The organism is Methylobacterium sp. 1A, from assembly GCF_058072805.1.
On record NZ_JBYQVE010000001.1, the window covers coordinates 331,718 to 386,170 of the forward strand.

General features: G+C 73.1%; 56 protein-coding genes (2 of these 56 only partly in view). 37 read left to right on the forward strand and 19 right to left on the reverse strand.

The features are described 5' to 3' along the window. Positions 1–234, forward strand: the 3' end of a protein-coding gene (locus tag ACX9MN_RS01560) for an ATP12 family chaperone protein (RefSeq protein WP_489723576.1). The gene continues 558 nt to the left of window position 1, outside the view; 234 of the gene's 792 nt are visible here — the last part of the coding sequence; the start codon falls outside the window, past its left edge; it ends in the stop codon at positions 232–234. A 123-nt stretch (positions 235–357) separates the two neighbouring features. After that, positions 358–693, forward strand: coding sequence for a hypothetical protein (locus ACX9MN_RS01565; RefSeq protein WP_489723577.1), 336 nt, complete (start codon positions 358–360; stop codon positions 691–693). Positions 694–705: 12 nt separating this feature from the next. On the opposite strand, the gene ACX9MN_RS01570 is transcribed toward ACX9MN_RS01565, so the two are convergent. Then, positions 706–1,197 carry a glutathione peroxidase gene (locus ACX9MN_RS01570; RefSeq protein ID WP_482959864.1) on the reverse strand — a complete coding sequence of 164 codons (492 nt, stop codon included), beginning with the start codon at positions 1,195–1,197 and terminating at the stop codon, positions 706–708. A gap of 225 nt (positions 1,198–1,422) precedes the next feature. On the opposite strand from ACX9MN_RS01570, the gene ACX9MN_RS01575 reads away from it, so the two are divergent. Continuing rightward, entirely contained in the window at positions 1,423–1,683 is a 261-nt protein-coding gene (locus ACX9MN_RS01575; protein WP_489723578.1) for a DUF6894 family protein, read from the forward strand. Positions 1,684–1,713: 30 nt separating this feature from the next. Here the strand turns inward: ACX9MN_RS01575 and ACX9MN_RS01580 are convergent, their stop codons facing one another. Beyond that, the gene (locus ACX9MN_RS01580) at positions 1,714–2,247 is read right to left on the reverse strand and encodes a hypothetical protein (protein ID WP_042671766.1); all 534 of its coding nucleotides are present in this window, start codon (positions 2,245–2,247) and stop codon (positions 1,714–1,716) included. Between the two features lie 146 nt (positions 2,248–2,393). Here ACX9MN_RS01580 and ACX9MN_RS01585 point away from each other — a divergent pair, with 146 nt between their 5' ends. Beyond that, positions 2,394–3,782: an aminotransferase gene (locus tag ACX9MN_RS01585; RefSeq protein ID WP_489723579.1), complete on the forward strand. Its 1,389-nt coding sequence runs from the start codon at positions 2,394–2,396 to the stop codon at positions 3,780–3,782. Positions 3,783–3,845: 63 nt separating this feature from the next. Here the strand turns inward: ACX9MN_RS01585 and ACX9MN_RS01590 are convergent, their stop codons facing one another. After that, the gene (locus ACX9MN_RS01590) at positions 3,846–5,168 is read right to left on the reverse strand and encodes an HlyC/CorC family transporter (RefSeq protein ID WP_091681339.1); all 1,323 of its coding nucleotides are present in this window, start codon (positions 5,166–5,168) and stop codon (positions 3,846–3,848) included. A gap of 60 nt (positions 5,169–5,228) precedes the next feature. After that, the gene (locus ACX9MN_RS01595) at positions 5,229–6,737 is read right to left on the reverse strand and encodes a hypothetical protein (protein WP_489723580.1); all 1,509 of its coding nucleotides are present in this window, start codon (positions 6,735–6,737) and stop codon (positions 5,229–5,231) included. A 301-nt stretch (positions 6,738–7,038) separates the two neighbouring features. Between ACX9MN_RS01595 and ACX9MN_RS01600 the strand changes: the two genes are divergently transcribed. The 7 genes from ACX9MN_RS01600 (at position 7,039) to ACX9MN_RS01630 (ending at position 14,413) form a co-directional block, all read left to right on the forward strand. Continuing rightward, entirely contained in the window at positions 7,039–7,437 is a 399-nt protein-coding gene (locus ACX9MN_RS01600; RefSeq protein WP_056525497.1) for a DUF3775 domain-containing protein, read from the forward strand. Positions 7,438–7,460: 23 nt separating this feature from the next. Then, positions 7,461–8,750: an App1 family protein phosphatidate phosphatase gene (locus ACX9MN_RS01605; RefSeq protein ID WP_489723581.1), complete on the forward strand. Its 1,290-nt coding sequence runs from the start codon at positions 7,461–7,463 to the stop codon at positions 8,748–8,750. 123 nt (positions 8,751–8,873) lie between these two features. Next, on the forward strand, positions 8,874–9,986 hold the full coding sequence (locus tag ACX9MN_RS01610; protein ID WP_489723582.1) for an alpha/beta hydrolase: 1,113 nt from the start codon (positions 8,874–8,876) through the stop codon (positions 9,984–9,986). Between the two features lie 149 nt (positions 9,987–10,135). Next, positions 10,136–10,393 carry a hypothetical protein gene (locus ACX9MN_RS01615; protein WP_020093648.1) on the forward strand — a complete coding sequence of 86 codons (258 nt, stop codon included), beginning with the start codon at positions 10,136–10,138 and terminating at the stop codon, positions 10,391–10,393. A 55-nt stretch (positions 10,394–10,448) separates the two neighbouring features. After that, a complete protein-coding gene (locus tag ACX9MN_RS01620; RefSeq protein ID WP_489723583.1) occupies positions 10,449–11,618 on the forward strand; it encodes an MFS transporter in 1,170 nt (389 codons plus the stop codon). Between the two features lie 65 nt (positions 11,619–11,683). Further along, positions 11,684–13,873 carry a primosomal protein N' gene (locus tag ACX9MN_RS01625; protein WP_489723584.1) on the forward strand — a complete coding sequence of 730 codons (2,190 nt, stop codon included), beginning with the start codon at positions 11,684–11,686 and terminating at the stop codon, positions 13,871–13,873. Positions 13,874–14,050: 177 nt separating this feature from the next. Continuing rightward, positions 14,051–14,413, forward strand: a complete 363-nt coding sequence (locus ACX9MN_RS01630; RefSeq protein ID WP_020093645.1) for a SpoIIAA family protein — start codon at positions 14,051–14,053, stop codon at positions 14,411–14,413. A gap of 6 nt (positions 14,414–14,419) precedes the next feature. On the opposite strand, the gene ACX9MN_RS01635 is transcribed toward ACX9MN_RS01630, so the two are convergent. The 6 genes from ACX9MN_RS01635 to ACX9MN_RS01660 form a co-directional block, all read right to left on the reverse strand. Beyond that, entirely contained in the window at positions 14,420–14,809 is a 390-nt protein-coding gene (locus ACX9MN_RS01635; RefSeq protein WP_489723585.1) for a hypothetical protein, read from the reverse strand. A 500-nt stretch (positions 14,810–15,309) separates the two neighbouring features. Further along, positions 15,310–15,516: a Trm112 family protein gene (locus tag ACX9MN_RS01640; RefSeq protein WP_489723586.1), complete on the reverse strand. Its 207-nt coding sequence runs from the start codon at positions 15,514–15,516 to the stop codon at positions 15,310–15,312. A 12-nt stretch (positions 15,517–15,528) separates the two neighbouring features. After that, on the reverse strand, positions 15,529–16,194 hold the full coding sequence (locus ACX9MN_RS01645) for an LON peptidase substrate-binding domain-containing protein (protein ID WP_020093642.1): 666 nt from the start codon (positions 16,192–16,194) through the stop codon (positions 15,529–15,531). A 49-nt stretch (positions 16,195–16,243) separates the two neighbouring features. Beyond that, positions 16,244–17,158: a thioredoxin gene (gene trxA / locus ACX9MN_RS01650; RefSeq protein WP_020093641.1), complete on the reverse strand. Its 915-nt coding sequence runs from the start codon at positions 17,156–17,158 to the stop codon at positions 16,244–16,246. 82 nt (positions 17,159–17,240) lie between these two features. Next, positions 17,241–17,708 carry a hypothetical protein gene (locus ACX9MN_RS01655; protein WP_489723587.1) on the reverse strand — a complete coding sequence of 156 codons (468 nt, stop codon included), beginning with the start codon at positions 17,706–17,708 and terminating at the stop codon, positions 17,241–17,243. Between the two features lie 165 nt (positions 17,709–17,873). Continuing rightward, positions 17,874–18,851, reverse strand: coding sequence for a glutathione S-transferase family protein (locus ACX9MN_RS01660; RefSeq protein ID WP_489723588.1), 978 nt, complete (start codon positions 18,849–18,851; stop codon positions 17,874–17,876). Between the two features lie 213 nt (positions 18,852–19,064). Between ACX9MN_RS01660 and ACX9MN_RS01665 the strand changes: the two genes are divergently transcribed. Continuing rightward, entirely contained in the window at positions 19,065–19,289 is a 225-nt protein-coding gene (locus ACX9MN_RS01665; RefSeq protein ID WP_042671783.1) for a hypothetical protein, read from the forward strand. Here the strand turns inward: ACX9MN_RS01665 and ACX9MN_RS01670 are convergent. Further along, positions 19,283–20,251: an alginate O-acetyltransferase AlgX-related protein gene (locus ACX9MN_RS01670; protein WP_026605004.1), complete on the reverse strand. Its 969-nt coding sequence runs from the start codon at positions 20,249–20,251 to the stop codon at positions 19,283–19,285. The two genes, ACX9MN_RS01665 and ACX9MN_RS01670, sit on opposite strands and share 7 nt — an antisense overlap. A 183-nt stretch (positions 20,252–20,434) precedes the next feature. Here ACX9MN_RS01670 and ACX9MN_RS01675 point away from each other — a divergent pair, with 183 nt between their 5' ends. The 5 genes from ACX9MN_RS01675 to ACX9MN_RS01695 all read left to right on the forward strand — a co-directional run bounded on the left by ACX9MN_RS01675 (position 20,435) and on the right by ACX9MN_RS01695 (position 24,658). Continuing rightward, the gene (locus ACX9MN_RS01675) at positions 20,435–21,457 is read left to right on the forward strand and encodes an SPL family radical SAM protein (protein WP_489725202.1); all 1,023 of its coding nucleotides are present in this window, start codon (positions 20,435–20,437) and stop codon (positions 21,455–21,457) included. A 26-nt stretch (positions 21,458–21,483) separates the two neighbouring features. Then, complete coding sequence (locus ACX9MN_RS01680) at positions 21,484–22,002, forward strand: 2'-5' RNA ligase family protein (RefSeq protein WP_489723589.1); 519 nt, start codon at positions 21,484–21,486, stop codon at positions 22,000–22,002. 31 nt (positions 22,003–22,033) lie between these two features. Continuing rightward, the gene (locus ACX9MN_RS01685; RefSeq protein WP_020093634.1) at positions 22,034–22,792 is read left to right on the forward strand and encodes a phosphatase PAP2 family protein; all 759 of its coding nucleotides are present in this window, start codon (positions 22,034–22,036) and stop codon (positions 22,790–22,792) included. Positions 22,793–22,894: 102 nt separating this feature from the next. After that, positions 22,895–23,263, forward strand: coding sequence for a PilZ domain-containing protein (locus tag ACX9MN_RS01690; RefSeq protein WP_447695419.1), 369 nt, complete (start codon positions 22,895–22,897; stop codon positions 23,261–23,263). Positions 23,264–23,347: 84 nt separating this feature from the next. After that, the gene (locus tag ACX9MN_RS01695) at positions 23,348–24,658 is read left to right on the forward strand and encodes a Gfo/Idh/MocA family protein (RefSeq protein WP_489723590.1); all 1,311 of its coding nucleotides are present in this window, start codon (positions 23,348–23,350) and stop codon (positions 24,656–24,658) included. A gap of 6 nt (positions 24,659–24,664) precedes the next feature. Here ACX9MN_RS01695 and flgH read toward each other — a convergent pair whose 3' ends face one another. From flgH to flgF, 4 genes are read right to left on the reverse strand one after another with little or no spacing between them, the layout of a single operon-like run. Then, on the reverse strand, positions 24,665–25,414 hold the full coding sequence (gene flgH, locus ACX9MN_RS01700) for a flagellar basal body L-ring protein FlgH (RefSeq protein ID WP_020093631.1): 750 nt from the start codon (positions 25,412–25,414) through the stop codon (positions 24,665–24,667). A 36-nt stretch (positions 25,415–25,450) separates the two neighbouring features. Further along, entirely contained in the window at positions 25,451–26,593 is a 1,143-nt protein-coding gene (gene flgA, locus ACX9MN_RS01705) for a flagellar basal body P-ring formation chaperone FlgA (protein WP_170868142.1), read from the reverse strand. Positions 26,594–26,628: 35 nt separating this feature from the next. Then, positions 26,629–27,420 (reverse strand): flagellar basal-body rod protein FlgG, encoded by a 792-nt coding sequence (gene flgG / locus ACX9MN_RS01710; RefSeq protein ID WP_020093629.1) that lies wholly within the window; start codon positions 27,418–27,420, stop codon positions 26,629–26,631. A 13-nt stretch (positions 27,421–27,433) separates the two neighbouring features. Next, positions 27,434–28,174 carry a flagellar basal-body rod protein FlgF gene (flgF, locus tag ACX9MN_RS01715; protein WP_020093628.1) on the reverse strand — a complete coding sequence of 247 codons (741 nt, stop codon included), beginning with the start codon at positions 28,172–28,174 and terminating at the stop codon, positions 27,434–27,436. A gap of 255 nt (positions 28,175–28,429) precedes the next feature. On the opposite strand from flgF, the gene fliL reads away from it, so the two are divergent. The 8 genes from fliL to ACX9MN_RS01755 all read left to right on the forward strand — a co-directional run bounded on the left by fliL (position 28,430) and on the right by ACX9MN_RS01755 (position 36,179). Beyond that, a complete protein-coding gene (gene fliL, locus ACX9MN_RS01720) occupies positions 28,430–28,984 on the forward strand; it encodes a flagellar basal body-associated protein FliL (RefSeq protein WP_020093627.1) in 555 nt (184 codons plus the stop codon). A gap of 64 nt (positions 28,985–29,048) precedes the next feature. Then, a complete protein-coding gene (gene fliM / locus ACX9MN_RS01725; RefSeq protein ID WP_091681367.1) occupies positions 29,049–30,266 on the forward strand; it encodes a flagellar motor switch protein FliM in 1,218 nt (405 codons plus the stop codon). 19 nt (positions 30,267–30,285) lie between these two features. Further along, positions 30,286–30,816 carry a DUF6468 domain-containing protein gene (locus ACX9MN_RS01730; protein WP_020093625.1) on the forward strand — a complete coding sequence of 177 codons (531 nt, stop codon included), beginning with the start codon at positions 30,286–30,288 and terminating at the stop codon, positions 30,814–30,816. Then, positions 30,813–31,679 (forward strand): MotE family protein, encoded by an 867-nt coding sequence (locus ACX9MN_RS01735; RefSeq protein ID WP_020093624.1) that lies wholly within the window; start codon positions 30,813–30,815, stop codon positions 31,677–31,679. The genes ACX9MN_RS01730 and ACX9MN_RS01735 overlap by 4 nt, the downstream gene beginning before the upstream one ends. Before the next feature lie 133 nt (positions 31,680–31,812). Then, positions 31,813–33,450, forward strand: coding sequence for an ABC transporter ATP-binding protein (locus ACX9MN_RS01740; RefSeq protein ID WP_091979434.1), 1,638 nt, complete (start codon positions 31,813–31,815; stop codon positions 33,448–33,450). Between the two features lie 2 nt (positions 33,451–33,452). Continuing rightward, the gene (locus tag ACX9MN_RS01745) at positions 33,453–34,673 is read left to right on the forward strand and encodes a phosphopentomutase (protein WP_091924921.1); all 1,221 of its coding nucleotides are present in this window, start codon (positions 33,453–33,455) and stop codon (positions 34,671–34,673) included. A 12-nt stretch (positions 34,674–34,685) separates the two neighbouring features. After that, a complete protein-coding gene (locus tag ACX9MN_RS01750) occupies positions 34,686–34,877 on the forward strand; it encodes a DUF1192 domain-containing protein (RefSeq protein WP_012317818.1) in 192 nt (63 codons plus the stop codon). Between the two features lie 3 nt (positions 34,878–34,880). Beyond that, positions 34,881–36,179 carry a leucine-rich repeat-containing protein kinase family protein gene (locus ACX9MN_RS01755; RefSeq protein ID WP_489723591.1) on the forward strand — a complete coding sequence of 433 codons (1,299 nt, stop codon included), beginning with the start codon at positions 34,881–34,883 and terminating at the stop codon, positions 36,177–36,179. A gap of 39 nt (positions 36,180–36,218) precedes the next feature. On the opposite strand, the gene ACX9MN_RS01760 is transcribed toward ACX9MN_RS01755, so the two are convergent. Continuing rightward, entirely contained in the window at positions 36,219–36,818 is a 600-nt protein-coding gene (locus ACX9MN_RS01760; RefSeq protein ID WP_489723592.1) for a cysteine hydrolase family protein, read from the reverse strand. Positions 36,819–36,989: 171 nt separating this feature from the next. Here ACX9MN_RS01760 and ACX9MN_RS01765 point away from each other — a divergent pair, with 171 nt between their 5' ends. The 3 genes from ACX9MN_RS01765 (at position 36,990) to ACX9MN_RS01775 (ending at position 40,429) form a co-directional block, all read left to right on the forward strand. Beyond that, positions 36,990–37,991, forward strand: coding sequence for a lytic transglycosylase domain-containing protein (locus tag ACX9MN_RS01765; protein ID WP_489723593.1), 1,002 nt, complete (start codon positions 36,990–36,992; stop codon positions 37,989–37,991). Between the two features lie 83 nt (positions 37,992–38,074). Next, entirely contained in the window at positions 38,075–38,977 is a 903-nt protein-coding gene (locus ACX9MN_RS01770) for an alpha/beta hydrolase (protein ID WP_489723594.1), read from the forward strand. 126 nt (positions 38,978–39,103) lie between these two features. Then, complete coding sequence (locus ACX9MN_RS01775; RefSeq protein ID WP_056525445.1) at positions 39,104–40,429, forward strand: O-antigen ligase family protein; 1,326 nt, start codon at positions 39,104–39,106, stop codon at positions 40,427–40,429. A 362-nt stretch (positions 40,430–40,791) separates the two neighbouring features. Here the strand turns inward: ACX9MN_RS01775 and ACX9MN_RS01780 are convergent, their stop codons facing one another. Both ACX9MN_RS01780 and ACX9MN_RS01785 read right to left on the reverse strand, forming a co-directional pair. Beyond that, a complete protein-coding gene (locus tag ACX9MN_RS01780; protein ID WP_489723595.1) occupies positions 40,792–42,549 on the reverse strand; it encodes a pyrroloquinoline quinone-dependent dehydrogenase in 1,758 nt (585 codons plus the stop codon). Positions 42,550–42,608: 59 nt separating this feature from the next. Beyond that, positions 42,609–43,142, reverse strand: a complete 534-nt coding sequence (locus tag ACX9MN_RS01785) for an ankyrin repeat domain-containing protein (protein WP_091979421.1) — start codon at positions 43,140–43,142, stop codon at positions 42,609–42,611. A 134-nt stretch (positions 43,143–43,276) separates the two neighbouring features. Here ACX9MN_RS01785 and ACX9MN_RS01790 point away from each other — a divergent pair, with 134 nt between their 5' ends. Next, the gene (locus ACX9MN_RS01790; protein ID WP_042674712.1) at positions 43,277–43,495 is read left to right on the forward strand and encodes a hypothetical protein; all 219 of its coding nucleotides are present in this window, start codon (positions 43,277–43,279) and stop codon (positions 43,493–43,495) included. 16 nt (positions 43,496–43,511) lie between these two features. On the opposite strand, the gene uvrB is transcribed toward ACX9MN_RS01790, so the two are convergent. Then, positions 43,512–46,265, reverse strand: a complete 2,754-nt coding sequence (uvrB, locus tag ACX9MN_RS01795) for an excinuclease ABC subunit UvrB (RefSeq protein ID WP_489723596.1) — start codon at positions 46,263–46,265, stop codon at positions 43,512–43,514. Between the two features lie 301 nt (positions 46,266–46,566). Between uvrB and ACX9MN_RS01800 the strand changes: the two genes are divergently transcribed. From ACX9MN_RS01800 to ACX9MN_RS01835, 8 genes are all read left to right on the forward strand, one after another. Further along, complete coding sequence (locus ACX9MN_RS01800; protein ID WP_020093612.1) at positions 46,567–47,184, forward strand: hypothetical protein; 618 nt, start codon at positions 46,567–46,569, stop codon at positions 47,182–47,184. Then, positions 47,171–47,560 (forward strand): transcriptional regulator, encoded by a 390-nt coding sequence (locus ACX9MN_RS01805; protein WP_489723597.1) that lies wholly within the window; start codon positions 47,171–47,173, stop codon positions 47,558–47,560. Before ACX9MN_RS01800 ends, ACX9MN_RS01805 begins: the two co-directional genes overlap by 14 nt. 76 nt (positions 47,561–47,636) lie before the next feature. After that, positions 47,637–48,359 carry a di-trans,poly-cis-decaprenylcistransferase gene (locus tag ACX9MN_RS01810; protein ID WP_042674708.1) on the forward strand — a complete coding sequence of 241 codons (723 nt, stop codon included), beginning with the start codon at positions 47,637–47,639 and terminating at the stop codon, positions 48,357–48,359. 43 nt (positions 48,360–48,402) lie between these two features. Next, positions 48,403–49,626 (forward strand): bifunctional phosphopantothenoylcysteine decarboxylase/phosphopantothenate--cysteine ligase CoaBC, encoded by a 1,224-nt coding sequence (gene coaBC, locus ACX9MN_RS01815; RefSeq protein WP_489723598.1) that lies wholly within the window; start codon positions 48,403–48,405, stop codon positions 49,624–49,626. A gap of 304 nt (positions 49,627–49,930) precedes the next feature. Next, positions 49,931–52,027 (forward strand): methyl-accepting chemotaxis protein, encoded by a 2,097-nt coding sequence (locus tag ACX9MN_RS01820; RefSeq protein ID WP_489723599.1) that lies wholly within the window; start codon positions 49,931–49,933, stop codon positions 52,025–52,027. Positions 52,028–52,205: 178 nt separating this feature from the next. Further along, positions 52,206–52,622, forward strand: coding sequence for an FKBP-type peptidyl-prolyl cis-trans isomerase (locus tag ACX9MN_RS01825; RefSeq protein ID WP_489723600.1), 417 nt, complete (start codon positions 52,206–52,208; stop codon positions 52,620–52,622). A gap of 36 nt (positions 52,623–52,658) precedes the next feature. After that, on the forward strand, positions 52,659–54,029 hold the full coding sequence (locus ACX9MN_RS01830; protein ID WP_091679805.1) for a Wadjet anti-phage system protein JetA family protein: 1,371 nt from the start codon (positions 52,659–52,661) through the stop codon (positions 54,027–54,029). Further along, positions 54,022–54,453, forward strand: partial view of a DUF4194 domain-containing protein gene (locus tag ACX9MN_RS01835; RefSeq protein WP_020095807.1) — the 5' portion only. 195 nt of this gene lie beyond the right edge of the window; only the first 432 of its 627 coding nucleotides appear in the window; it begins with the start codon at positions 54,022–54,024; its stop codon lies beyond the right edge, outside the window. The genes ACX9MN_RS01830 and ACX9MN_RS01835 overlap by 8 nt, the downstream gene beginning before the upstream one ends.

The following is a 54,453-nucleotide window of genomic DNA, read 5'->3' on the forward strand; positions in this document are numbered from 1 at the left end:
GACCCGTTCCGGCTGGCGGGCCTGCACACCCTGACGACGCTGACCGGCTCCCTGCTGATCGCCCTGGCGGTTCTCGAGGGCCGGCTGACACCGGCCGAGGCTTGGGCCGCGGCCCACGTGGACGAGACCTATCAGGCCGCCGTCTGGGGGCGCGACGCCGAGGCGGAGGCCCGCCTCGAGGCGCGCCGGACGGAGTTCGAGGCGGCCGCCGCGTTCGTCGCGGCCGGCGGCTGAGCCCGGGCCGCGGTCCGGCGCGGTCGCGCAGATGCAATTGCGCAACAATCCCGCATTCGCGGCGCCCGCCGCGCGTCGGCGGCTGACAAAGCGCGAACACTGTTTTAGGGTTCGACGCACATTGTGTTCGAGTCGACGATGCGTTGCGATCAGCCTGTCCGTTGCAGTTTTGAAGGCGAACTGGCCAATCTGATCGCGTCGAAACAGTCTTACCGGGATCTCGACGGGCGCTACGCGCTGTTCGACGCCCTCTCGGACCTCGAGCGCCGAGCACAGGGCGCCGGAGCGCCCGATCTCACCTTGCGCAAGATTGCTGAGATCCGGTTCCTGGCGGGGATCCTGCGCGAGTCGGTGCGCCCGTTCCCGATCGCGCCCCTGCGGACGGTGCTGCGCGTGCGCGAACGGATCGACGCGCGCCGCGCGGTCTCCGCCGAGGCCGCGGATCTCGACGCGGTCTGACGCGGGCGCGGCTCAGGCGGGCTCGGCCAGGGCAGCCTGGATCTTAGCCTCCAGGGCCGCGGGCTTTGTCCCTGGGGCGAACCGGGCGATGACCCGGCCGTCGCGTCCGACCAGGAACTTGGTGAAGTTCCACTTCACTGCTCGCGTGCCGAACAGCCCGGCGCGGGCCCGGGTGAGATGGGCGTAGAGCGGGTCGGCGCCCGACCCGTTCACCGCGACCTTGGCGAGCACCGGGAAGCTCACGTCGTAGCGCAGCGCGCAGAAACTCGCGATCTCGGCGGCGTCGCCCGGCTCCTGCGCGCCGAACTGATTGCAGGGAAAGCCCAGGATCGTCAGGCCCGCGTCCCGGTGCCGGCGCCAGAGCGCCTCGAGCCCCTCGTATTGCGGGGTGAAGCCGCAGCGGGAGGCCGTGTTCACGATGAGCAGCACCTGACCGCGGTGCTGCGCGAGCGGGTACGGCGTTCCGTCGGCCGCGGAGACGCTGAAATCGTGAACGGTCGTCATGGCCGATCACTCGGGCAAACCGGCCGGATCCGCAAGGCTCGCGCGTCGCGACATCGCGTCGGCGCCGCGACGCGGTCCCGAGATCCCGGCCGCGACTCTAACCCCGTATATGGCCGAGCCCGCGCGCGTTGGGTAACGGGTCCGTCAATCGCGGCGACGGGACTCGGCACGGCCGCGAGTGAGGGGTACCCGCATCCCCCGCCTGGACCCGACCAGGACGTGTGGATGCCGCGCTATCACTTCAATATCCACGACGTATCCACGATCCTGGACAGCGCGGGAACGGACCTGCCGGACTGGCAATCCGCCCGGCTCGAAGCCGTCCGGCGCGCCGGCGACATCCTGAAGCAGGACGCCCAGCGCATCGCCCTCGGCGAGGATTGGCGGATCGAGGTGACGGACCAGACGGGGCTGATCCTGTTTCAGATGACGTTCCTGGTGGTCGAAGCCCCGGTCATGCGGCGGCATTCCGGCACCGAGCGCTGAGCCGGCCCCGGGTCCAGCCGGTCGCCCGGTTCAGGCCGGCACTTTCCGGACGTCGAAGCTCGGGCCCTGGGGCGTCATCCGGTCGGTGGTGACGATGCGCTCGTCGGCGCCGACGATCCCGAGGCTGACGTCGCGGTCCGGCAGGATGACGGTGGTGCTCTTGTTGACGTGGACCAGCACGTGCCGGCGCAGGGGCACCGAGGCCACGGCCCAGCGCCTGAGCTGCCCGTAATAGGGCTCGCGCCGCCACGCGTTCGCCTGTCCGGGATCGACCTGCACGTTCATGTTGCGGGTGAGCGGATCGAGGCTCAGCACCATCTTGGCGCGGTCCGGCTTCCATTCCGGGCCGAGCCATCCCTCCGTCATCCAGAGGCAGTGGAAGGCCCGGCAATGGTCCGGGCGGGTGGCGTGGATGGCGCAGCCCTGGCCGGCCTTCGTATGGCGGCACCACTGGCCCGCGACGCTCTCGACCGCGGGCACGTCGTAGACCTTGCAGCACAGCGTGCAGGCGCCGCAGGCGCGGCCGGGAGCGGGTTGGGCGACGTAGGCTTCCGGGTTGAGCATCGGTCGGGCGCGGCGAGGGGCGGTGCTGGAGTAGCGCTGGCGGCATGCGTCCGGCAACGGCCGGACGCGGATCCTCCGGGCTACCTGACGGGGCATCGGGTCGGTAGTGTGGCGGCGGTCACCCGCGCACGAGGACCTTGCGAACCATGCTCTCGAACCTCGCGACCCGCGACGTCGAAACCCTCCTCCATCCCTACACCAACCTGTCGACGCACCGACAGACCGGCCCGCTGGTGCTGGAACGGGGCGAGGGCGTGCATGTCTACGACACCGAGGGACGCTCCTACATCGAGGGCATGTCCGGCCTGTGGTGCACGGCGCTGGGCTACTCCAACGCGGAGCTCGTGGAGGCGGCCCGGGCGCAGATGGCGCGCATGCCCTTCACGCACCTGTTCTCCGGCCGCAGCCACGATCCGGGCATCGAGCTCGCCGAGACGCTGAAGGAGCTGATGCCGGTCCCGACCTCGAAGATCTTCTTCACCTCCTCGGGGTCGGAGGCCAATGACACGCAGGTCAAGCTGACTTGGTACTACAACAACGCCATGGGGCGGCCGCAGAAGAAGAAGATCATCGCCCGCCAGAAGGGCTACCACGGCATCACGGTCGCGAGCGCCTCGATGACCGGGCTCGCCGCGAACCACGCCGACTGGGACCTGCCGCTGCCGGGCTTCCTGCACGTCTCGCCCGCGCACCACTACCGGGGCGCCGAGCCGGGCGAGACCGAGGAGGCCTACTCGGCGCGCCTCGCCGCCGAGCTGGAGGAGACGATCCTGCGCGAGGGGCCGGAGACGGTCGCGGCCTTCATCGCCGAGCCGGTGATGGGCGCGGGCGGCGCGATCGTGCCGCCGCGGGGGTACTTCCCGGCGATCCAGGCGGTGCTGGCTAAGTACGACGTCCGCTTCATCGCCGACGAGGTGATCTGCGGCTTCGGCCGGCTCGGCACGTGGTTCGGCAGCGAGGCGCTGGGGGCCCGGCCCGATTCGATCTCCTTCGCCAAGGCCCTGACCTCGGCCTACATGCCGCTCGGCGGCGTGAGCATCGACGAACCGCTCTACGAGGCGCTGATCGGCCAGAGCGAGAAGATCGGCACCTTCGGCCACGGCACCACCTATTCCGGGCACCCGGTGGCCGCCGCGGTGGCCCTGAAGGCGATCGAGATCTACCGCCGCGACCGGGTGATCGAGGGCGCGGCCGAGAAGGCGCCGCAGTTCCAGCGCCGTCTGTCGGCGCTCGCCGGGCACGACATCGTGGGCGAGGCCGGCGGCCTCGGGCTGATCGGCGGCCTGGAGATCGTCGCCGACAAGGCCAGCAAGCGGCAGTACGACCCGAAGAAGGGCGTGGCCGCCCGCTGCGTCGCCTTCGCGCAGGGCGAGGGGCTGATCGTGCGGGCGCTCGCCGGGGACCGCGTCGCCGTCTGCCCGCCGCTGATCATCGCGCCGGACGAGATCGACGCCCTGTTCGACCGGCTCGGACGGGCCCTGGACCGGACCCGCGACTGGATCCGCGCCGAGGGGCTGGAGGCGATGCCGGGCTGAGGACCGCCCCGCGCGCGTCGCGGCGCGGGCGCGGACCCCGGCCGCGGCGGTCGCCTGCCGCCGTCACACCGCGTCGCGCGGCGCGTCCGGCAGCGCGGCCGCCTGGAGCCCCGCCGCGGTCAGCGGCGTGATGCGGAGCGTGGTGATCCGGTTCTTGGCCTTCCGCAGCACCTGGAAGCGGAAGCCGTGGAAGTTGAAGGCGGTGCCCTGGTCCGGGATGGTCCGCGCCTCGTGGATGACGAGGCCGGCGATGGTGGTCGCCTCCTCGTCGGGCAGGTCCCAGTCCATGGCCCGGTTCAGGTCGCGGATCGGCACGCCGCCGTCCACGTTCACCGACCCGTCCCCCTGCGGGCGCACGCCCGAGACGGTGACGTCGTGCTCGTCGGCGATGTCGCCGACGATCTCCTCCAGGATGTCCTCCAGGGTGACGAGCCCCATCACCTCGCCGTACTCGTCGACCACGAGGGCGAAGTGGGTCTTCTTGGTCAGGAAGGCCTTGAGCTGGGCGCGCAGCGACGTCGTGCCCGGCACGAACCACGTCTCCAGGGCCAGCGCCTCGACCTTGAGGCCGGAGGCGTCGCCGCCCGCGGCGTCGAGCGCCCGCAGCAGGTCCTTGGCGTGGAGGACGCCGACGATGTTCTCGGGCGTGCCGCGCCACAGCGGCATGCGGGTGTAGGGCGAGGCCAGCACCGCCCGGACGATGTCCTCGGAGGGCTGGTCGGCGTCGATCGCCCGCATCTTCGTGCGGTGGACCATCACGTCGGAGACCGACAGGTCCGACAGGTCGAGGAGGCCGCCCAGCATGTCGCGCTCGGCCTTGGCGACGCCGCCCTCCCGGTGCATCAGCGCCACCTGCCCGCGCAGCTCCTCGGCGGCGGTGAGGATCGACTGGTGCTCGCCGATGGTGACGCCGAACGGTTTCAGCATCACCCGCACGACGTGCTCGATGGCGATGGCCAGCGGGCCCATCAGCGCCACCGCGAAGGCCACCGGGCGGGCGGTGAGCAGGGCGGCCTTGTCGGGTTTGGAGATCGCCAGCGTCTTCGGCAGCACCTCGGCGAAGACGATGACCAGCACCGACATGCCGACCGTCGCGTAGATGACGCCGCTCTTGCCGAACAGCGCCGTGAGCACGCTGGTGGTGAAGGCCGAGGCGCCGATCGCCACGATGTTGTAGCCGATCAGCATCGCGCCGATGAAGCGCTCGCGGATCGCCAGGATGCGGTTGACGATCGCGGCGCGCGGGTCGCCCGCCTGCTCCAGGGCGTGCATTCGGGCTCGCGAGGCGGCCGTGAAGGCCGTCTCCGCGCCCGCGAAGAAGGCCGAGAGCAGCAGCGAGATCGCCACGATGCTCGCGGCGAACCACAGGTCGATATGGGTTTCCATCGGGTCCGTCAGGCACGCCTCGCGCGGCTTGTCGGCCGCCCATATAGCGCCTCCTGCGACTTATTGCGCGCCGATCGGGCGCACCGTCCACGTCCCCCAGTAGACGGGCCGCCCGTAGAGGCTCGACGCGTCGCGCCCGGAGGCGGTCGGGGCGAGCCGGTCGAGCCAGGTCAGGAAGCCCGCCTTGTTCGGGTAGATCGCCGGCGTGTCGAGGTTGCCCTCCGCGTCGGTCATCCAGAAATGCGCGCTCCGGTCGTACCGGCCGCTGCCGTCGCCCCCCGAGCGCAGCCCGAGATAGGCGGCGGAGCGGCCCGCCTCCACCGGATCGGCGTAGAGCTTGAGGGCGCCGATCCCGTCGAGGTTCATGTCGGCCGTGTATTGCAGGCAGATATCCGCCACCGGACCGCCCGGGGCGTTGGCGGGCCGCTGGCACGTGTAGGAGACCGCCCAGCGCGGCATGCCCTTGGCGCGGGCCACCCGCACGAGGGTCCCGGGCGGCAGCGGCCCGGCGAGCTTGCGCGCCGTCGACCAGACCTTCGGCCCCGACAGGTCCTGCGCGGTGCGCAGGAACAGCCCGGTGCGGCGCTTCTCGGGGGCGAGGCCGCAATCCTCTGGCAGCACGTCGGTGTAGACGTAGTGATAGGTGCGGTCGACGACGCTGATCGAGCCGGCGAGTCCGTGGGTCTCGAAGGCCGGCGCCGTGCAGGCCGACGTGACCGGCTTGCCCGCCTCGTCGACCACCGCGGCGGGGACGGGCGGGTCGGCGCGCCGGCCGCGGCCGGCGCCCGCCTCGAACGGCGTCCAGGCCAGCCCGTAGCCGTCGGCGGTGCGGGTCCGGATCTCGAAGGTCTGGAAGTCGAGGGTGCGCGCCTCGATCTGGACGCGGCGCCGGACGTCGGCCGGGCCCGTCGCCGGCGCGTCCGGTTCCGCCCGCCGGCGCCGACGCCGGCCGCGGCGCTCGGGCTCGGCCGCGTCGCCGCCGGTGACGCCCACGCGCTCCTGCCCGAGCAAGAAGACGTAGCTGTAGGCCTCGCCGGCCCAGGTCCGGCCCGTCACGGCGATGGGGTCGCGCGGGCCGATGCCCTCCGCGGACGGCGTCGGCTCGGACCAGCCGCGCGTCCGCGCGCGCTCCTCCGGCAGGTCGACCCAGAACCGGTCTGCCGAGGGCGGCAGCGTCGTGACCAGGGCCTCGAAGGTGCGGCCGGTGCGCAGGGCGCCGCCGTCGCGGCTGTCGGTGGCGCGCCGCTCCGGGCACGGCTCGTCCCGGCGGGACGCCACCGGTGTCTGGCCCTGGAACACGGCCTGGAGCGGGCCGGGCGCCTCGGAGCGGGCGAGCCGCAGGATCTGCACGCCGCGCACGAAGGCGCAGGGCGCCGGCGCGATGAGGACGCCCTCGGCCTCCGAGCCCTCGCGGCAGATCTCCAGCGCGCCGCCCCCGGTCAGGAAGCAGCTCGGGGCGCTGCCCTCGTAGCCCGCGGGCCGGGCCTCGGCGGGGCGGGTCCCGATCAGCGCGGATCCGGCCAGCGCCGAGAGCGCCGCGAGGGCCGCGAGGTGCATGCCGGAGCGCATGCCGGAGCGCCGGCCCGAACGCCGGGACGAGCGCCGGGACGCGGCGTCGCGTGCGGGGGGAATGACGGTATCGGCAGGCGATGTCGTGGCAGTCTTTGTAGAAATCACGTCTATCGCCGATGTCGATCCGGATGTCGGAACAGTCTCGCAGCCTCTAACTCACGGTCGCTGAGCCGGAAAGTGGCGCGGACCACGCAAGCCCCCTTCGATGGGGACGGGGGCGAACCCGGCGCCCGCTCGCCCGTTGTCGCGGCTTGAGGGCCCCGCTGGCCCGACCCTTTCAGCGCCCGGAGATCAGCGCATGGACATCGCCGTCGAAACCGTCACCGACATCGTCATGCGGCTGCGCGCCATCGAGGTGAAGGAGGGCAACACCGACCCGGATTCGGGTTCGAACCCGATCGACGACGGCGCCACCGACGTCCTGGTCTCCGGCACCGACGACGCCACCGAGTCCGAGGTCCGCGGCCTGATCGCCGGGCTCGACGACGATTCCCGTGCCGAGCTGCTCGCCCTCCTCTACGTCGGGCGCGGCGACATGGAGCCGGAGGAGTGGAGCGAGGCTGTCCGCTTCGCCCGCGAGCGCGAGGCCGCCGGCGAGGGCGCCGCGCGGGAACTGCTGGGCTCTCCCGACGCCGGCGACCTCCTTGAGGAAGGCCTCGACGCGATGGGGCTCAGTCCCGAACTGCCGCAGGCCTGAGCGCCCGGACGGGGCCGGTCGCCATGGCCTCGCGCGCGCGCAGGGGCGCCACGAAGGCACTGCGGGTCCTCACGCGGCCGGTCCGCCGCGCGCAAGGCCATGGCGGCAAGGGCCGCGGCGGGCTCGTGGTCGAGCCCTACCGCGGCTACGGGTCACGGGACGAGGTGTTCCTGATCGGCCGGGTCTTCCGGCAGTCGCCGGGGATACCCGGCGAGGATCCCGAATCCCTGCGGGCGCAGTGGCGCGACCTGCGCCGCCGCATCGCCAGGCGGACGATCGCCGGCGCGGCCGTCACCGCCCGGTTCGGCGACGATGCCGTCCGGGTCGAGACCGACCGGGACGGCTATTTCCGCGTGCACCTGCACCCGCGCTCGCCTCCGGCCGAGACGGGTGACTGGCACGCGGTCGAACTCCGCCTCGAGGCCGATCCGCCGATCCCCGCCGAGGGCGCGGTGTTCATCCCGCCCGACCGCTGCCGCTGCGTCGTGGTCAGCGACATCGACGACACGGTCATGCGCACCGGCGTCGCCAACAAGCTCAAGATGCTCTGGCGCCTGTTCGTGGAGGATGCCGAGAGCCGCGTCGCCTTCCCGGGCGTCGCCGCCCTCTACCGCGCCCTCCACGCGGGCGCCGGCGGCGACGAGGGCAACCCGATGCTCTACGTGTCCCGCGCGCCCTGGGGTCTCTACGAGATGCTGTCGGAGTTCTTCCAGCGCCACGGCATCCCGGCGGGGCCGGTGCTGTTCCTGCGGGAATGGGGCCTCTCCTGGACCCACCCGCTGCCGCGCCGGGCCACCGACCACAAGCACGCGCTGATCCGGCACATGCTCGCTCTCTACCGCGACCTGCCCTTCGTGCTGATCGGCGACAGCGGCCAGCACGACCCGGAGGTCTACGCGCAGATCGTCGAGGAGAATCCCGGGCGGGTGCTGGCGGTCTACATCCGCAACGTGTCCCGCGGCTCCGCGCGGGTGGAGGAGATCGTCCGGCTCGCCGGCGCCGTCGCCCGGGCCGGATCGAGCCTCGTGCTCGCCGCCGACAGCGTCGCCATGGCCGAGCACGCGGCCGCCATCGGACTGATCGCCCCCGGGGCGGTGGCCGGTGTCGCCGACGAGCACGCGGCGGCGGCCGAGACCGGGCCGCGTCGGGAGACCGCCCGGATCACGCCGGAGCCGTCGGGCGTCGCCGGCGCGGCCGAGGACCCGATCGGGCCGGAGGCGATCGCCGAGGCCCTCGCCGGCGACGGCGCCGTGCCGGCGACCCTGGTGGTCGAGCCGGAGACGCCGGCCGCGCTCCCGCGGCTCGGTGCGTGACTGCGCGGCCGCGATCGTCACCCGGGCGGCTGTCGCGGGCCGCCCGCTCCGATAGGTATCGGCCGAGCGCGGCCGGCACCCGCCGAGACGGGTGCGGAACGGGCTGCCGCGGGAGGAATCGAGATGCGCCTGAGCCTGTCCGCGCTGCTGATGATCGCCTGCGGCACCCAGGCCGCCTTCGGGCAGGCCGCGCCCGCGGAGCGGGCCGTGCCGCGCTTCGCCCAGCTGGAGGCCGAGATGGGCGCGGCCAACGCCGCCCCGGGGCCGCGGACGGTGCCGGCCAAGGTCGTGCCGGTCCCCGACACGACGAGCCCGCAATTCCGCACCGCGGTGGCGGCGCCCTACCGGGTGCCGGCCTGGAACGCGAACCCGCCGGACGCCGCGGCCTGGAAGGCGCTGGTCGACAAGCTCGCTGCCGTCGGAGCCGCCACCCTGCCGGCGCTCCGCGAGAAGCTGGGCGTCACCAGCGAGGCTGCGGTGATCGGCGGCGTGAAGGCCTTCGTGATCCAGCCCCGGCAGATCCCCGAGGCCAACCGCGACCGGCTCCTCCTGCACATCCACGGGGGCGGCTACGTCTACAATCCCGGCGAGGCCGGAACGCTGGAGGCGATCCTGATGGCCGGCCTCGGCGGCTACAAGATCATCTCGGTGGATTACCGCATGCCGCCGGACGCGCCCTACCCGGCCGCCATGGACGACGCGACCGCCGTGTGGCGGGCCATGCTGTCCATGCAGAAGCCGCGGAACATGGCGGTGTTCGGCACCTCAACGGGCGGCGGCATGACGCTGGCGCTGATGCTCCGCGCCAAGGCCGAGGGGCTGGCGCTGCCCGCGGCGATCGGTCTCGGAACGCCCTGGTCGGACATGACCGAGACCGGTGACAGCTACCGGACCAACGAGTGGCTCGACAACGTGCTCGTCAGCTATTCCGGCTACCTGACGCCGGCCGCCAAGCTCTACGCCGCCGGCCGCGACCTGAAGGACCCGCAGCTCTCGCCGATCTACGGCGACTTCGCCGGCCTCCCGCCCGCGATCCTGGTCACCGGCACCCGCGACCTGTTCCTGTCGAACACCGTGCGCACGCACCGGAAGCTGCGCGCCGCCGGGATCGAAGCGTCGCTGCAGGTGTTCGAGGGCATGTCCCACGCCCAGTACCTGTTCACGCCGGACGCGCCCGAAACCAGGGAAGTCTTCGGAGAAATGGCGCGCTTCTTCGACGATCATCTGGGTCGCTGAGGCGCGGCGGCGCGGGCTCGCGCGGAGCTCGTGCTCACGAGATGGTGCAATGCAGCATCTCGGTGGAGAGGGTTCACATCCGGGCCGCGATGCCTAGGTTCGGCCCCTCGCAGCCGGTCCACGCTCCTCGAGCCTCCTGGAGGCCATCCGTGCAAACCTACACCCTCGCCATCGCCGACGGCGTCCTGTTCGCCTGCCTGCCCGACGAGGCCGACATCTCGGCCGCGATCACCGACGCGACCGCGACCAATTACGGGTTCGGCCTCAGCCTCGACATCGTCCGCGGGGCGACCCTGACCGACGCGGCCCGTCCCGAGGACGAGGTCGTGTGGCAGGAAGGGCCGGACAGCGAGCTGCTCGACGCGCAGGGGCGGCGCTACCGCTACGCCGTCCGCCGACCCTGCTGACGAAAGCCCGGCGCGGACCTGACACCGGGACGCGCGCCGGTGCTACGCTCCGCCGATGGAGCGGCAGGCGACAGGGGCGGGACGGTGGGGCGGGCTCGCCCGATTCCTCGTCCTCTACGCGGCGCTGTACGGCGCCTACGGGGTGCTGTCGCCGGTCCTGCCGGGCTTCCTCGCCGCGCGCGGCCTGACGCCCGGCGAGATCGGCCTCCTCCTCGCCGCCGCGGGCGCCCTGCGTCTCGCGGTCGGTCCCCTGGCCGGCGCCTTCGCCGACCGCCACCGGGCCGGCCGATCCGTCCTGGCGGCGAGCCTCGCGCTGGCCGGGCTCAGCGCCCTGGCGCACCTGCCCGGCGCCGGGCTGGCGCAGCTGATCGGGCCGGCGCTCCTCTACGCGGCGGGCACCGCGGCCCCGGCGCCCCTCGCCGACGCGCTGGCCCTGGCCGCCGCGCGCGGCGGCGCGGCGTTCCAGTACGGCTGGGTCCGCGGCGCGGGCTCGGCCGCGTTCATCGTCGGCACCGCCGCGGCCGGCTGGCTGATCGGCCTCCACGGCCTCGCCGCCGCCCTCGTGGCGAGCGGCGGCCTGTTCCTGGCCGCCGGCGCGGCCGCCCTGGCCCTGCCCGCCGCTCCTCCGTGCGGCGCGGCCGAGGCCGGGGCGCGGTGGCGGGGCTTCGCCACCCTGGTGGCCCTGCCGCGCTTCCGCCGCACGGTGCTGGTCGCCGCCCTGGTGATCGGCGCGCACGCGATGCACGACGGCTTCGCCATGATCCTGTGGCGGTCCGCCGGGATCGCGGCGACCACCGCCGGCCTGCTCTGGTCGGTCTCGGTGGCCGCGGAGGTCCTGGTCTTCCTGCTGGTCGGCCCGCCCCTACTGGCGCGGATCGGCCCGGCGACCGGCGTCGCGGTGGCGGCCTGCGCGGGGGGCCTGCGCTGGGCGGTGCTGGCATCCACGACCGCGCTTCCCTGGCTCGCCGCCGCCGAGTCCCTGCACGGGCTGAGCTTCGCCCTCCTGCACCTCGCCTGCCTGGGGCTCATCGAGGCGTCGACGCCGGCCGATCTCCGGACGACCGCGCTGGCGCTCTACGGGACGCTGGGCCTCGGCCTGTCGGGGGTGGCGGCGACCCTGGCCTCCGGGGTGCTCTACGGGGCGTTCGGCGCTTCGGCCTTCTGGGCCATGGCGGCGCTGAGCCTCGCGGCCCTGCCGCTCGTGCCGGCTCTGCGGGATCGCTGAAGCGGCGGGTTCTTTTCCCGCGCCTATGGTACGGACCCGGAACGGACCCGCCCGAAAAGCCCCGCATGCCCGCCGTCGCCGAGATCCTGATCCCGCTCGCCCTCGATACGCCCTACAGCTACGTGGCGCCGGCCGGGCTCGACCTCGCCCCGGGGGACGTGGTGCAGGTGCCCCTCGGCCCGCGCGAGATCGTCGGGGTGGTCTGGGGCGTCGCCGAGACGCCCGGCGGCTCGAACCTGCGGCCCGTGACCGGCCGCCTGCCCTACCCGCCCCTGTCGGAGCCGCTGCGCAGCCTCGTCGACTGGATCGCCCGCTATACGCTGGCGCCGAAGGGCTCGGCGCTCGCCATGGTCCTGCGGCTGCCCGACGAGGCGGCCGCCGGCGAGACCGCCCGCGTCGCCGTGCGCCTCACCGACAAGCCCCCGTCCCGGCCGACCCCGGCCCGCACCAAGGTGCTCGCCGCGGCGGCCGACGGCGCCCTGCGCGGCAAGAGCGCGCTCGCCAAGGAGGCCGGCGTCTCGCTCTCGGTGGTCGACGGGCTGATCGACGACGACGTCCTTGAGACCGTCGCGGTCGAGCCGGAGCCGGTCGCGCCGCGGCCCGACCCGGACTTCCCGCGGGCGCCGCTCTCGCCCGCCCAGGCCGAGGCGGTGGCGGCCCTCGTCGCCCCCTTCCCGTGGGACCGGCCGCAGCCGCGGGAATCCGACGATCTCCGCCCGGTCCTGCTGGAGGGCGTCACCGGCTCGGGCAAGACCGAGGTCTATTTCGAGGCGGTGGCCGCCTGCGTCCGGGCCGGGCGGCAGGCGCTGATCCTGATGCCCGAGATCGCCCTGACGGCGCAGTTCCTCGACCGGTTCGCCGCCCGGTTCGGGGTCCGGCCGGCGGCGTGGCATTCCGGGATCGGCGGCAAGCGGCGCGAGCGCCTGCGCGCCGCCGTGGCCGAGGGCGAGGCGCTCGTGGTGGTCGGCGCGCGCTCCGCCCTGTTCCTGCCCTTCGCGCGGCTCGGCCTGATCGTGGTCGATGAGGAGCACGAGACCGCCTACAAGCAGGAGGACGGCGTCCATTACCACGCCCGCGACATGGCGGTGGTGCGCGGGCGCCTCGAGGGCTGCCCGGTCGTCCTGACCTCGGCGACGCCCGCGATCGAGACCCGCGTCAACGCCGCGCGGGGGCGCTACCGGCACGTCCTGCTCCCCGAGCGCTTCGGCGGCCGGCGCCTGCCCGACATCGCCGCGATCGATATGCGCCTCGACCAGCCCGAGCGCGGCCGCTTCCTCAGCCCGCCGCTGGTCAACGCGGTGAAGAGCACCCTGGAGCGCGGCGAGCAGGCGCTGCTGTTCCTCAACCGCCGGGGCTACGCGCCGCTGACCCTCTGCCGCGCCTGCGGCCACCGCTACCAGTGCAAGAACTGCTCGACCTGGCTCGTGGAGCACCGGTTCCGTCGGGCACTGGTCTGCCACCAGTGCGGCTACGCGGAGCGCCGGCCGGAGGCCTGCACCGAGTGCGGGACCTTCGACAACCTCACCGCCTGCGGGCCCGGCGTCGAGCGGATCGCCGAGGAGGCGGCCGAGATGTTCCCGGACCGGCGCATCGTCGTCCTGTCGAGCGACTTCCCCGGCGGCGCCGAGCGTCTGCGCCAGGAACTCGAGGCGGTGGCGGCCGGCGCGTGCGACGTCGTGATCGGCACGCAACTCGTGGCCAAGGGCCACAACTTCCCGTTCCTGACGCTGGTCGGCGTCCTCGACGCCGATATCGGCCTGACCTCGGGCGACCCGCGGGCGGCGGAGCGCACCTTCCAGTTGCTCCAGCAGGTCACCGGGCGCGCCGGACGCGGCGAGAAGCCCGGGCGCGCCCTGGTCCAGACCTACCAGCCGGACCACCCGGTGATCGCGGCGCTCCTCTCGGGCGACGCCGAGCGCTTCTACGCGGAGGAGATCCAGGCCCGCGAGGCGGCCGGCCTGCCGCCGTTCGGGCGGCTCGCGGCCCTGATCGTCTCGGCGAGCGAGCGCGAGGTCGCGGAGGCGCACGGGCAGGCGCTCGCCCGCGCCGCCGAGCCGCCGGAGGGCGTGATGGTCCTGGGCCCCGCCGAGGCGCCCCTCGCCCTGGTGCGCGGCCGCTACCGGTTCCGGCTGCTCGTGAAGACCGAGCGCAACGTCGATCTCCAGGCCTACCTGCGCGCCTGGATCGCCCGGGGCCCGAAGGTGCGGGGCAACGTCCGGGTCGCCATCGATGTCGACCCGCAGAGCTTTTTGTAGGAGACTTCGCGGGCCTCCCGGTCTCGTGAACGCCGGTTCGCCGTCGAGAGGCACGTCAGAGCGAGGGTCCGGGGCCATACCGGTTCGTCCCGCGATCGGGTATGGCTCAGGTCACGGGCGGCGGACCCTGGTCGGAGACCGGCTACGGGACGCATGCGGTTCCCGGAGGAGCGATCAGTGCTGACCTACACCAAGACGCCGGATTCGAATGTCGCCGAGATCGTGGTCGACGGGAAGATCACCGACGAGGAGATGAACGCGGCGATGACCGCGATGAAGGCCGACCTCGACAAGGGCGGCAAGATCAAGCTGCTCGAGGATATCCGCGCCTTCGAGGGCATGGAGCCCGCGGCCTTCTTCAAGGACCCGCGCTTCGGCATCTCGATGATGAAGAGCATCAGCCACGTCGCCCTGGTGACGGACGCGCCCTGGCTGAAGGCGCTGGCCGAGACCTTCAACTTCGTGTCGCCGACCCAGATCAAGGTGTTCGAGCGCGCCCGCATCGACGAGGCGCGGAGCTGGCTCGCCGCGGCCGCCTGAGCGACCTCAGTCGGCCTGCGCGGTGCGGGTGTCGCTGCGCCGCGCGGTCCAGTGGCCCGAGCACAGGGACGAGACCTTCCAGGTGCCGGCGCCGCTGCCGGCCTGGAGCCGGCCGGTGCCGGTTCCGCTCGCCGTCCCGTTGCTGACCGTGATGCCGACGCTGCCGTCGGGCCGCACGTGGCCGTTGACCTGCGCCCCAGCGCCGCCGGAAATGAGCTGCACCTGCCCCTCGCGGATCGCGAGCGCGTAGGTGTAGCGGGCGCTGCACAGGCCGCTCTCCGTCACCAGCTCCACCGACCACCGCCCGTTATGCGCGCTCGGCCCCGCGCTGGCGGGCAGGCACGTCGGGAGGAGAAGGCCGGCGGCGAGGGCCGCGACCGCGGTCAGCTTGGTCATGCGATGCAATCTTTCAGCGAAGCGGACACCGCCGGAAGCGGCGTGCACGGTCAGAATCATCGATCGAGGATGACTCGACGCTGAACGATGGAAGCGGCAAGAGTATGGCTGCCTCCCGCCTGTTCAAGATAGATTACGGCCGGCAGTCTCCCGGCCAATAGTCAAGCTCGTTGCGGACGATGCTGTGGACTGATCTGCCGACCGGAGCGTCCAAGTCTCCGCTCATCACGGAGGAGACGGAGGCGGCCGAGGTCCTGCTCGCGCATGTCGAGGATCGCCGGGCCCGCGGGAAAGCGCCCGCGAGACCGCGGCCGAACCTGCCCGCGCGGGAGAGCCTCGGGCGCCTCGGGGCGGGCCGGCGATTGAGCGACCGGCCTCGATCGGGCCGGGCGGGATCCATGATCGGATCCGTCGGCGGGCGCGGGCAGCCGACCAGCGCGCCGCGCCACCCTCTCGGGTTGTGACGGGCCGCGCGGGACGGCCGGAGCGATTCGCGGTGCTCAGTCGGTGAGCGGCCGGGCTTCCTCGGGCAGCATGATCGGGATCCCGTCGCGGATCGGGTAGGCGAGCTTCGCCGAGCGGCTGATCAGCTCCTGCCGGGCCGAATCGTATTCCAGGGTGCCCTTGGTCAGCGGGCAGACCAGGATCTCCAGGAGCTTCGGGTCGACGCGGGTCGCCTCGACGGGGGCGGTGGGATCGTTGGACATCGGTGGGGCAACCTATTGCATCGGCGACTCGGGACCCGAGCCGCGAACCAGTTCCATCTGCGTGACCGCGATCAGGATCTCGGCCCGGGTCTTCAGGTCGGGAGCCTCCAGCATCGCCTGCTTCTCGCGCACGCCGAACGGGCTCATCATGCACAGGGCGTTGACCAGCGCCTCGTCGGGCGCCTCGTCGATCCCGGCCCAGTCCACCTTGAGGTCGTTCGACTCCACGAAATCGCGCAGCGCCTTGAGGACGCCCTCGCGGTCGACCTGCTCCTCGCCCGCCCGCGGCTCGAAGTCCACCGCGAACTCGTCGTAGGAGACGTGGCAGCGGCGATAGGGGCCGATCGAGGCCAGCTCGCTCTCGACCCGGAACCGGGTGACGCCGGTGAGCGAGATCAGGTACCGGCCGTCGCCGGTCTCGGCGTACTGGGTGACGCGGCCCGCGCAGCCGACGCGGTAGAGCTTCGGATTCGATCCGCCCGACCCTTCCGGGTCGGGCTGGATCATCCCGATGATCCGGTCCGTCCGCATGGCATCGTCGACCATCGCGAGGTAGCGCGGCTCGAAGATGTTGAGCGGCATCTGTCCCCGCGGCAGCAGCAGCGCGCCGGACAGCGGGAAGACCGGGATCACGGCCGGGCAATCCGCGGGGCCCTTGTAGCTCGCATGGGTGCTCATGGCGCCTCCCAGAGGGGCCGATCGGTGGGCCGGCGCGCGAGCCGGTGCCTCACGAGAACAGAAGTGCCGAGAGCTTGCGCCGGCCGCGGATCGTGTCGGGGTCCATCACGCCCCAGGCCTCGAAGAATTGCAGCAGCTGCTTGCGCGCACCGTCCTCGTTCCAGTCCTTGTCGCGCTTGCGCAGCTCGATCAGGTGATCGACCGCCTGGCCGCGCTCCCCCCGGGCGGCGAGCCCGAGCGCGAGGTCGAACCGCGCCTGATGGGCGTCCGGGTTGGCCTCGACCTCGCGCTGCAGGCCCGCGAGGTCGCCCAGCGACGCCGCCTGCTCGGCGAGTTCCAGGGCGGCGCGGATGCCGACGAGCGCCGGGTCGCCGGCCTTCGCCTCCGGAACCATCGCCAGGACGCGCTTGGCGTTCTCGATCTCGCCCGCGTCGAGCTGCATCTTGGCGAGGCCGGCCAGCGCGGTGACGTTATCGGGCTGCTGCTCCAGCACGGCCGCGTAGATCTCGGCGGCGCCGGCGAGGTCGCCTTCCTGGATCAGGGCCGCCGCGTCGGCGAGGGCCGCCTCCAACGGGTCCTGCTGCGGACCGGCCACGCGCGCGATCAGCTCCTTGATCTGGCTCTCCGGGACCGCGCCCATGAAGCCGTCGACCGGCTGGCCCTTCTGGAAGACGATGACCGCCGGGATCGACTGGATGCCGAGCTGACCGGCGATCGAGGGATGCTCGTCGATGTTCATCTTCGCGAGGACGACCGCGCCCGCGGCTTCCCGGACGACCTTCTCCAGGACCGGCGTGAGCTGCTTGCAGGGCCCGCACCAGGGCGCCCAGAAATCGACCAGGACCGGCCGGTTCATCGACTCGGCGATGACATCCTGACGGAAGCTCGCGGTGGTCGTGTCCTTGATGAGGGAGCCGGTGTCGCCGGCCGGGGTACCGCCCGCGGCGAGGGTGTCGTTGAGCATCGGTCTGGCTTCGGAACCTTTTTCGTGGAGCGCCTTAAATGGGGCTTCCGCCCCGGTCTGACCAGCCCGGAGGGCCGGATCCTCAGCGCGGCGGCGCGGCGGCCGGCGCGCCCGCCGCCGCCTTGGCGGCGGTCACGAAGGTGCCGGCGAAGGGACGCCCGTCGGCGGTGCTGGCCTCGCAGGTGATCGCGGTGCGCCCGGCTTCCGGGGTCGAGAAGCGGCAGGCGCCGATCGCGAGGATCGGGGCGCCGTCCTTGCCCGTGGTGACGACGTTGATCGGCTGCAGCGGATCGGTCTCCTCGGTGGCCTCCTGCTGGGCGCCGTTGCCGCTGAAGCTGAGGGTCTGACCGTCGGAGGTCGTGAAGTCGAAGCTCGTGCGGTTGCGGCTCACCGCGTTCGTCAGGACGTTGCTGCAGGCCGCGCTCAGGTCCTGCGTGCCGATGACGAGCTTCTCGCAGGTCCCTTCCAGCCGCAGCGCCGCCTGGGCGCGGGCCGCAAAGGGCAGGCTGACGAGGGCGCAGAGCAGCGCGAGGCGCAGGCTGTTGGTCATGGCGTGTCGGGCATCCTCCGGTTGAGAGCCGAACTAGGCGCGCCGCGCACGCCGTCGAGGGGCACGGCCCCCGGACCGGCGCGACGGGAGGTGTGTCGCGGACGCGCCGGACGCCCTCAACCCTACCCGCACGGGCGCGGAAGGGACGCCGGGCGGGGCGGCCCGCTAGCCCGCGAACCGCAGGGCCCGGTCGTTCGGCGCGGCGAGGTCGAGGTCCGGCCCGAGGGGCACGATCCCCGTCGGATTGATGGTCGGATGGCTCTCGTAATAGTGCCGCTTGATGTGGGTGAGGTTCACGGTCGGCGCGACGCCCGGCAGCGCGTAGAGGTCGCGGAGGTAGTTCGACAGGTTCGGGTAGTCGGCGATCCGGCGCCTGTTGCACTTGAAGTGCCCGACATAGACCGCGTCGAACCGCACCAGCGTCGTGAACAGCCGGATGTCGGCCTCGGTCAGCCGGTCCCCGCAGAGGTAGCGGCTCCGGTCGAGGCGCGCCTCGAGCGCGTCGAGTTCCGCGAACAGCGCCTCGAAGGCCTGGGCGTAGGCCTCCTGCATGGTCGCGAAGCCCGCCTTGTAGACGCCGTTGTTCACGCGGTCGTAGACGCGGCCGTTCACGGCGTCGATCTCGGCGCGCAGGTCCGGGGGATAGAGGTCGGGGCCGGTGCCCCCGAAGGCGTCGTTCAGCATCCGCAGGATCTCGGCGGATTCGTTCGACACGATGGTGGCGCGCTCCCGATCCCAGAGGGTCGGGACGGTGACCCGGCCGCTGTAGGACGGGTCCGCCGCCAGGTAGACCTCGTAGAGGCGCCGGGCGCCGTGGATCGGGTCGGGCGTCGCGCCCGGCGTGTCGCCGAAGACCCAGCCCTCCGCGCCCATGTGCGGGTCGACCACCGAGACGGAGATCGCGTCCTCCAGCCCCTTGAGCGTCCGGCCGATCAGTGTGCGGTGCGCCCACGGACAGGCCAGGGACACGTAGAGATGGTAGCGCCCCGGCTCGCCGCGGAAGCCGCCCGCGCCGGAGGGGCCTGCCGACCCGTCGGCGGTGACCCAGTTGCGGAAGGCCGAGGCCTTGCGCTCGAAACGGCCGCCCGTCGCGGCGGTGTCGTACCACTGGTCGCGCCAGATGCCGTCTACGAGGAGGCCCATCGTCGTCTCCGCCTGTCCGAGAGGTCCGACCGAGATGGGCCTCGCGCGGTCGGTGTGAAGGGACGCGTCCGCCCGCGAACGCCACGCAAGGCAGGCCTGCGCCCGGCTGTCTGTTGCGGTGCAGCAAAGTCCGCCATGTCTCGCGTCACCCACCCGTCGCCGTGCGCGTGCCGCAGCTGCCCGACCCGGTGGGGGATCGATGGAGGTGAAGTGATGTCGTTCGCGCTGGTGCCCGTCGCCGAGGCGGCCCTGTTCACGTTCGGGTGCCTGGTGATCCACGCCCTGCGGCGCCACGCCGACGTGGTCACCGCGACGCTCGCGTGCCTCGCGACGCTCCTCGTCCTGATGATCGGCATCGCCTGCGCGCCGGAATCCTTCGCGAAGTATCAGGCGGCGAGCGTCGCCGACTTCGCCCGCCTGGATCAGGCCATCTACTGAGGCTTCGCCCCGCGGCCGACGGCGTCGAGGCCGCCGGTCCGGAGCTTCGCGAGGCGGCCGCCGGTCCCGCGCTGGCCGGCGACGGCCACGTCGAAATCGTCCTTCGGGAGCTTGGCGAGGAAGCGCTCGGCGATTTCGAACAGAAGGATGTCGGCGCGGACCCGCTCGATATAGGCCCAGTCGAGGCTCGACGACCAGACGAAGTGCACCTCGCTGAAGCTCTCGGCGAGCAGCCCGGTCAGCAGGAACGGGTCGAAATGGGCGCAGGAATCGCCGAACAGGACGAGCCGGCGCGGATCGGCCGCCGGTGACGCGTTCCGGTAGACGACATGCGCGCCGACATGCACCTCCCGGTCGCGCCCTTCCGCCTCGTAGGCGGCGAGCAGCGGCCCGGTCTCGACCCGCGACGCGTCGCGCTGCAGCATGAACCGTTCCAGGCGCTCGCGCGGCCGCTCCGGCAGCTTCTCGCCGAGATCCATGAGCTGGTCCGAGACGATGCCCGGACGCGCGCCGATGTCGGCCGGCGGGATCGCCCCGAGCGCCCGCATGATCGCGCGGTAGGCCAGCAGGCAGCCCTGCGCGGTCCAGTGCGTGTCGGTGCGCAGGTAGAGCGGCACCGGCCCGTTCCGGGCGGCGCGGAGCGGGGCGAGAAGGTCGAGATAGGCCGGATGCCGGGCGAGGCTGCGGGCCAGCCGCCGGGTCGAGGCCTTGCCGGGGGCGTAGCGCAGGCCGTCGGTCTTGTCGTCGTAGACCGACAGCTTCTCCGGCACGATCACGTGCAGGCAGCGGATGCCGAGGCTCTCGGCCCGCCGCGCGCGGGCCTTGATCAGCCGTGTCCAGCCGCGCAGCAGCAGCCAGTGCCGCAGGCCGCCGCGATACCGGTCCATGACCCGGTTGGTCCCCCCCGTGAGGAATAACCAGCCGTCGCGGCCGACATGTACGCTCTCCCTGCCTGCAGACATGACGGTGCTTTAGCCGCACCGCGAGCGGGCGACTAGGCCGGACCCGGCACCGGGACCGCGCGTTCGTCAGGCATGACGCCCTCCCCTGCCCCGGCCGTCCAGACCCGCGATCGCCCGGAGCTGCCCGGCGGCCCGGAGCCCGCCCGCCCGGCGCGGCTGTGGCGCCCGCGCCGCGTGCTGGTGATGCCCGCCGCCCTGGAGCATGCCCACGGGCGCGCCATGCTGGCCCGCGCCGAGGCGCTGGGCCTGCCGGTCGAGCGGCTGCCGTCGAATCGCCTGCCGAGCCCGCGGGAGCCGGATCCCCGCCGGGCCTACGCGGCCGCCAAGGCGACCCTCGCGCTCACGGTGGCGCCGCCGGCCAAGCTGCGGCTGCAGCCGATCCCGCCCTCGGCCGACTGGCGCTTCGACCTCGCCGAGGGCTGCCCGGCCCACTGCCAGTACTGCTACCTCGCGGGCTCGCTGTCCGGGCCGCCGGTGACCCGCGCCTACGCCAATCTGCCGGCGATCCTCGGCACCCTCGCGGACTATGCGGGGCGCGGCGCGGTGACGTCGGCCTCCGCCGAGCGGGCGCGGGAGGGGACCACCTTCGAGGCGTCCTGCTACACCGATCCCCTCGGCATCGAGCACCTGACCGGCTCGCTCTCGGCGGCGATCCGGCATTTCGGCGCCTGGGACGCGCCGGTGCAGCTGCGCTTCACCACCAAGTTCGCCGCGGTCGAACCCCTCCTCGACCTGCCGCACAACCGGCGCACGCGCATCCGCTTCTCGGTCAATCCGCGGGCGGCCGCGCATTACGAGGGCGGCACCGATCCCCTCGACGCGCGGCTCGCCGCCCTGGCGGCGGCGGCGCGGGCCGGCTACCCGGTCGGCCTGACCGTCGCGCCGATCCTGCCGGTCCCGGACTGGGAGGACGCCTATGCCGGGCTGGTCCGCGCCGCCGCCGACGCGCTGGCCGGCGTGCCCGATCTCGACCTCACCGCCGAACTCATCACCCACCGGTTCACGCCGGGCTCGAAGGCGGTGCTGCGCGGCTGGTATCCCGGCTCGGACCTGCCGCTGGACGAGGCGGAGCGCGTCGAGAAGCGCACCAAGTTCGGCTCGGTGAAGCACGTCTTCCCGAAGCCCCTGATGCAGGCGATGCGCGCCCACCTCACCGCCTGCCTCGCCCGCGACCTGCCGGCCGCGCGGATCCTGTACTGGACCTGAGCGCCCGCGGGCGCCATCTGGCCCCGATGACCGACGCGGACCCCCTGATCCTGACGCTCGCCTTCGACGAGCCGACTTTCGCGCGGTTCGACGGCGAGCGGCGCCGCCACTTCCCGGAAGCCCTGAACCGCATCCCGGCGCACGCGACGCTGTTCCACCACCTGCCGGGCGACCGGCAGCGGGGCGTGATCGAGGCGATCACCGCCCTCGCCCGCACGGTGCCGCCGCCGGAGGTCGCGGTGACCGGCCTGCGCTTCACCGGCCGCGGCGTCGCCTACGCGCTCGACTCCGACGCGCTGGCGCGCTTCCGGGGCCGCCTCGCGCAGGAATTCGCGGCCCACCTCACCGCCCAGGACCGGCAGGGCTGGCGCCCGCACGTCACGGTGCAGAACAAGGTGTCGCCGGACACGGCCCGGGCGCTGCACGCCGACCTGTCGGCGGGGTTCGTGCCGTTCCGGTTCACCGCCCCCGGCACCCTGCTCTGGCGCTACCGCGGCGGCCCCTGGGACGCCGTCGCCCGCCTGCCCTTCGGAGAGAATGCCTGATGGATGTCGACGCACACCGGGAGACCGCGCCATGAGGGCGCCGGGCAACCTGCGGCAGAACCGGCTGATCGAGCCCGCGATGGCGGTCTGGCTGCGGTTGCGCCTGAACGAGGTCGGTCCCCTCGTCGCCCTGCTCTGCCTGAGCATCCTCGGCTACGGGTTCTTCTACCTCGCCCACGAGGTCGGCGAGGGCTCCACCGCGGCCCTCGACCGGCGGATCCTGCTCGCCCTGCGCAACCCCGCCGATCTCGCCGACCCGATCGGGCCGCCCTGGCTCGAGGAGGCGATGCGCGACATCACCGGGCTCGGCAGCGTCTTCACCGTGCTGTTCCTGACCTGCGCGGTGGCGGCCTATCTCGGCGTGTCCGGGCGCCGACGCATCGGTCTCTACGTCCTCGCCGCGGTGGGGAGCGGCGAGCTGGTCTCGACGGTGCTGAAGATCTTCTACCATCGGCCCCGGCCGGACCTCGTGCCCCACGGCATGGAGGTGTTCACGGCGAGCTTCCCGAGCGGCCACGCCACCATGTCGGCGATCGCCTACCTGACCTTGGCGACCCTGATCGCCCGGATCGAGCGCAACCGCCGCGCCAAGGCGCTGGTCCTGGCGCTCGGGGTGAGCGTGACGCTGCTCGTCGGCATCAGCCGCATCTATCTCGGCGTGCACTGGCCGAGCGACGTCCTGGCCGGCTGGTGCATCGGCGCCGCCTGGGCGTCCCTGTGCTGGTTCGTCGCCCTGCAGCTGCAGCGCCGCGGCGAGGTCGAGGCGCCCGACCCGCCGCCGCCCGCCTGAGGCCGCCGTTAAGGTAAACAGACGGTTAAGGTGGACGGGCGGGGGCGGTCCGGGCTGGATGGCGGTTGTCCCCGCAACCGAAACCGTCAGGGTCAGACGATCGTGGTCGAGCGCCGCCGCACTGCCCGACGCCGCGTCTGCCTGGGCGGGCGGCTGCGCGTCGCGGCCTTCCTCCCGGAGATCGACTGCACGGTCCGCGACGTGTCCCTCGACGGGGCGCGGGTCCGGCTGCCGGCGGAGGTTGTGCTCCCCGACTGCGTCGAGCTGTTCATCCCCTGTCGCGGCGAGACCCGGCGCGCCTTCGTGGCCTGGCGCGCGGGCGAGTCGGTCGGCCTCGGCTTCGCCGAGACCCGCGCGGCGACGGAGCCCGAGGCGGTCGCGCGCCGGCTCGCCGCCAGCGAGGCGGAGGTGGCGCGTCTGCGCGCCGCGCTCCTCGACGGAAACAGCCCGGAGCCGGGTCGCGTTCACTGAGGGCGCGGTCCCGCCATCCGGCGGCTCCCGGCGCGGGCGGCGCCCCGGGCGCGGCCCTCCCGATCCGGCGACACGGCGAGGCACATGGCGGACGACACCCGGCTCTCACGACGCACTCTCCTCGCGGCCGGGGGCGCCCTGGCCGGCGCCGCGGCCGGCGGCGGCGCGCAGGCCGCCCCGCCGGCCGCCCCGCCGGCCCCTTCGGTCCCGGCCGATACCGGCGCCGTGCAGGGCGGAAAGGTGATGTTCCCGAACTGGCGCGGGCCGGGCGACCGGCCGCCCGCCCCGAGCCCGGCGCCGCAGCCGCCGGGCCAGCGCGTCGGCTACTGCGTGGTGGGTCTCGGGCGCCTGAGCCTCGACGAGATCCTGCCGGCCTTCGGCGAGTCCAAGCGCGCCCGTCTCGCGGCGGTGACGTCGGGCTCGCCCGACAAGGCGAAGCTCGTGGCGCGGCAGTACGGGCTGCCGGACGACGCCGTCTACGGCTACGACGCGTGGGATCGCCTGAAGGCGAACCCCGACGTCCAGGCGGTCTACATCGTCACGCCGAACGGCGTGCACCGGGACAACGTCGTGGCGGCCGCCGCGGCCGGCAAGCAGGTCCTCTGCGAGAAGCCGATGGCGGTGACCTCGGACGAGTGCCGGGAGATGATCGCGGCCTGCGCGAAGGCCGGCGTCAAGCTGATGATCGCCTACCGGTGCCAGTACGAGCCCCACAACCGGGCCGTGATCAAGCTCGCGCGTTCGGGCGAGTTCGGCCGGCCCCGGCTGATCCAGGCCTTCAACGGCCAGACCACCGGACTGCCGGAGCAGTGGCGCCTGCGCAAGGCGCTGGCGGGCGGCGGCTCGCTGCCGGATATCGGGCTCTACTGCCTGAACACCGCCCGCGCGGTTCTCGGCGAGGAGCCGAACCTGATCCAGGCCCAGATCCACGCGCCGCCAGACGATCCCAAGTACCGCGAGGTCGAGGAGACAGCGAGCTTCACCCTCCACTTCCCGTCCGGCGTGATCGCCCAGTGCCTGACGAGCTACGGGGTCTACGAGGCGCGGAGCCTGACCCTGCACACCGGGACCGCCTCCGTCGATCTCCAGAACGCCTTCGCCTACCAGGGCCAGCGTCTCTACATCGGCCACCGCGACGGCAGGAACGCCGCCCGGGACGAGAAGGTCCTGAGCCCGAAGAACCAGTTCGCCCTGGAGCTGGACCACTTCGCGCGGTGCATCCAGGAGAACCTGCGGCCCCGCACGCCCGGGGAGGAGGGGCTGCAGGACCAGGTCCTGATGGAGGCGATCTACGAGGCCGCCCGCACCGGCGCGCCGGTCAAGGTCGGCCCGCCCCCCGGCGCCGGTTCCGGCCTCGACGTGACGCGCGGGCCGGAGCCGGAGGAGCCGTCCTGAGGTGCCTCAGAACGGCAGCAGGATGTCGACGAGCTGCTGGCCGTAGCGCGGCTGCTGCACGTCGGTGATCTGGCCCCGGCCGCCGTAGGCGATGCGCGCCTGGGCGATCTTGGCCGAGTCGATGGTGTTGTCGGACTCGATGTCCTCCGGCCGCACCACGCCGGCGACGATCATCTCGCGCACCTCGAAATTGACCCGGATCTCCTGCTTGCCCTCGACCACGAGGTTGCCGTTGGGCAGGACCTGGGTCACCACCGCGGCGACGTTCGTCAGGACGGACTCGGTGCGCTGGACCGAGCCGGCCCCGTCATTGGCCATGGCCGAGGTGGCGGAGAGCAGCGCGGTGCTTCCGACGCCGAAGGACTTGCCGACCGCGTTGTTCTCCAGGCCCAGGGCGTTGGGCAGGCCGAAGCTCTCGGTGTTGGCCCGGGAACGCTTGGTCTCGTTGCTGATGTTCGCCTGGTCGGTGACCTTGACCTTCACGGTCAGGATGTCGCCGAGCTTGGCGGCGCGCTGGTCCTTGAAGAAGGCGCGGGAGCCGGTGCGCCACAGCGAGTTCGGCGCGTACGAGACCGGCTGCACGTCCGGCATCGGCATCCGCACCGGCTTGTAGCCCGGCTGCGCGGTCGGGTCCTCGATCGCCGACAGCGCCGGGGTCAGGCCGACCTGCGAGAGGCGGTCGGCGGTGTTGCAGGCGCCGAGCGCGCCGGCGATCAGGGCGGCGGCGAGCGGGTTCAGGACGGTGCGACGGGCCATCGGGCTATCACTCTTCGACGCGTGCAGGGCGGGCGGTCAGCGCAGGGAGGCGGTCGCCTGGACGGGGGCGGCGCCGGCGGCCTGCCGGGCCGCGGGGCTGGGGCTCACCGAGACCCGGCCGGGGCCGATCACGGTGGCCTGCAGGACCTTCTTGGAGGCGACGTTGACGACGTTGACGACGGCGCCCATCCGGCCGGAATCGTTCGACAGGCCGCGCATCGACAGGCTGATGCTCGGCGTCTCGTACACGATGGTCACGTTCTCGCCGCGGGCGACCAGGTCGGGCGGGGCCGTGTCGGTGACCCGCAGCACGGTGCCGGCCGTGAGGGTGTTCTGCGCGACCTCGCCGAGGATGGTCGTGGCGCTGCCCTGCGCGTCGGGGGCGACGGATTCGCGCGGGCGCCGCTCCAGGGCGACGTCGCCCTCTCTGACCGGCTCGCCGCGGTTGAGGTTCCGGGTGAGCACCGCCACCTCGCGCAGCTCCACGACCACGCCGGAGACGCGCAGCGAGACCTGCCGCTCGCCGAGGGTGACGAGGCCCGCGACGCGGCGCGTCCGCGGATCGTAGGTCAGGTCCAGGGCCGCGGCCTGCCCTTCGAGGTCCAGCGGCGCCAGCAGGGTCGGCCCGTCGCCGTCGAGGCGGACCGCGATGTTCTGGGCGTTGAGCCCGTAGCCGGTCTCGAGGCCGCGCTTGAGCGCCGCCTCGATCTCCGGCGGCCCGAGGCGGCGGGCGGCGCGCTGCACGGCGATCTGCAGCCGGCCGCCGGTCTCCAGGCCGCTGAGGCCCAGGGCGGAGGCCGCGTCGAGGATGCGGCGGGTCTGGATCGTCCCGGTGGCGCCGAGGCTGGGCGCGCGGAACAGCGGGCGCGTGGCCAGGCGCTCGGGCGCGCCCTCGACGAGATCGGCGAGCGTCAGGACGTCGCCGCGGGCGGTGACGTCGCCGCGCAGCCGCAGGCCCTCCGCCCGCGCCATGGCGGGGATCGCCAGGGCGCCGAGGGCCGCGAAGGTGAGGAAGGCCAGCAGCGCGCGCAGGATGACGGCGGCGCCGAGGGGCATCACCCGCCGCGGGACGCGCCGCACGATCGGGCTGATGTCGTCCCCGGCCCCCGCGGCGATGCGGGGCAGGTCGAGGGTCCCGAAGTCGGGATCGAGCGGGTCGGGATGCATGCCGGCATACATGTTCAGGGACCTGAAGCGGGGTGCGGGTCGCGCGGTTAGCTGCGGAACATCTGCGTGGTGGTGGAGAGCATCTGGTCGGCGGCGGTGACGACCTTCGAGTTCATCTCGTAGGCGCGCTGCGCGGCGATCAGGGACGAGATCTCCGTGACGGCGTTCACGTTCGCCTCCTCCAGGTAGCTCTGCTGGAGGTTGCCGAAGCCGTCGGCGCCCGGCAGGCCGCTGATCGCCTGCCCGGAGGCGGCGGTCTCGACGAACAGGTTGTCGCCGATCGACTCGAGGCCGACCTTGTTGACGAAGCGCGAGAGCTGGAACTGGCCCAGCGCCTGCGGCGCCGTCTGGCCCGGGATGTTCGCCTGCACGACGCCCGTGGCGCTGATCGTCACGGACGTCGCGTTCTGCGGCACGGTGATCGCCGGATCGAGCAGGTAGCCGTCGCGGGTGACGAGCTGGCCCTGGGCCGAGAGGTCGAAGGAGCCGTCGCGGGAATAGGCGGTCCGGCCGTCCGGCAGCGTCACCCGGAAGAACCCGTCGCCGCGGATCGCGACGTCGTAATCCTTCTCGGTCGAGGACAGCGTCCCCTGCGACATCACGCGGGCCGTCGAGGTGGTCTTCACGCCCGAGCCGAGGCTGAGGCCCGCCGGGAGCTGGGTGTTCTGCTGCGAGGTCGAGGCGCCGGCCCGGCGCATGTTCTGGTAGAGCAGATCCTGGAAGTGCACCTGCTGGCGCTTGTAGCCGGTGGTGCGCAGGTTCGCGATGTTGTTGGAGATGACCTGGACGTTGAGTTCCTGGGCCGCCATGCCGGTGGCGGCGGAGTAGAGGGCGCGCATCGGTCAGGCCTCCTCAGGCGACGTCGGCGAGGCGGCGGATCGCCGTGCCCCGCAGGTCGTCGAGGCGCGAGATCATGCTCGACACCATGGCGTAGGTCCGGTTCACGTCCATGAGCCGGGTCATCTCGATCACCGGGCGGACGTTGGAGCGCTCCAGCGACTCGGGTTCCAGGCGCCCGTCGATCCCGGCGGGGCGGGCGGGCTCCGGCGAGGCGTAGAGGTTGGTCCCCTCGTTGGTCAGCCGCTGCGGGTTGGCGAAGGTGACGAGCTTGATCCGCCCGCGGATGCCGAGATTGGTCGACACGGTGCCGTCGGGGCCGATGGCGAGGCCGGTCTCCTGCGGGTTGATGCTGATCGGGCCGCCCTCGCCCACGACCTTGTAGCCGTCGCTGGTGACGAGCGTGCCCTGCGCGTCGAGCTCGAAGGCGCCGTTCCGGGTGTAGCGCTCACCCTGGGGCGATTGCACGGCGATGAAGGCCGAGCCCTTGACCGCCACGTTGAGCGGGTTGCCGGTCTGCTCGATCGGGCCCTGCCCGAGGTCGAGGCTGGTGCCCTGGTCGATGACGTAGGACAGGCGCCGGTCGGGCCGGGCGAACGAATCCGCGCTCGCCACCGGCATCAGGTATTCCTCGAAGCGGGTGTTCCGCGCCTTGAAGCCCGTGGTCGAGACGTTCGCCATGTTGTTGGCGATCACGTCCAGCTCCCGCTGGAGCGCCATCTGGCTCGACACGCCGACGAAGAGGGCATTCTGCATCGTGGACTCTGGGACTCGCGGGCCGCGGAGGCGGCAACGATCCATTCAGCATCCGCTGTGCCAAACCCGTCTGTGGAAAATTTTAGCGTTGTGACAAGGACTTGGTTAGCGACGCTCGCGTGTCGCGGCGGCACGGGGGCTGCGCCGCGGCAAACCTGACCCGGCAGGAATTGCCTCCTTAACGGCGCGTTAACCGTGATGCTCCGATATCCAGGTGTACCTGGCGCGCGGTCTCCCGCGAGAGAGCATTATTCCATGGCCAAGACGCCGAAAAAGGCCTCCGCCGAGGACGGCGAGGCCAAAGCCGAGGGCGCCCCGAAGGGCAAGAAGAAGCTCATGATCATGGTGGCCCTCGCGGTCCTGATCGCGGGCGGCGGCGCGGGCGCCTTCCTGATGATGCGCGGCGGCGGTCAGGGCGACGGCAAGGAAGCCGCGCAGGGCGGCGGCCATGGCGGCGGGCACGGCGACGCCAAGGGCGCCGGTCCGGACGCCAAGAAGGCCGTGGTCTTCGTCGACGTGCGCGAGATGCTCCTCAACCTCTCTCCCGAGCTGCCCCAGGACAAGGCCAAGTACGCGAAGGTCCGGATCTCGCTGGAGCTGAAGGACGCCAAGGTCGAGGAGGAGGTGAAGCCCCTGATGCCGCGGGTCGAGGACGCGCTGCAGGTCTACATGCGCGAGCTGCGCGCCAGCGACATCACCAACTCGATGGGCCTGTTCCGGCTGCGCGAGGAGCTTCTGCGCCGGATCAACATCGCCCTGTACCCCGCCAAGGTCGACGCGGTGCTGTTCAAGGACGTGATCGTCCAGTGAGCGCGCCCGCGACCCCGTCCCGTCCATCGCGCGCCGCGCCGCGCCGGGCCCCGATCGAGCACGCCTGATGGAACCCGAGGACGAACTCCCCGAGGACGACTGGTCGGCAGCCCTCCTGGAGCAGGGGGCCGAGGGCGGCGACACGTCGCTGGCCGAGGAGTGGGGCGCGGCGCTCGCCGAGCAGGGCACCACGCGCAACGCGGGCGACGTCGCCGCCGAATGGGCGACGATGATCGAGGACGGGGAGAGCGACAACCTCCCCGAGCTCGCCGGCAACGACCGGGTGCTCAACCAGGACGAGATCGACGGCGTCCTCGGCTTCTCCATGCGCGAGCTCTCGGCCTCCGGGGCCGGGGGCGTGCAGGCCATCGTCGATTCGGGCGTCGTCCAGTACGAACGCCTGCCGATGCTGGAGATCGTCTTCGACCGGATGATCCGGTTGCTGTCGACCTCCCTGCGCAACCTGTTCCAGGACAACGTCGAGGTGACCCTCGACAACATCACCTCGGTGCGCTTCGGCGACTACCTGAACGCGATCCCGCTGCCAACGCTGCTGGGCGTGTTCCGGGCCGAGCAGTGGGAGAATTCCGGCCTCGTCACGGTCGACTCGAACCTCGCCTACGCGACCTTCGACCTGCTGCTCGGCGGCAAGCGCGGCGGCTCGTCGAGCCGCCTCGACGGCCGGCCCTTCACCGCCATCGAGATGACGCTGGTGCGCCGCCTCGTCGAGATCGTGCTGGGCGACCTCGAGATGTCGTTCCAGCCGCTCTCGCCCGTGAGCTTCGGCATCGACCGGATCGAGACCAACCCCCGCTTCGCCACTATCACGCGGCCCGGCAACGCCGCGATCCTGATCAGCCTGCGCCTCGACGTCGACGGGCGCGGCGGCATGCTGCAGATCCTGTTCCCGTACGCGACGATCGAGCCGATCCGGGAGCTGCTGACCCAGAGCTTCATGGGCGAGAAGCTCGGCCGCGACCACGTCTGGGAGGGCCATCTCGCCACCGAGATCTGGCAGGCCGACGTGACCATGGACGCGGTGCTGCACGAGATGATGCTGCCGCTGAAGCAGGTCATGAGCCTGAAGGTCGGCGAGACGCTGATGTTCGAGGCCAAGCCCTCGGACCTCATCACCGTGCGCTGCGGCGACTGGGCGCTGACGCAGGGGCGGATCGGCCGGGTCGACGGCCACATCGCCGTCCAGGTCACCCGGCCGCTGCGCCGCTCGCGCACGACGATCCAGGCCTACGAGGCCTCGATGAACAACCGCTCGGACAACTAGTGCCGATGAGGGTCCGGTCATGAGTCTCTTCGTCACCCTCGCGGCCGACATCCTGGTCGCCGTCCTCCTGGCGGCGACCATCGTCACGTCTCTCCGGCTCTCGCGCCGCATCGGCCAGATGAAGGGCGACGAGGCCGCCCTCCGCCAGACCATCGGCGACCTGATGGTCGCGACCGGCACGGCCGAGCGGGCCATCGCGGGCCTGCGGGCGGCGATCGACGAGGGCGACCGCACCCTGAACGCGAGCCTGGAGACCGCCACGATCCGCGCCGGCGAGCTGCGGCTGCAGGTCGAGGCCGGCGAGGGCGTGATCACCCGCATCGGGGCCATCGTGGCGCAGATGCGCGCCGTGCCGGTCCGTCCCGAGCCCGCGCCCGAGCCGAGGCCCGCGCCGCAGGCGGTCCCCGAGCCGACGCGCGCGCCGGAGATCCCGGCCGAGCGCCGGCCGGAGCACGCCAGCCCGAACGGGGAGCGCCTCGGCGTGGCGGCCGCGGCAGCGCTGGCCATGAGCGAGCGCGCCCTCGCCCGCGTCCGGGCGCGCGCCGCGTGACCGGGGTCAAGGCCCCGAAGATCCCGCCGCCGAAGCCGGATCCCGAGGAGCGGATACGCCGCGCCGCGACGCCCGAGCGGCGCGCGCGCCGGAAGCCCGTCCGGCAGTTTCGGCTCCGCCTCATCGACGCCGTGGCGCTCGCGGCCGGTGGGCTGCTCGTGCTCAAGCTGCTCAGCCTGCTGCAGGCCGGCCTGCCGGAGAGCGCGGCGCTGCCGGATTACGGGCGCGCGGTCGCCCGGGCGCGCACCGGCTTCGAGCCCTTCGATCCGGTGACGACCGGTTCGGTGGGCGCCAAGGAGGCGCCGGCAGCCGCGCCCGAGCAGCCGTCGGCCCCTCCCCTGGCCCCGGCCCAGTCCGCACCGCCCGCGGCCGGGAGCTCGGCCTCGCCCACCGAGCGCCTGCTCCTGGAGAAGCTCGGTGCCCGGCGCGACGCCCTGCGTCAGAAGAGCGACGAGCTCGAGCTGCGCGAGAAGATGCTGGGTGAGGCCGAGCGCAAGCTCGAGACCGGGCTCGGCGACCTCAAGAAGGCCGAGGACAAGGTCGACGCCGTCGCGAAGGCGAAGGAGGATGCCGAGAAGCAGGCCCTGAAGAACATCGTCACGATGTACGAGGCGATGAAGCCCAAGGACGCAGCCCGGGTCTTCGACCGGCTCGGGCTCGACGTGCTGGTCCCGATCGTGCTGGCCATGAACCCCCGCAAGATGTCCGAGGTCCTGGCGGTGATGCAGCCCGAGACCGCCGAGCGCCTGACCGTCGCCCTCGCCAACCGCGCCCGCGGCGCGGCCGGACCGCAGGCCCAGGCGGGAACGGGGCTCCCGGCGAACGAGCTGCCGGCGATCGATCCCGGGGCGCCGCTGCGCTAGGTCCGGGCCCGGCCGGACGCAGGGTCGACCTTCCGGGACCGCCGGCCGGCCCGTCCGGCCGCGTCGTGCCGGCCCGCCCCGTGCGGCGTCCGCGCGGGCTAGGGTCCGGGGCCGGGCGCGCTATAAGGGGTCCATGTCAGAGGCCGATCCCCAGCCGCTCCTCGCCGTCGAGGACCTCTCCGTGGCGTTCCGCGCGCGGGAGGGCGAGACCGTGGCGGTCGACGGCGTCTCCTTCACCATCCGCCGCGGCGAGACCGTCGCGCTCGTGGGCGAATCGGGGTCCGGCAAGTCGGTGACCGCGCTGGCGATCCTGCGCCTCCTCGACCCCGCGGCCCGCCAGGACGGGCGGATCCTGTTCGCGGGCCGCGACCTCGCGCGGCTGCCCGAGCGGGCGATGCGGGACGTGCGCGGCGCCGACATCACCATGGTGTTCCAGGAGCCGATGACCTCGTTGAACCCGCTCCACACGATCGAGCGGCAGATCGGCGAGGTGCTCGGCCTGCACCGCGGCCTCGCCGGCAAGGCGGCCCGCCGCCGGATCCTGGAGCTTCTGGAACTCGTGGGCCTGCGCGACGCCGAGCGGCGCATGGGCGCCTACCCGCACGAGCTCTCCGGAGGCCAGCGCCAGCGCGTGATGATCGCCATGGCGCTCGCCTGCGAGCCGGAACTCCTGGTCGCCGACGAGCCGACCACGGCCCTCGACGTGACCGTGCAGGCGCAGATCCTGGCGCTGCTCGCCGACCTGCAGAAGCGCCTCGGCATGGCGATGCTGTTCATCACCCACGATCTCGGCATCGTCGAGCGGATCGCCGACCGCGTCTGCGTGATGCTGAAGGGCAAGATCGTGGAGGCCGGCGCCACCAAGGCGGTCTTCGCGGATCCGCAGGACGCCTACACGCGCCGCCTGATCGCCTCCGAGCCGAAGGGCCGGGCCAACCCCGTCCCGGCCGACGCCGCCCCGCTCCTGGAGGCCGGCCCCCTGAAGGTCTGGTTCCCGCTGAAGTCGGGCCTGCTCCGGCGCGTCACCGGCCATGTCAGGGCCGTGGACGGCGTCTCCCTGCGGGTCCGGACCGGCGAGACCATCGGCGTCGTCGGCGAGTCCGGCTCGGGAAAGACAACCCTCGGCCTCGCCCTCCTGCGGCTCACCGGCTCGGAGGGCCCGATCGTCTTCCTCGGCAAGGCGATCGACGGCTACGGCGCGGCGCAGATGCGCCCGCTGCGGAAGGACATGCAGGTCGTCTTCCAGGATCCCTACGGCTCCCTGTCGCCGCGCATGTCGGTGGCCGACATCGTCGCCGAGGGACTGGTGGTCCAGGGCACGGCGCGCTCCCGAGCGGAGCGCCGGGCCGTGGTCGCCAAGGCGCTCACCGATGTCGGGCTCGATCCGGCCGCCATGGACCGCTACCCGCACGAGTTCTCCGGCGGCCAGCGCCAGCGCATCGCCATCGCGCGGGCGATGGTGCTCAATCCCCGCTTCGTCGTCCTCGACGAGCCGACCTCGGCCCTCGACCGCTCGGTCCAGGCGCAGATCGTGACCCTGCTGCGCGACCTCCAGCGCGAGCGCGGCCTCGCCTACCTGTTCATCAGCCACGACCTGAAGGTGGTGCGGGCGCTCGCCAACTACGTGATCGTCATGCAGAACGGCCGCGTGGTCGAGGAGGGCGCCGCGGAGACGATCTTCGCGAACCCCCAGACCCCCTACACCCGCGCCCTGTTCAAGGCCGCCTTCGCCCTCGAGAGCGACGCCCCCGCCGAGCTGGAGCCCGCCTGACCGTGGCGCGGGCGCTCATCATCGTCCTCGATTCCGTGGGCATCGGCGGGGCCCCGGACGCGGACACGTATGGCGATGCCGGGTCCGACACGCTGGGGCACATCGCCGAGCGCTGCGCGGAGGGCCGCGGCGACCGGGCGGGGCTGCGCGCGGGCCCCCTGCGCCTGCCCCACCTCGCTGAACTCGGGCTCGGCCTGGCGGCCGCCGGGGCCTCGGGCCGGATCCCGCCGCACCTCGCCCCGGCCGGCCCGCCGCGCGGCGCCTACGGCCACGCGGTGGAGACGGCCGCCGGCAAGGACACGCCCTCCGGCCACTGGGAGATCGCCGGCCTGCCCCTGACCGAGCCCTGGGGGCATTTCCCCGAGACCCGGCCGGCCTTCCCGCCGGAGCTGATCCGCGCGCTCGTCGCCGAGGGCGGCCTCCCGGGCATCCTGGGCGACTGCCACGCGCCCGGGGTCGCGATCATCGACGCGCTGGGCGCCGAGCATCTCCGGACCGGCCGGCCGATCTGCTACACCTCGGCCGACAGCGTGTTCCAGATCGCCGCCCACGAGGAGGCGTTCGGGCTGGAGCGGCTCTACGACCTGTGCCGGGTGGCGCGCCGCCTGTGCGACCCCTACCGCGTCTGCCGGGTGATCGCCCGGCCGTTCGTGGGCTCGCCGGAGGCGGGCTTCCGCCGGACCGGCAACCGCAAGGATCTCGCCGTCGCCCCGCCCGGGCGCACGCTGCTCGACCGCGCCGAGGCGGCCGGCCGCGCGGTCGTGAGCGTCGGCAAAATCGGCGACATCTTCGCCCACCGCGCCACCGGGCGCGAGATCAGGCCGGGCCCGAACGCGGCCTGCGTGACGGCGGGGCTCGACGCGCTGGCGACGCTGCCGGAGGGCGGCCTGATCTTCGTCAACCTCGTCGATTTCGACACGGAGCACGGCCACCGCCGCGACGTGCCGGGCTACGCCGCGGAGCTGGAGGCGTTCGACGCGCGGATCCCCGAGATCCTGGCGGCGCTGGCGCCGGGCGACCTCGCGGTGATCACGGCCGACCACGGCAACGATCCGACCTGGACCGGGACCGACCACACCCGCGAGCAGGTCCCAGTGCTGGCCTTCGGCCCCGGCGTGGCCGGCCGGCCGATCGGCCGGCGGGAGACCTTCGCGGATATCGGCGCCACCGTGGCGGCCCATCTCGGCCTCGCCTGGGACGGGGCCGGAACACCGTTCCTGTAGGGAGGACACGACGTGCGGGACGACGACGACCGGCCGCGCAAGGCCGTGGCCCACGAGATCGGGCAGCCCCTCGACACGCTCTCGCTCGGGGATCTCGACGAGCGCGTCGCGCTCCTGCGCGCCGAGATCGCCCGGCTCGAGGCGGCGCGGGCCGCCAAGCAGGCGGCGCAGGGCGCGGCCGACGCGTTCTTCAAGCGGGGCTGAGGCTTGGACCGGCGCGAAACCCTCGCTGCGCTGCGGCGCGGCGATCTCGGCGGCGCGCGCGAGCTGCGGCTGCCCGACGGCCTGACGGAGGTGCCGCGCGAGGTCTTCGCCCTCGCCGACACCCTCGAGGTGCTCGATCTCGGCCGGGGCAGCCTCACCGACCTGCCGGACGATCTCGGCCGCCTGCACCGTCTGCGCGTGCTGTTCTGCTCCGGCAACCCGTTCGCGCGCCTGCCGCCGGTGCTCGGCGCCTGCCCGGCGCTGAGCCAGCTGGGCTTCCGCGGCTGCGGCATCCGCGAGGTACCGGGGGAGTCGCTGCCGCGCGACCTGCGCTGGCTGACCCTGACCGACAACGCGATCGCGGAGCTGCCCGCCGCCCTCGGCGAGCGGCCGCGCCTGCAGAAGCTGATGCTGGCGGGCAACCGGCTCTCCGCGCTGCCCGACAGCCTGTCGGGGGCGGGCAACCTCGAGCTGATCCGGCTCGCCTGCAATCGCCTCGCGGCGCTCCCGCCCTGGCTCGCGCGCCTGCCCCGCCTCGCCTGGATCGCCTATGCCGGCAACCCCGCCGAGCCGGCGACGGCGCCGGTCGCGGCCCCCGCGGTGCCGTGGGCCGACCTCGCCGTCGGCGACCTGCTCGGCGAGGGCGCCTCGGGGCGGGTCCACCGGGCGCGGTGGCGAGATCCGGCCGGCGGGCAGGACGTCGCCCTGAAGCTGTTCAAGGGCGCGATGACCAGCGACGGCCTGCCCGAGCGGGAGATGGAGGCCTGCCTCGCCGCCGGGACGCACCCGGCCCTCACGGGCGCGCTCGGCCGGCTCGAGGGCCATCCCGACGGTGCCCGCGGCCTGCTGCTCCGGCTCCTGCCGGCGCACTGGCGCGCGCTCGCCGGGCCGCCGAGCCTCGCGAGCTGCAGCCGCGACGTCTACGACCCGGACCTGCGCCTCGGCGCCGACACGGTCCTGCGGATCGCCCGCGCCGTGGCCGAGGCGGTGGCGCACCTGCACGGGCGGGGCCTGCTGCACGGCGACGTCTACGCCCACAACACGCTCTGGGATGCCGGGACCGGCGCGGCCGTGCTCAGCGATTTCGGAGCGGCCTCGGCCCTGCCGGACGGGCCGCAAGGCGCGGCGCTGGCGCGGGTCGAGGTCCGCGCCGTCGGCATCCTGATCGGCGAGCTGCTCGACCGCTGCGCGGCGCCGCCGGACTCCCTGCGCGCCCTGGCGCAGGCCTGCACCGGGCCGGATCCCGACGGGCGGCCGGGCCTCGGGGCGGTGATCGCCGAGATCTGGCGGCTCCAGGCCTGATCGCGCGGCCTCGACCGGTGCCGGGAGCGGTCCGCCGTCTCAGTCGGGGATATCGCCCTGCCCGCGCGCGACCACGGCGAACAGGTCGCCGAGGGCCGCGAGGCTCGCGGCCTGGAGCTGGGCCGCCGGCACCACGGCGCCGTCCGGCCCGGGCAGGTCCCGCGTCGCCGTGGCGGCCGCCACGACGGTGGGGCGGAACCCGAGGTTGAAGGCGCTCCGGGCGGTGGAGTTGACGCACATATGCGTCATGAAGCCCGCCAGGACGACGTCCTTCACGCCGATCTGCTCGAGCCGCGCCTGGAGGTCGGTGCCCACGAAGGAGCTCGGATAGGCCTTGGTGATCACCGGCTCGTCGCCCTGCGGCGCCACTTCCGGGCTGATCTGGCCGATCGGGGCGGTCACGTCGTAGGGCGAGCCCGGCCCGGCATCGTGGCGGACATGGATCACCGGGATCCCGGCCTCGCGCGCCCGTCTCAGGAGCGCCGCCGCTTCCCGAAGCGCGGGCTCGACGCCGTCGAGCCGCATCACGCCCTCCCGGTAGGTCTGCTGCAGGTCGATCATCACGAGCGCCGAGCCCCTGAGCGGGGCCGGCGCGGGGCTCAGGCCGGACAGGCCGCGCAGGGTTGCCGGATCGGACATCGGCGGTTCCTCCCGTGGGGCCGCCTCGGAGGCGGCTCTCTGAGCCCGGGACGCTACGACGGCGCGGCCCGGTCGCGCCAGTGTGCAAAGGTGCAACGCTCGTGCGCCGGGGCCGGATGTTCCCCCAGGAAGGTTGGCCGTGCGGATTGATCCTACCCCGCGCGTCGCTACATGCGCGGCGTGACCGCCCCGCCCCTGCGCCTCGGCGCGCTGCTCATCGCCCTCGCCTGCGCGCAGCCGGCCGCGGCCGCCCCGTCCGAGGGGGCGACCGAGACCGTCGAGCAGGCCCTGTGCCGCCTCATCGACGACTCGGCCAAGGCCCGCGGCCTGCCGGTGCCGTTCCTGACGCGCCTGATCTGGCGCGAGAGCAGTTTTCGCGTCGGCGTGGTGAGTCCGGCCGGCGCGCAGGGTGTCGCGCAGTTCATGCCCGGGACCGCCCGGGAGCGCGGCCTCCTCGACCCGTTCGATCCCGAGCAGGCGATCCCGCACGCGGCCCACCTGCTCGCCGACCTGAGGACCCAGTTCGGCAATCTGGGCCTCGCCGCCGCGGCCTATAACGGCGGCGCCGCGCGGGTGAGCAAGTGGCTCGCCGGCGACGGCGGCCTGCCCGCCGAGACGCGGGCCTACGTGGCCAACATCACGGGCCAGCCGGTGGACGACTGGCGGACCGGCCCCGGCAAGGCGATCGAGTTCCCGGAGGGCGGCGCGCCCGCCAAGTCCGACGGCAAGTCCGAGAGCAAGTCCGAGGCGAAGGGTCAGAAGGACGCGACGGACCAGAAGGAGGCCAAGGGGGAGGCCAAGGGGGAGGCCAAGAGGGAGACCAAGCCGGAAGCGCCGCAGACCTGCCTGCAGGTCACCGCCAGCCTGCGCGTCCCGTCGCGCGGCGACCGCTTCGCCCTCGGCCTCAACGAGGGGCCGGCCGCCCCCTGGGGCATCCAGCTCGCCGGCAACTTCTCCAAGGCGCTGGCGCTGCAGAGCTTCAACCGCGCGCGGAGCGCCTACGCCGGGGTGATCGGCGAGGTGCGGCCGATGATCATCGGCACGCGCCTGCGCAACCGCGGGACCCGCGCCTTCTACCGGATCCGCATCCCGGCGCAGAGCCGGCAGGCGGCCGACGACCTGTGCGGCCGCATCCGCAAGGTCGGCGGCGCCTGCTTCGTGCTGCGGACCTGATTTTTCGTGATCCGCCCCGAGAGCGTCATCAATCCGCCCCGAGGGCGGTGCCGTATGGCCCGGTCGGGACAACCGGATGGGATATGACACGTCTCCTCACCGCGCTCGCTAGCCTCCTCTGCCTCGGGCTCGCCGCGTTCGGCTTCACCGCTGCCTCGCCGCTCGCGCTGTTCGACGCGATCGGCCCGCGCGATCCGGGGGGGCGGCTCGCCGCGAAGGACCAGCCCTTCGGCGAGGGTCCGCGGCGGCGGCTCGACGTCTACGTTCCCACCGCGGGCGCCGAGAACGCGCCGGTCCTGGTGTTCTTCTACGGCGGCTCCTGGCAGAGCGGCGCCAAGGACGACTACGCCTTCGTCGGGCACGCCCTCGCGGCGCAGGGCTTCGTCACGGTGCTGCCCGATTACCGGCTCTACCCGGAGGCGCCGTTCCCCGGCTTCCTCGAGGACGGCGCCGAGGCCATCGCGTGGGTGCGCGACAACATCGCCGGATACGGCGGCGACCCGCGCCGCATCGTGCTCGCCGGCCACTCGGCGGGCGCCTACAACGCCGTGATGCTCGGCCTCGACCCGCGCTACGTGATCGCCGCCGGGGTCGATCCCAAGGTGATCAAGGCCGTCGCCGGCCTGTCCGGCCCCTACGACTTCCTGCCGTTCGACCAGGACACCACCGTCAAGGTGTTCGGCAAGGCGACAGATCCGGAGGCCACGCAGCCCGTCGCCTTCGTGGGCCCGCTCTCGCCCCCCGCCTTCCTGGCGACCGGCGACGCCGACACCGTGGTGAAGCCGCGGCACACGGTCAGCCTCGCCGCCAAGCTGCGGGCCGAACACGTCCCGGTCCAGGAGCGGCTCTACCCGGGCCTCGACCACAAGGACACGCTGCTGGCGCTGTCCGTCACCTTCCGCTCGAAGGCGCCGGAACTGGCCGAGATGGCGTCCTTCCTGATGCGGCAATCCGCCGGCCGCTCGCAGTACACGATGCGGCGCTGACCCCGCCTGGATCGCGTCAAGGTTATCGCGCGATCGCGGGGTGCAACATCTGATTTTCCATCGCCCCGCACCTGCGGGCCGCTAGAATGGTCTCGGCCGCGCGGCGCGGCCTCGCGGTGGGACGGCATGGCTTCTGCGGACGCGGCGATCGGGATCCCGGCCGACGGGCGGCAGCGCGGCGTCGCGGGCCGCGACGTGCCGGACGTTCTGCGCGTCCTCCTGAACGGGGCCGTCTTCGTCCTGCTCTGGAACCACGTCTGGCTGAAGGACCTGTCCGACCGGTCGATGCTCGCGGCCTCCGAGGACGGCAGCCTGCTGACGCAGATCCTGTTCCTCAGCGCCGGCGCCGCCATGGCGGCGGCGATCCACCGGATCGGCGTGCGCCACCTCCGCCCCCTGGTGACCCGCCCCCTCGTCCTCTGCGCCCTCTGGCTCGGGGCGACGGCGCTGCTCTCTGTCGAGCCGAGCCTGTCGCTGCGGCGGCTCGCGCTCTTCGCCATCGCGGCGATGCTCTCGGCGGGCGTGCTGATCGTGGCCCGCTCGCCTCGCCAACTGGCGCTGACCATGGCCGGGTCCGCCCTGGTCATCGTGCTCGCCTCCTACCTCGCGGTCGCCTTCGTGCCGAACCTCGCGATCCACTCGGCCTTCGACGTCAATTCCGATCCGAGCCACCCGGGCCTCTGGCGCGGGATCTTCCCGCAGAAGAACGAGGCCGGTGCCGCCATGGTGATCCTGGTGATCGTGGGCCTCTACGTCGCCAGGGTGGCGAGCCGCGTCCTCGGCTGGGCGATCGTGCTCCTGGCGGCCGGGTTCCTGGTGGCGAGCGGCTCCAAGACCGCGATCCTGCTCCTGCCGGTGATCCTCGCCGTGACCGGCCTGTGCCAGGTCCTGACCGGCGGGTTCCTGCGCCGCCTGCTGCTCCTCGGCCCGGTGATCGGGTTCTCGCTGATCTCGATCGGCTCGGTGCTGGCGCCGCCGATCCAGGAGGCGGTGGGCTCGCTGCTCACCGACGCGACCTTCACGGGCCGCAGCGAGATCTGGCAGTTCGCCATCGACAACATCGCGATCCGGCCCTGGCGCGGCTGGGGGATCGGCGCCTTCTGGATGACTGAGCGGACCATGTATGCCGGCTCCGAGGCGCTGACCTGGGTCAACACCGTCGACCACGCCCACAACGCCTATCTCGACACCGCGCTGATCGGCGGCCTGCCGTTCCTCGCCCTGACCGTGGTGGCCTTCGTGCTCGCCCCGGTGCGCGACCTGCAGCGCGTGGCCGGCGGGACGCGCCTCGACGCGGAGACCATGCTGTTCCTGAGGCTGTGGTTCCTCGGGCTGGTTTCGGCCTCCTTCGAGACGGTGCTCTACAACGGCAACAACGCCACCTGCTGCATGTTCATGATGGCAGTGTTCGGCCTGCGCCTGCGCACCCGCTACGCCGTCGCGGCGGGCTGAAGCGCCCCGGGCGCCCGGACATCACGCGCCGGCCGCGGAAGGCCGCGCGTCGTGAGCGTACCCGTCCCGGCCTGCCTCCTCGAACGTCTCCGGCCACCGTCCGCGAGGCTTCTGTCCGGTAGCGGACGGCAACAACTTATCCGGGAATTTGTTGGTCGGTATTCGCGCGGAGATTCTGCATGCCTGGCAGGGCTCGTTTCGCTTGGACCGACGTGACGTTCGCGCTGGGCGCGAGTGCCCTGTGCGCGCTGTCCCTCTTCGTGGCCCACTAGCCAAGGGGCCGCGCCGGGGCGTCCCGTCCCGCCGCAGGGTCGAGAGTCCGGCGCGCCGCGACATCCGTCCGCGCTGTGGGCCGGCCGCGGTCAATCGGGCAGTGCGAAGACCAGCAGCGCGTCGCCGGTGCCGAAGCCCGACGCCCTGGTGAACGAGGCGCCGCCCGCCGCCACCGCGACGTACTGCTTGCCGTCCAGCGCGTAGGTCATCGCCGGCCCGCTGATGCCGGCCCCGCACTGGAAGCGCCAGAGAATCCGGCCGTCCCGCGCGTCGTGGGCGTCGAGATGGCCGTCCTCCTCGCCCGAGAAGACGAGCCCGCCGGCGGTCGCCAGGGTGCCCCCGGAGAGGCGGCTCGCGCCGCGCACCGACCACGCGATCCGGCCGCCGTCCGCGAGATCGACGGCCGTGAGCGTGCTGAAGGACGGCTCGCCCCTGGCCTCCCCGGTCTCCGTGTAGCGGATCTCCGGACGCCCCGCGGCGGCCGGCACGGTCTTCACCGTGTAGGTCGTCGCTCCGTGGCGGACCTGCACGTAGGCGCGCGTCCCGTCATAGGCGGTGGGCGGCCACGAGACCGCGCCGAGCGGGCCGGGCGCCACCACGGTGCCCTGCGGGGTCGGCGGCGCGAACAGGTTCTTCTGCTCGATCAGCGGGGCCGAGCGCGCGAGCAGCTTCCCCGTGGCGCGGTCGTGGACGTAGATCCAGCCGGTCTTGCTCGCCGAGGCCACCGCCCTGGCGCCGCCCGGCATGTCCAGCAGGAAGGGCGGCGCGGCGACGTCGTAGCCCCACTCGTCGTGCGGCACCTGCTGGTAGTACCAGCGCAGCTTCCCGGTCTTCACGTCGAGGGCGACGAGGCACATCGTGTAGAGATTGTCCCCCGGGCGCGACAGGCCGAAATTCTGCGGCGCCGGGTTGCCGGTGCCGAGGAAGATCAGGCCGAGATCGGGGTCGTAGGCGGGCGTCATCCAGAGGGAGCCGCCGCCCACCCGCCAGGCGTCGCGGTTGGCGGGCGCCGCCGCCTTCTCGGCGGCGATGTCGCGGTGGAGCGGCGTGCCGTCGGCGGTCTTCTCCACGAAGCCGCCCTCCCAGCCCTCCGAGGGCGTCACGTACCAGCGCCATCGTTCCTCGCCGGTCCTCGCGTCGTAGGCCGCGAGCCAGCCGCGCCGCCCGTATCCGCCCTCGATGCCGACCACCGAGCCGCCGTCGAGGCCGCCCGCCTCGTCCTCGATGTGGAGGCCGTAGCCGGCGCCGGTGACGCCGACGATGACGAGCCCGTCGGCGACGAGCGGCGGCATCTTGAAGCCGAGGCGGCTCGAACCCTGGACGGGCTTGCCGCCGAGGGTCGCGGCCAGGCCCGAGGCGGTCTCGGTCTCGCCCTCCTCCGGGCGCACCGCCTCCTTCTCCCAGACGATCCGGCCGGTCCTGGCGTCCAGGGCGATGAGCTGCCCGTCCATAGTCGCCTCGAAGACGAGGCCCCCCGAAACCGCGACCCCGCGGTTGGAGGGCGGGCCGAAGATCTTCTCGGTGCGCGGCTTGTGGGTGTAGGTCCACAGCGGCTTGCCGGTCTTCGCGTCGAGGGCGGCGACGTTGTTCTGCGTCGTAGAGACGTAGAGGGTGCCGTCCACCATCACCGGCTGGGCCTGGAAGTAGCCGGTGATCCCGGTCTGGAAGATCCAGGCGGGGCGCAGCCGGCCGACCGTGTCGCGGTTGATCTGGGTCAGCTCGGAGAAGTTGCGGTTGCTCGGGTCGTGTCCGAAGGCCGGCCAGGGCGTCTCGGCGGCCGAGGCCGTACCGAGGGAGGCGGTTCCGACAAGGCAGGCCAGCAGGGCGGCCCCGATCCATCGCGACAAAGCTGTGCTCCCGTGTGCGGCGCCCGTCGCGCCCGAACAGGTCTTCTCGCGACGCGGCCTCACGCCTGCCGCCGGGGCGCCCCGTCGAGCTGCGCCGGCGTCGCCTGGGCACCCATCGCCCGGGCCATGTCGGCGGCGCTCTGGCCGGAGGCGTCGCGGCGATCCGGGTCGGCGCCGTGCCGCAGGAGCAGGTCGACCATCTCGGTGCGGTCGAACATGGCGGCGGTCATCAGCGCCGTGCGGGTGCCGTCGCCGGTCCCGTCCACCGCGGCCCCGTGCCGGAGCAGGAGCTGCGCGACGGCGAGGTCGTTCTTGAAGGCCGCGCCGGCGAGCGGCGTCTGGCCGCGGTCGTTGGCGAGTTCCGGGTCGCCGCCGGCCTCCAGGATCACCCGGGCGGCCTCCGCCTGACCGTTATAGGCGGCGAGCATCAGCAGGCTGTCGCCCTTGTCGTTGCGCAGGTTCGCCGGCAGCCCCTGCCCGAACAGGTCGGCGAGCTCCTCGGCGTGGCCCATCCGCGCGTACTGGAAGACCCGGCCCGCGAAGGCCAGGGTCTCGTCGTCGAGGGTCGGGGGCGGGTTCGTCTCTGAGGCCATCGCGTGCTCGTCACTCATCGCGGCTGATCTGGGCCGCTGCGGCATCGACGTCCAGCGGCCGGGGGAACAGTTTCGTCGCCCGGCTCGTTCCAGCCGCCTATCCGGGCCAGGCCCGGCGTCTCCGGAGCGCGACGATGCCCCGACCGTTTGAGCCCTACGCCGACGCGCTGCGCACCGCCCGCGAGATCGTGCGCGAGCAGGCTGGGACCGTCGTCGAGGCGGCGGTCCGCGCGGATTCCCACGCCTACGACGAGGCCTGCCACGTCCTCGTGGTCCGGATCGCGCAGGCCATCGTCGATGCCGGCGAGGCCGGGTCGGGACACGGCCTCGGCCGCGGCAGCGAGGCCGCCTGAGGTCCCGGCGGCCGGGTCAGCCCCGCCGTCGCCCACCGCCGCCCTTGTATTTGGGCTTCTGACCGCCGAGCCCCTGCGTCGAGCGCGGCTTCGGCCGCTCCTGCCAGACCGGCGCCGCGCCGCCCACCGGCAGCTCCCGGTCCGTCCCCGGGCCCATATTGTCGAGGTCGGGCCTGGCGATGCGGCTGCCCCCGCGCGGCGGCTTCCGGCCGAACTTGCCGGCCTCGCGCTCCACGTCGCCCTGCCGGGCCATCGGGTCGTCGGAGACCAGCAGCTCGGTCGCCTGGAGCCGCTTGAGCTCGTCGCGCAGCCGCGCCGCCTCCTCGAAGTCGAGGTCGGCGGCGGCCGCCCGCATGCGCTTCTCGAGGTCCGCCATCACCGCCTTGAGGTTGTGGCCGACCGTGATGGCGTCCTTGGCCAGCCCGGTGTCGACCTGGACGTGGTCGCGCTCGAACACGCTGCTCAGGATGTCGGCGATCCCGCGCTTCACGCTCTGCGGCGTGATCCCGTGCTCCGCGTTGTAGGCGAGCTGCTTGGCGCGTCGGCGCTCGGTCTCGGCCATCGCCCGCTCCATCGAGCCGGTGATATTGTCCGCGTAGAGGATGCAGCGCGCGTCGGCGTTGCGGGCGGCGCGGCCGATCGTCTGGATCAGCGAGGTCTCCGAGCGGAGGAAGCCCTCCTTGTCGGCGTCGAGGATCGCCACCAGGGCGCATTCCGGGATGTCGAGGCCCTCGCGCAGCAGGTTGATGCCGATCAGCACGTCGAAGGCGCCGAGCCGCAGGTCGCGGATGATCTCGATCCGCTCCAGCGTGTCGATGTCGGAGTGCATGTAGCGCACCCGCACGCTGTTCTCGTGCAGGTACTCGGTGAGGTCCTCGGCCATGCGCTTGGTGAGCGTGGTGACGAGGGTCCGGTAGCCGGCCTGCGCCACCTCCCGGACCTCGCCCAGCAGGTCGTCCACCTGGCTGCGGGCCGGGCGCACCTCGATCACCGGGTCGACGAGGCCGGTCGGGCGGATGACCTGCTCGGCGAAGACGCCGCCGGTCTGCTCCATCTCCCACTTGCCGGGCGTCGCCGAGACGTGGACCGTCATCGGCCGCATCGCGTCCCATTCCTCGAAGCGCAGCGGGCGGTTGTCGAGGCAGGACGGCAGCCGGAAGCCGTACTCGGCCAGCGTCGCCTTCCGGCGGAAGTCGCCCCGGTACATGCCGCCGATCTGCGGCACGGTGACGTGGCTCTCGTCGGTGAAGACCAGGGCGTTGTCGGGCAGGTACTCGAACAGGGTCGGCGGCGGCTCGCCCGGCTTACGGCCGGTGAGGTAGCGCGAGTAGTTCTCGATGCCGTTGCAGGCGCCGGTCGCCTCGATCATCTCGATGTCGAAGGTGCAGCGCTGGTCGATGCGCTGCGCCTCGATCAGGCGGCCCATCTTGGTCAGCTCCTCGATCCGGCCCTTCAGCTCGTGCTTGATGCCCTTGATCGCCTGCTGCAGCGTCGGGCGCGGCGTGACGTAGTGCGAGTTGGCGTAGACCTTCACGAATTTCAGCTCGGAGATCGTCTTGCCGGTGAGCGGGTCGAACTCGACGATGCTCTCGACCTCGTCGCCGAACAGGCCGATCCGCCAGCCGCGATCCTCCAGGTGGGCCGGCCACAGCTCGATCGAGTCGCCCCGCACCCGGAAGGTGCCGCGGGCGAAGTCGGACTGGATCCGCTTGTACTGCAGGGCCACGAGGTCGGCGATGAGCTGGCGCTGCTCGATCCGCTCCCCGAGCGAGACCGTGAACGACATCGCCGTGTAGGTCTCGACCGAGCCGATGCCGTAGATGCACGAGACCGAGGCGACGATGATCACGTCGTCCCGCTCCAGCAGGGCGCGGGTGGCGGCGTGGCGCATCCGGTCGATCTGCTCGTTGATCGAGGATTCCTTCTCGATGAACGTGTCGGAGCGCGGGACGTAGGCCTCGGGCTGGTAGTAGTCGTAGTAGGAGACGAAGTACTCGACCGCGTTGTCGGGGAAGAACGCCTTGAACTCCCCGTAGAGCTGCGCGGCCAGCGTCTTGTTGGGCGCCAGGATCAGCGCCGGGCGCTGCGTCTCCTCGATGATCTTGGCCATCGTGAAGGTCTTGCCCGAGCCGGTGACGCCGAGCAGCACCTGGTCGCGCTCCAGCGCCTGCACGCCGCCGACGAGCTCGGCGATCGCCCGGGGCTGGTCGCCGGCCGGGGTGAATTCCGACTTGAGCGTGAACCGGACGCCGCCCTCGGATTTCTGCGGCCGCTCCGGCCGGTGGGGCGTCCAGGTCTTGCCGTCCTTGAACAGCGGGTTGCCCTCGGTGAGCAGCCGCTCCAGCGCGCTCACCGTCGCCGAGGCGCCGCCGTCGCCGCCGGGATCCGGCAGCTCGGCGCCCTCCGGCGCGGGGCCGTCCTCGGGCGGCGTCAGGCCGAGCGCCTGCGCCAGACGGGGGTCGACATCGGCCGCGTCGCCGAGCGCGTAGCCCGCCTGGGGTGCCTCCGCGAAGCCGTCGCGGGCGATCTCGGCCCTCCGGGTCGCGGCCGCGGGCACCCCGTCCTTCGGGTTGCCCTTCCTGCCCCCCGCCTTGCGGCCCGGCCGTGCCGGCGCCTCGGGGGGCGGCTCGACGGTGGCCGGACGGTTCCGGTTGAGCGCCGGGTTCAGAAGCTCCGCCAGATAGGTGTCCAGGGGCTTCAGCTCGGGCTTCGACGCCTTGGCGGACGTGGCCGTCACGGAGGCGGCGCGCGGTTTCTTCGGTGCGGGCATGAGAACAATATGGGCCCGGATCGCGCTCCGAGAAACCCTGCGCGGGTGCGGTTTGACGGCTTTCGTCCGCCGCCGGCCATGCCGATGACCGGCCGCGGAGCGCCGTGGCGTTCCACTAAAGACGGTGTGGCGAATACAACCGATAGGTAGAATTCACCCGGGGGCGAACTCGACCGCGGTCCCGGATGCTGAGAAGATCGGCATGCGCGCGCGGAAATCGGCTTGCGGTGGGCCGACCCCGTCGATACTTTGCGGTGCAAAGTGGGGTGTGCGGCATGCTGCGGCCGGGGGCTTGAGGCACATGCAGGACCTGGACAAGGCGCTGGCCGACATCGTGGCCATCCGCTCGCAGATCGCCCGCGACACGGCGTTCCGCGGCTTGGGCGCGGCGACGGTCGCCGGGACCGGCGGCCTCGCGCTCGCCTGCGCGGCGGGGCAGGCGCTGTGGCTCGGCGATCCCGCGGCGCGGCCGGGCCTGTTCTTCGGCCTCTGGATCGCGGCGGCCCTCGCGGCCTTCGCGATGATCGGCGTCGAGGCGGTCCGGCGCAGCCGGCGCCTGCATTCCGGCCTCGCCGACGCGATGGTGTGGAACGCCATCGAGGTGTTCCTGCCGGCCGCGGGCGCGGGGGCCTGCCTCGCCCTGGTCATCGCCCGCTTCGCCCCCGGCGAGGTCTGGATGCTGCCGGGTCTCTGGCAGGTGCTGGTCGGCCTCGGCCTGTTCGCCTCGGCGCGGATCCTGCCCCGGGCGGTTCAGGGCGTCGGGGCCTGGTACCTGCTCGCCGGGCTCGCCGTGCTGGCGGTCTCGGCCGAGACGCGGGCCCTGTCGCCCTGGACGATGGGCTTGCCCTTCCTGTTCGGCCAGGCGTGGCTGGCCGGGATCATCCATCACGGGGCCCGGGCCTTCGATGACGACCGCTGACCGTTCCGAGGGGCGCTTCTCCTACGAGGGGCTCGACAGGATCATCCACGAGCGGGCGCGCCTGAGCGTGCTGACATCCCTGGTGGCGCACCCGAAGGGGCTGCCCTTCCCGGATCTCAAGCGGCTGTGCGGGCTGACCGACGGCAATCTCAGCCGCCATCTGGCCGTTCTGAGCGAGGCGGATCTGGTGAGCCTCGAAAAGCGCTTCGCGCAGAACCGGTCGCAGACGATCTGCCGCCTCACGGCGGTCGGGCGTCGGCGCTTCATCGGCTATCTCGGCGTGCTGGAGCAGGTGGTGCGCGACGCCGCGGAGGCGGCCGACCGCGGCCCCGAATCCGGTGTCCGCGGCCTCGATCCGGCCACGAAAACGGCGTGAGACCGCCCGTCCCGCCGGGAATGTTAATCCGGTTTCGATAGACCTCTACGCCACGCCCATGCCGGGAGACTTTACGATGCAAAGCGAAGCGGTGCCGGGAGCCCTGCACGCCGCGATCATCATGGACGGCAACGGGCGCTGGGCGACGCAACGCGGCCTGCCGCGGCTGGCCGGCCACCATCGGGGCGTCGAGGCGATCCGCCGCACCGCCGAGGCGTGCCCGGATCACGGCATCGGCACGCTCACGCTGTACGCCTTCTCGGCGGACAACTGGCAGCGGCCGGCCGAGGAAGTCGGCGGCCTGATGCGGCTCCTGCGCTCGTACCTGCGCAACGAGACCCAGCGCCTCGCCCGCACCGGCACCCGTCTCAGCGTCGTCGGTCGGCGCGACCGTCTGCCCGACGGCATCCCCCAGGCGATCGCGGCCGCCGAGGCCGCCACGGCGGGGGGGACCCGGCTGCATCTGCGGATCTGCGTCGACTACTCGGCCCGCGACGCGATCATCGCGGCGGCGCAGCGCCTCGCCGGCGAGGAGCCGACGCGCGAGAGCTTCGGCAAGCTGGTGGCCGGTCCGATGCACGGCTCGCCGGTGGATGTCGACCTGCTGATCCGCACCGGTGGCGAGCGCCGCCTCTCCGACTTCATGCTGTGGGAGGCGGCCTACGCCGAGCTGCTGTTCACCGAGCGGATGTGGCCCGATTTCGGGCCCGACGACCTCGCCGAGGCCGTGGCCGAGTTCGGCCGCCGGGAGCGCCGGTTCGGCGGCCTGAAGGCGCCGGCCGTCCCGGCCGCCGCCTGAGGCGGCTTGACGCGCGCGCGCCGGCGCGCAGAGGGTCGGCGGCATGACCGAGACCCTCGCCAATCGCCGCGTCCTCCTCGTCATCGGCGGCGGCATCGCGGCCTACAAGGCCCTCGACCTGATCCGGCGGCTGCGCGAGCGGGGCGCCAGCGTCTGCCCGGTCCTGACTGCGGGGGCGCAGGAATTCGTGACGCCGCTGGCGGCGGCCGCGCTCGCCGGTGAGCGGGCGCATACCGACCTGTTCGACCGCGCCTCCGAGGCCGAGATCGGCCACATCAAGCTCGCCCGTCAGGCGGATGCCGTGGTGGTGGCGCCCGCGACCGCCAACCTGATCGCCCGCATGGCCGGCGGCCACGCGGCCGACCTCGCGACCACGGTCCTGCTGGCCACAACCCTGCCGATCCTGATCGCGCCGGCCATGAACGTCCAGATGTGGGCGCACCCCGCCACCCGCCGGAACCGCGCGGTCCTGGAGGGCGACGGCGTCCGGATCGTCGGGCCGAATGCCGGCCGGATGGCCGAGCCCGAATCCGGACCCGGCCGGATGGCCGAGCCCAACGAGATCGCCGACGCGCTGGAGCGGATGCTCGGCACCCCGGGCGGGGACAGGTTCCTGGCCGGCCGGCGCGTGCTCGTGACCTCGGGCCCCACCCACGAGCCGATCGACCCCGTCCGCTACATCGCCAACCGCTCCTCGGGCCGCCAGGGCCACGCCATCGCGGCCGCCGCCGCCGCGGCCGGCGCCGCCGTGACCCTGGTCTCCGGGCCGGTGTCGCTGCCCGACCCGCCGGGCGTCGCCGTCGTGCGGGTCGAGACCGCCCGGCAGATGCTGGCCGCCGTCGAGGCGGCGCTGCCGGCCGACATCGCGGTCTTCGCCGCCGCGGTCGCCGACTGGCGCCCGGAGCAGGAGGCGGGCAGCAAGAAGATCAAGAAGGACGGCACCGGGCCGGCGCCGATGCCGCTGGTCGAGAACCCCGACATCCTCGCCACGATCGCGCGCCGGCCGGCCGGGCGCCCGCCCCTCGTGGTCGGGTTCGCGGCCGAGACCGACACGGTGGTCGAGCACGCCCGGGCGAAGATCGCCCGGAAGGGCTGCGACCTCATCGTGGCCAACGACGTGTCGGCCGAGGGCGGCGTCATGGGCGGCGTCGACAACACGGTGCACCTGATCCGGCGGGACGGCGCCGTGGAGACTTGGCCGCGCCTCGGCAAGGACGAGGTCGCCCGGCGGCTCGTCGCCCATTTCGCCGCGCTTCTGGCCGGCTGACGCGGCGCCCCCCAAGAGGGACGCGAGACCCCTCGGACGGCGCGCCGTTCCGAGCGTGAGTGTCGTTGCGCACAGGGAAGATAAAAGTGTTTCCGCAAAAAATCCGCGTTCGATTGATTGGTGACCGAGAATATCTGCACTTATGGCCGATCGTTATCCGGTCATTTAGCAGAAAGATAATTCGGAACGGGAAATTTTAAGACAGTTCGGTGCCTGAGTCCGTCCGCATTGTCCCGGATGTGCGGAGAAAATCTTGCTATAATCTGGTATGCCCGACCGATTGGGCGACTGGAGCCGAGGCACGATGCGCGTAGGGGACCTGTCCATCCGGACGACCATGAGCCTCGTCCTCGTCGTCATGGCCACGATCATGCTCGGCTTCGCGACGGGCACCGTGCGGGAGGCGCGACAGCACGCCGCCGAGGCCGAGCGGGTCATCGCGCTGGTGCGGGCGAGCCGCGCCCTCCTCCAGACGCTGAACGTGACCCGGTTCGAGCGGGGCGCGACGCTGCAGTTCCTCGCCGCCGCAGAGCCCGTCGAGGCCGAGACCCGCGCGTCGCTCTACGCCGACCGGCAGCGGGCCATCGCGGGGCTCGCCGCGGCCCAGCCGCTCCTCGACGGTCTGGAAATGCCCGCCGTGGCGGCGACCCTCGGCCGGCTGCACGAGGCGAGCGGCCGCCTCGACCGCCTCCGGCCGCGGGTCGACGCCGCCCTGGACGTGCCGGGCGCGCGTCGCGACGGCGCGGTGACGGCGGAGGCCAGGGCCGCCCTCCAGGCCATGCTCGATGCCCTGATCGCCACGAGCGACGCCGTGGACGCCGCGATCCCGCTGTCCGACGGGCTCCTCCGGCGCGACCTCGCCCTGAAGCGGGCGGCGTGGGCGACGCGCATGGCCAACGGCGCCGTCGCGCTGCGCGTGCAGACATCCCTGGCGGCCGGGGCGTCCTGGTCGCTCGACGAGATCGTCGCGGCCGCCGAGGAGCGGGGACGGCTCGACGCGGCCTGGAACTCGGCGATCGAGGCCGCGGCCGAGGCGTCCGGGACGGTCCAGGCCGCGTTCCGGCGAGCCCGGGAGAACAATTTCGAGGGCGCCCCCCTCGCCCGCCGGCGCGCCGTGGCGCAGGCCCTGGCTCGCGGCGCGCCGCCGGGCCTGACGCTCGCCCAGGCGCGGAAGCTCGACACGCCCGAACAGGTGACCCTCGTCGACCTCGCCTTCGTCTGCCTCGACGAGATGGTCGCGCGGGCCGAGGCCCTGTCGGGGGCGGCGCGGAGCACCCTGTGGCGCGACGGGGCGGCCCTGGTCGCGACCCTGCTGCTCGTTGCCCTCGGGCTGCTCGCCCTGTTCCGCGGCGTGCTCCGGCCGATCCGGCGGATCACCGCGGCCATGGAGGCCCTCGCGGCCGGGGATTCCGCCGTTGCCGTCCCGGGCCTCCGGCGGCGCAACGAGATCGGCGCCATGGCCCGCGCCGTGCAGGTGTTCAAGGACAACCTGATCCGCACCCGGCAGCTCGAGGCCGAGGCCGAGGCGGCCCGGCAGGACGCGGCGCGTCAGCGCGGCCTCGCGATGCGGCAGGTCGCCGACCGCTTCGCCGACGCCGTCGGCGGGATCGTCGCGCAGGTCTCGACCGCGGCGGCCGGCCTGCAGGCCACGGCCCGCGGCATGACGGAGACCGCGGCCGAGACCGCGGGGCAGTCGATTACCGTCGCGGCCGCGGCCGAGGAGGCGGCCAGCAACGTCGGCACCGTGGCGGCGGCGGCCGAGGAACTCGGCGCCTCCGTGCAGGAGATCGGCCGGCAGGTCGACGGCTCGGCCGGCCTCGCGCGGGCGGCGGTCGCGGAGGCCGACCGGACCGGCGCGCTGGTCCGGGACCTGAGCGAGGCCGTGGCGCGGATCGGCGACGTGGTCGGACTGATCTCGACCATCGCGGGCCAGACCAACCTGCTGGCGCTCAACGCCACGATCGAGGCGGCGCGCGCGGGCGCGGCCGGCCGCGGCTTCGCGGTGGTGGCCACGGAGGTGAAGGCGCTGGCCGCGCAGACCGCCAGGGCAACGGAGGAGATCGCGGGTCAGATCGGGCGGGTCCAGGCCTCGACCGGGCAGGCCGTCGCGGCGATCGGGACGATCACGGCCCGGATCCGGGACATCGACGGCGTGGCGACCACGATCGCGGCGGCGGTGGAGCAGCAGGGCGCGGCGACCCGCGAGATCGTCCGCAACGTCGGCCAGGCGGCGCAGGGCGCGGCCGCGGTCACCGGCCACGTCGCCGGCGTCGCCGCGGCGTCCGGCGCGACCGAGGCGGCGGCGGGCGAGGTCCTGGGCGCGGCCGCCGCCCTGTCGGCCCAGGCCGCGCACCTGACCGAAGAGGTCGGCCGCTTCCTCGACGGCGTCCGGGCCGCCTGAGCGCGCCCCCAAGCGCGCCCCCAAGCGCGCCCCCAAGCGCGCCCCCAAGCGCGCCCCCAAGCGCGCCCCCAAGCGCGCCCTGGGGGCGCCGCGGCCGCCTCCCTGGCCTGGACGGGTCCGAGGCGATAGAAGGCCTCCCGACGGCCGGCGCGCACGGCGCCGGCTCCAGGGAGAAACCATGCCTCGCCTGTCCCCCCTCTTCGGAGCCGCGTTGATCGCCATGACCACAGCCGCCAATGCCGAGACCGTGACCACCCAGTCGGGCCTCAAGTATCAGGACGAGGTCGTCGGCACCGGGCCCGAGCCGAAGGCCGGCCAGACGGTCACCGTCCAGTACACCGGCTGGCTCGACGAGGGCGGCAAGAAGGGCAAGAAGTTCGACTCGTCCCGCGACCGCAACCAGCCCTTCAGCTTCCCCCTCGGCGCCGGCCAGGTGATCAAGGGCTGGGACGAGGGCGTCGCCACCATGAAGACCGGCGGCAAGCGCACCCTGATCATCCCGCCGCAGCTCGGCTACGGCGCCCGCGGCGCCGGCGGCGTGATCCCGCCGAACGCCACGCTGATCTTCGACGTCGAGCTCCTCGGCGCGAAGTAAGCGGCACGGCTGCGCGACCGCGGGAATTACGAGACGATGCTGTTCGCGCAGCTGTCCGACGAGCTGTTCAAGCCGCTGGCCTCGCCGAGCCGCGGCTTCAACGCGGCCCTGCTCCTGCACCTGCACCGGCGCGTCCTCGGGGCCGAGCCGGTGCGCAAGGCCGAGCTCCTGGCCGAGATCGGCGACTTCGCCGCCGGCTGGAGCGACCCCGAGGTCAGCGGCGACGAGCCGATCTCGGCCGACCCGGCCGAGCGCCGCACGGCGCTCTACCGGCGCCTCCTCGACACCGGCTGGCTGATCGAGCGCCGCGAGCGCTACGTCCCGGTCGCGGAGTTCGATCCCGAGGCCCGCCTCCTCCTGGAGGAGCTGTCGCGGCTGGAGCGGGGCGAGACCCGCTCCTACGGGGGCGCCGTCCTGGAGGTGCTGGGCGGGCTCGAGAGCGCCCTGTCGGACCCGGCGAACCGATCCGAGGCGCTGTCCAACGCCGCGCGGGGCGCGGCCGCCTTCCTGTCCCACGTGCGCGGCCTCGCGGCCGGCATGCGCAAGGTCGAGGAGCGCATCCTGCGCGAGCCCGACCGCGCCAAGACCTTCCGGCTGTTCTTCGAGGACTTCGTCGAGCGCCACCTGATCAGCGACTACCGGACGCTGCACACCCGCTTCAACCCGTTCCGCTTCCGCGCCAGCGTGGTGCGCGAGGCCGGCCGGGCGCTGCGCGATGCCCTCACGGTCCGGGCCCTGGCCGAGGGCCTGATCCGCGAGGGGCGGAGCGCCGATCTCGACACGGCGCAGCGGGCCGTCCGGGCGGATCTCGCCCAGATCCTCGCGGTGTTCGAGGGCCTCGACAACCACCTCGACGCCGTCGACGCCGTGGTGGCGCGCCTGGAGCGCCGGATCGCCTCCGCGCTGCACGTGATGGACCGCCCGGACCCGAGCGGCGTCGAGCGCGTCGCCGCGATGCTGCGCGCCGTCGGCGGGTCGGAGATCGCCCCCGAGGTGCCGGGCGACGTCTCGCTGCTGCGGCCGCCGATCGGGCACGCGCATCTCCAGGCGCCGCGCGCCCGCAAGTCGGCCATCGACATGGAGCCACTGCCCGACATCGAGGACGACCCCGTGGTCGACGCCTTCGCGGCCGCCAAGGCGGAGTTCCGCCGCCGCACCACCGTGACGCCCGAGAGCATGAGCGCCTTCGTGGAGGCCCGGCTCGGCAAGGCGGTGCGGCTGCGCGGGTCGCAGATCGTCATCGCGGGCGTCGACGACTTCATCGTGTTCCAGCGCCTGCGTGAGATCGACGTGCTGTTCGACGCCAAGCTCGGCGCGCGCTACGCCCTGACCCGGCTGCCCGAGCGCGTGGTCAACGGCTGGCTGGACTGCCCGGATTTCCTGCTGGAGCGCCGTCCCCGTGCTTGAGGGCTTCCGCGCGATCATCGACGGCGACGAGCCGCCGCCCCCCGGCGCCCGGGCGCCGGACGCCGAGGAGCTGTGCCGCGCCCTCCAGGTGCTGCTGAAGGGGCAGGTGATCTACGCCGAGACGCAGGGCATCGGCCGCTCCTACGAGCTCGCCCGGCACTACGCGCCGTTCTTCACCGACTATTTCGCCTGCCTCGGCTACGCGCTGACCGTCTCGCACCGCGACCAGATGGTCTCGCTGAGCCCGGCCGCCGACGCCCCGCGCCACGACATCGTCTCGGAGCGCCTGCGCAAGGACGAGACCCTGGTGCTGCTGGCGCTCCGGCTCCTCTACGAGGAGGGCCTGCGCGACCACCGGGCCGGAACGGACGGGATCGTCGACTGCACCACCGACGAGATCGTCGAGAAGATCCGCGCCGTGGCG

Bases quoted from the DNA above. Each gene is read 5' to 3' on its own strand.
- ACX9MN_RS01570 (WP_482959864.1), bottom strand. From the start codon at position 1,197: ATGACGACCGTTCACGATTTCAGCGTCTCCGCGGCCGACGGAACGCCG.
- ACX9MN_RS01575 (WP_489723578.1), top strand. From the start codon at position 1,423: ATGCCGCGCTATCACTTCAATATCCACGACGTATCCACGATCCTGGAC.
- ACX9MN_RS01580 (WP_042671766.1), bottom strand. From the start codon at position 2,247: ATGCTCAACCCGGAAGCCTACGTCGCCCAACCCGCTCCCGGCCGCGCC.
- ACX9MN_RS01585 (WP_489723579.1), top strand. From the start codon at position 2,394: ATGCTCTCGAACCTCGCGACCCGCGACGTCGAAACCCTCCTCCATCCC.
- ACX9MN_RS01590 (WP_091681339.1), bottom strand. From the start codon at position 5,168: ATGGAAACCCATATCGACCTGTGGTTCGCCGCGAGCATCGTGGCGATC.
- ACX9MN_RS01595 (WP_489723580.1), bottom strand. From the start codon at position 6,737: ATGCGCTCCGGCATGCACCTCGCGGCCCTCGCGGCGCTCTCGGCGCTG.
- ACX9MN_RS01600 (WP_056525497.1), top strand. From the start codon at position 7,039: ATGGACATCGCCGTCGAAACCGTCACCGACATCGTCATGCGGCTGCGC.
- ACX9MN_RS01605 (WP_489723581.1), top strand. From the start codon at position 7,461: ATGGCCTCGCGCGCGCGCAGGGGCGCCACGAAGGCACTGCGGGTCCTC.
- ACX9MN_RS01610 (WP_489723582.1), top strand. From the start codon at position 8,874: ATGCGCCTGAGCCTGTCCGCGCTGCTGATGATCGCCTGCGGCACCCAG.
- ACX9MN_RS01620 (WP_489723583.1), top strand. From the start codon at position 10,449: ATGGAGCGGCAGGCGACAGGGGCGGGACGGTGGGGCGGGCTCGCCCGA.
- ACX9MN_RS01625 (WP_489723584.1), top strand. From the start codon at position 11,684: ATGCCCGCCGTCGCCGAGATCCTGATCCCGCTCGCCCTCGATACGCCC.
- ACX9MN_RS01635 (WP_489723585.1), bottom strand. From the start codon at position 14,809: ATGACCAAGCTGACCGCGGTCGCGGCCCTCGCCGCCGGCCTTCTCCTC.
- ACX9MN_RS01640 (WP_489723586.1), bottom strand. From the start codon at position 15,516: ATGTCCAACGATCCCACCGCCCCCGTCGAGGCGACCCGCGTCGACCCG.
- ACX9MN_RS01645 (WP_020093642.1), bottom strand. From the start codon at position 16,194: ATGAGCACCCATGCGAGCTACAAGGGCCCCGCGGATTGCCCGGCCGTG.
- trxA (WP_020093641.1), bottom strand. From the start codon at position 17,158: ATGCTCAACGACACCCTCGCCGCGGGCGGTACCCCGGCCGGCGACACC.
- ACX9MN_RS01655 (WP_489723587.1), bottom strand. From the start codon at position 17,708: ATGACCAACAGCCTGCGCCTCGCGCTGCTCTGCGCCCTCGTCAGCCTG.
- ACX9MN_RS01660 (WP_489723588.1), bottom strand. From the start codon at position 18,851: ATGGGCCTCCTCGTAGACGGCATCTGGCGCGACCAGTGGTACGACACC.
- ACX9MN_RS01665 (WP_042671783.1), top strand. From the start codon at position 19,065: ATGTCGTTCGCGCTGGTGCCCGTCGCCGAGGCGGCCCTGTTCACGTTC.
- ACX9MN_RS01670 (WP_026605004.1), bottom strand. From the start codon at position 20,251: ATGTCTGCAGGCAGGGAGAGCGTACATGTCGGCCGCGACGGCTGGTTA.
- ACX9MN_RS01675 (WP_489725202.1), top strand. From the start codon at position 20,435: ATGCCCGCCGCCCTGGAGCATGCCCACGGGCGCGCCATGCTGGCCCGC.
- ACX9MN_RS01680 (WP_489723589.1), top strand. From the start codon at position 21,484: ATGACCGACGCGGACCCCCTGATCCTGACGCTCGCCTTCGACGAGCCG.
- ACX9MN_RS01685 (WP_020093634.1), top strand. From the start codon at position 22,034: ATGAGGGCGCCGGGCAACCTGCGGCAGAACCGGCTGATCGAGCCCGCG.
- ACX9MN_RS01695 (WP_489723590.1), top strand. From the start codon at position 23,348: ATGGCGGACGACACCCGGCTCTCACGACGCACTCTCCTCGCGGCCGGG.
- flgH (WP_020093631.1), bottom strand. From the start codon at position 25,414: ATGGCCCGTCGCACCGTCCTGAACCCGCTCGCCGCCGCCCTGATCGCC.
- flgA (WP_170868142.1), bottom strand. From the start codon at position 26,593: ATGTATGCCGGCATGCATCCCGACCCGCTCGATCCCGACTTCGGGACC.
- flgG (WP_020093629.1), bottom strand. From the start codon at position 27,420: ATGCGCGCCCTCTACTCCGCCGCCACCGGCATGGCGGCCCAGGAACTC.
- flgF (WP_020093628.1), bottom strand. From the start codon at position 28,174: ATGCAGAATGCCCTCTTCGTCGGCGTGTCGAGCCAGATGGCGCTCCAG.
- fliL (WP_020093627.1), top strand. From the start codon at position 28,430: ATGGCCAAGACGCCGAAAAAGGCCTCCGCCGAGGACGGCGAGGCCAAA.
- ACX9MN_RS01730 (WP_020093625.1), top strand. From the start codon at position 30,286: ATGAGTCTCTTCGTCACCCTCGCGGCCGACATCCTGGTCGCCGTCCTC.
- ACX9MN_RS01740 (WP_091979434.1), top strand. From the start codon at position 31,813: ATGTCAGAGGCCGATCCCCAGCCGCTCCTCGCCGTCGAGGACCTCTCC.
- ACX9MN_RS01760 (WP_489723592.1), bottom strand. From the start codon at position 36,818: ATGTCCGATCCGGCAACCCTGCGCGGCCTGTCCGGCCTGAGCCCCGCG.
- ACX9MN_RS01765 (WP_489723593.1), top strand. From the start codon at position 36,990: ATGCGCGGCGTGACCGCCCCGCCCCTGCGCCTCGGCGCGCTGCTCATC.
- ACX9MN_RS01770 (WP_489723594.1), top strand. From the start codon at position 38,075: ATGACACGTCTCCTCACCGCGCTCGCTAGCCTCCTCTGCCTCGGGCTC.
- ACX9MN_RS01775 (WP_056525445.1), top strand. From the start codon at position 39,104: ATGGCTTCTGCGGACGCGGCGATCGGGATCCCGGCCGACGGGCGGCAG.
- ACX9MN_RS01785 (WP_091979421.1), bottom strand. From the start codon at position 43,142: ATGGCCTCAGAGACGAACCCGCCCCCGACCCTCGACGACGAGACCCTG.
- ACX9MN_RS01790 (WP_042674712.1), top strand. From the start codon at position 43,277: ATGCCCCGACCGTTTGAGCCCTACGCCGACGCGCTGCGCACCGCCCGC.
- uvrB (WP_489723596.1), bottom strand. From the start codon at position 46,265: ATGCCCGCACCGAAGAAACCGCGCGCCGCCTCCGTGACGGCCACGTCC.
- ACX9MN_RS01800 (WP_020093612.1), top strand. From the start codon at position 46,567: ATGCAGGACCTGGACAAGGCGCTGGCCGACATCGTGGCCATCCGCTCG.
- ACX9MN_RS01805 (WP_489723597.1), top strand. From the start codon at position 47,171: ATGACGACCGCTGACCGTTCCGAGGGGCGCTTCTCCTACGAGGGGCTC.
- ACX9MN_RS01810 (WP_042674708.1), top strand. From the start codon at position 47,637: ATGCAAAGCGAAGCGGTGCCGGGAGCCCTGCACGCCGCGATCATCATG.
- coaBC (WP_489723598.1), top strand. From the start codon at position 48,403: ATGACCGAGACCCTCGCCAATCGCCGCGTCCTCCTCGTCATCGGCGGC.
- ACX9MN_RS01820 (WP_489723599.1), top strand. From the start codon at position 49,931: ATGCGCGTAGGGGACCTGTCCATCCGGACGACCATGAGCCTCGTCCTC.
- ACX9MN_RS01825 (WP_489723600.1), top strand. From the start codon at position 52,206: ATGCCTCGCCTGTCCCCCCTCTTCGGAGCCGCGTTGATCGCCATGACC.
- ACX9MN_RS01830 (WP_091679805.1), top strand. From the start codon at position 52,659: ATGCTGTTCGCGCAGCTGTCCGACGAGCTGTTCAAGCCGCTGGCCTCG.